This window comes from Spirosoma sp. 209 (assembly GCF_002006735.1).
GTDB lineage: Bacteria > Bacteroidota > Bacteroidia > Cytophagales > Spirosomataceae > Spirosoma > Spirosoma sordidisoli.
In genome coordinates this window covers 519,045-576,715 of the sequence record NZ_MVEC01000002.1, presented here as the reverse complement: position 1 = coordinate 576,715, position 57,671 = coordinate 519,045, and the positions used below count along the sequence as shown (strand labels likewise).

At 58.1% G+C, this 57,671-nt stretch carries 51 protein-coding genes (2 of these 51 cut by a window edge); 29 read left to right on the top strand and 22 right to left on the bottom strand.

Annotation, left to right across the window (positions count from 1 at the left end; all coding sequences use genetic code 11):
* The 3 genes from B1C80_RS05610 to B1C80_RS05600 form a co-directional block, all read right to left on the bottom strand.
* Window positions 1-747, bottom strand: the 5' portion of a protein-coding gene (locus B1C80_RS05610; protein WP_077920060.1) for a transglutaminase family protein. 84 nt of this gene lie to the left of the window's left edge; 747 of the gene's 831 nt are visible here — the first part of the coding sequence; its start codon is at window positions 745-747; the stop codon falls past the left edge of the window.
* An 87-nt stretch (window positions 748-834) separates the two neighbouring features.
* Complete coding sequence (locus tag B1C80_RS05605; protein WP_077920059.1) at window positions 835-1,584, bottom strand: peptidase; 750 nt, start codon at window positions 1,582-1,584, stop codon at window positions 835-837.
* A 97-nt stretch (window positions 1,585-1,681) separates the two neighbouring features.
* A complete protein-coding gene (locus tag B1C80_RS05600; RefSeq protein ID WP_236648630.1) occupies window positions 1,682-4,171 on the bottom strand; it encodes a DUF11 domain-containing protein in 2,490 nt (829 codons plus the stop codon).
* Window positions 4,172-4,542: 371 nt separating this feature from the next.
* Here B1C80_RS05600 and B1C80_RS05595 point away from each other — a divergent pair, with 371 nt between their 5' ends.
* The gene (locus tag B1C80_RS05595; RefSeq protein ID WP_077920058.1) at window positions 4,543-5,037 is read left to right on the top strand and encodes a hypothetical protein; all 495 of its coding nucleotides are present in this window, start codon (window positions 4,543-4,545) and stop codon (window positions 5,035-5,037) included.
* 184 nt (window positions 5,038-5,221) lie between these two features.
* Window positions 5,222-7,546 (top strand): T9SS type A sorting domain-containing protein, encoded by a 2,325-nt coding sequence (locus tag B1C80_RS05590; RefSeq protein WP_077920057.1) that lies wholly within the window; start codon window positions 5,222-5,224, stop codon window positions 7,544-7,546.
* Window positions 7,547-7,668: 122 nt separating this feature from the next.
* Here B1C80_RS05590 and B1C80_RS05585 read toward each other — a convergent pair whose 3' ends face one another.
* From B1C80_RS05585 to B1C80_RS28065, 3 genes are all read right to left on the bottom strand, one after another.
* Window positions 7,669-10,098: a prolyl oligopeptidase family serine peptidase gene (locus B1C80_RS05585; RefSeq protein ID WP_077920056.1), complete on the bottom strand. Its 2,430-nt coding sequence runs from the start codon at window positions 10,096-10,098 to the stop codon at window positions 7,669-7,671.
* Window positions 10,099-10,161: 63 nt separating this feature from the next.
* Complete coding sequence (locus B1C80_RS05580; RefSeq protein ID WP_077920055.1) at window positions 10,162-11,271, bottom strand: sensor histidine kinase; 1,110 nt, start codon at window positions 11,269-11,271, stop codon at window positions 10,162-10,164.
* Between the two features lie 41 nt (window positions 11,272-11,312).
* Window positions 11,313-12,137: a CPBP family intramembrane glutamic endopeptidase gene (locus tag B1C80_RS28065; RefSeq protein WP_139361588.1), complete on the bottom strand. Its 825-nt coding sequence runs from the start codon at window positions 12,135-12,137 to the stop codon at window positions 11,313-11,315.
* Window positions 12,138-12,290: 153 nt separating this feature from the next.
* Here B1C80_RS28065 and B1C80_RS05570 point away from each other — a divergent pair, with 153 nt between their 5' ends.
* The 4 genes from B1C80_RS05570 to B1C80_RS05555 are packed head-to-tail and all read left to right on the top strand — an operon-like array spanning window position 12,291 to window position 14,805.
* The gene (locus B1C80_RS05570; protein WP_077920054.1) at window positions 12,291-12,572 is read left to right on the top strand and encodes a YciI family protein; all 282 of its coding nucleotides are present in this window, start codon (window positions 12,291-12,293) and stop codon (window positions 12,570-12,572) included.
* Between the two features lie 5 nt (window positions 12,573-12,577).
* Window positions 12,578-13,288, top strand: a complete 711-nt coding sequence (locus B1C80_RS05565) for a hypothetical protein (protein WP_077920053.1) — start codon at window positions 12,578-12,580, stop codon at window positions 13,286-13,288.
* A 4-nt stretch (window positions 13,289-13,292) separates the two neighbouring features.
* Window positions 13,293-13,976 (top strand): hexitol phosphatase HxpB, encoded by a 684-nt coding sequence (hxpB, locus tag B1C80_RS05560; protein WP_077920052.1) that lies wholly within the window; start codon window positions 13,293-13,295, stop codon window positions 13,974-13,976.
* Between the two features lie 28 nt (window positions 13,977-14,004).
* Window positions 14,005-14,805: a PhzF family phenazine biosynthesis protein gene (locus B1C80_RS05555; RefSeq protein WP_077920051.1), complete on the top strand. Its 801-nt coding sequence runs from the start codon at window positions 14,005-14,007 to the stop codon at window positions 14,803-14,805.
* A gap of 7 nt (window positions 14,806-14,812) precedes the next feature.
* Here B1C80_RS05555 and B1C80_RS05550 read toward each other — a convergent pair whose 3' ends face one another.
* Genes B1C80_RS05550 through B1C80_RS05540 form a run of 3 tightly spaced genes read right to left on the bottom strand, consistent with a single transcriptional unit; the run spans window position 14,813 to window position 17,255 of the window.
* Entirely contained in the window at window positions 14,813-16,030 is a 1,218-nt protein-coding gene (locus B1C80_RS05550; RefSeq protein WP_077920050.1) for an N-acetylmuramoyl-L-alanine amidase, read from the bottom strand.
* On the bottom strand, window positions 16,017-16,430 hold the full coding sequence (locus B1C80_RS05545; protein ID WP_077920049.1) for a DoxX family protein: 414 nt from the start codon (window positions 16,428-16,430) through the stop codon (window positions 16,017-16,019). The genes B1C80_RS05550 and B1C80_RS05545 overlap by 14 nt, the downstream gene beginning before the upstream one ends.
* Before the next feature lie 12 nt (window positions 16,431-16,442).
* A complete protein-coding gene (locus B1C80_RS05540) occupies window positions 16,443-17,255 on the bottom strand; it encodes a DUF4198 domain-containing protein (protein WP_077920048.1) in 813 nt (270 codons plus the stop codon).
* 66 nt (window positions 17,256-17,321) lie between these two features.
* Here B1C80_RS05540 and B1C80_RS28505 point away from each other — a divergent pair, with 66 nt between their 5' ends.
* The 4 genes from B1C80_RS28505 to mtgA all read left to right on the top strand — a co-directional run bounded on the left by B1C80_RS28505 (window position 17,322) and on the right by mtgA (window position 20,160).
* Window positions 17,322-17,477 (top strand): hypothetical protein, encoded by a 156-nt coding sequence (locus B1C80_RS28505; RefSeq protein ID WP_165358825.1) that lies wholly within the window; start codon window positions 17,322-17,324, stop codon window positions 17,475-17,477.
* Between the two features lie 49 nt (window positions 17,478-17,526).
* Entirely contained in the window at window positions 17,527-17,985 is a 459-nt protein-coding gene (locus tag B1C80_RS05535) for a GNAT family N-acetyltransferase (RefSeq protein WP_077920047.1), read from the top strand.
* Window positions 17,986-18,056: 71 nt separating this feature from the next.
* Window positions 18,057-19,223 (top strand): radical SAM family heme chaperone HemW, encoded by a 1,167-nt coding sequence (gene hemW / locus B1C80_RS05530; RefSeq protein ID WP_077920046.1) that lies wholly within the window; start codon window positions 18,057-18,059, stop codon window positions 19,221-19,223.
* Between the two features lie 106 nt (window positions 19,224-19,329).
* Window positions 19,330-20,160: a monofunctional biosynthetic peptidoglycan transglycosylase gene (gene mtgA, locus B1C80_RS05525; protein WP_201723551.1), complete on the top strand. Its 831-nt coding sequence runs from the start codon at window positions 19,330-19,332 to the stop codon at window positions 20,158-20,160.
* A 53-nt stretch (window positions 20,161-20,213) separates the two neighbouring features.
* Here the strand turns inward: mtgA and B1C80_RS05520 are convergent, their stop codons facing one another.
* Window positions 20,214-20,567 carry a hypothetical protein gene (locus B1C80_RS05520; protein ID WP_077920045.1) on the bottom strand — a complete coding sequence of 118 codons (354 nt, stop codon included), beginning with the start codon at window positions 20,565-20,567 and terminating at the stop codon, window positions 20,214-20,216.
* A gap of 60 nt (window positions 20,568-20,627) precedes the next feature.
* Between B1C80_RS05520 and B1C80_RS05515 the strand changes: the two genes are divergently transcribed.
* Together B1C80_RS05515 and B1C80_RS05510 are read left to right on the top strand one after the other, a co-directional pair.
* The gene (locus B1C80_RS05515) at window positions 20,628-21,089 is read left to right on the top strand and encodes an OsmC family protein (RefSeq protein WP_077920044.1); all 462 of its coding nucleotides are present in this window, start codon (window positions 20,628-20,630) and stop codon (window positions 21,087-21,089) included.
* 126 nt (window positions 21,090-21,215) lie between these two features.
* Window positions 21,216-22,010 (top strand): thymidylate synthase, encoded by a 795-nt coding sequence (locus B1C80_RS05510; RefSeq protein ID WP_077920043.1) that lies wholly within the window; start codon window positions 21,216-21,218, stop codon window positions 22,008-22,010.
* Between the two features lie 581 nt (window positions 22,011-22,591).
* Here the strand turns inward: B1C80_RS05510 and B1C80_RS05505 are convergent.
* Window positions 22,592-22,903: a 2TM domain-containing protein gene (locus B1C80_RS05505; RefSeq protein ID WP_077920042.1), complete on the bottom strand. Its 312-nt coding sequence runs from the start codon at window positions 22,901-22,903 to the stop codon at window positions 22,592-22,594.
* A gap of 137 nt (window positions 22,904-23,040) precedes the next feature.
* Here B1C80_RS05505 and B1C80_RS05500 point away from each other — a divergent pair, with 137 nt between their 5' ends.
* The 6 genes from B1C80_RS05500 to B1C80_RS05475 all read left to right on the top strand — a co-directional run bounded on the left by B1C80_RS05500 (window position 23,041) and on the right by B1C80_RS05475 (window position 31,500).
* Window positions 23,041-24,747 (top strand): helix-hairpin-helix domain-containing protein, encoded by a 1,707-nt coding sequence (locus B1C80_RS05500; protein ID WP_077920041.1) that lies wholly within the window; start codon window positions 23,041-23,043, stop codon window positions 24,745-24,747.
* A 76-nt stretch (window positions 24,748-24,823) separates the two neighbouring features.
* Entirely contained in the window at window positions 24,824-27,220 is a 2,397-nt protein-coding gene (locus B1C80_RS05495) for a TonB-dependent receptor (protein ID WP_077920040.1), read from the top strand.
* Window positions 27,220-28,290: a DUF4249 domain-containing protein gene (locus B1C80_RS05490; RefSeq protein ID WP_077920039.1), complete on the top strand. Its 1,071-nt coding sequence runs from the start codon at window positions 27,220-27,222 to the stop codon at window positions 28,288-28,290. Before B1C80_RS05495 ends, B1C80_RS05490 begins: the two co-directional genes overlap by 1 nt.
* Before the next feature lie 5 nt (window positions 28,291-28,295).
* The gene (locus tag B1C80_RS05485; RefSeq protein WP_077920038.1) at window positions 28,296-29,375 is read left to right on the top strand and encodes a DUF4249 domain-containing protein; all 1,080 of its coding nucleotides are present in this window, start codon (window positions 28,296-28,298) and stop codon (window positions 29,373-29,375) included.
* 7 nt (window positions 29,376-29,382) lie between these two features.
* Window positions 29,383-30,450 carry a DUF4249 domain-containing protein gene (locus B1C80_RS05480; protein ID WP_077920037.1) on the top strand — a complete coding sequence of 356 codons (1,068 nt, stop codon included), beginning with the start codon at window positions 29,383-29,385 and terminating at the stop codon, window positions 30,448-30,450.
* Window positions 30,451-30,501: 51 nt separating this feature from the next.
* The gene (locus B1C80_RS05475; RefSeq protein WP_077920036.1) at window positions 30,502-31,500 is read left to right on the top strand and encodes a glycosyltransferase family 9 protein; all 999 of its coding nucleotides are present in this window, start codon (window positions 30,502-30,504) and stop codon (window positions 31,498-31,500) included.
* Window positions 31,501-31,509: 9 nt separating this feature from the next.
* Here B1C80_RS05475 and B1C80_RS05470 read toward each other — a convergent pair whose 3' ends face one another.
* The 3 genes from B1C80_RS05470 to B1C80_RS05460 form a co-directional block, all read right to left on the bottom strand.
* The gene (locus tag B1C80_RS05470) at window positions 31,510-32,553 is read right to left on the bottom strand and encodes a glycosyltransferase family 9 protein (protein WP_236648628.1); all 1,044 of its coding nucleotides are present in this window, start codon (window positions 32,551-32,553) and stop codon (window positions 31,510-31,512) included.
* 87 nt (window positions 32,554-32,640) lie between these two features.
* Window positions 32,641-33,243: a DUF4254 domain-containing protein gene (locus B1C80_RS05465; RefSeq protein WP_077920034.1), complete on the bottom strand. Its 603-nt coding sequence runs from the start codon at window positions 33,241-33,243 to the stop codon at window positions 32,641-32,643.
* 31 nt (window positions 33,244-33,274) lie between these two features.
* Window positions 33,275-34,504: a molybdopterin molybdotransferase MoeA gene (locus B1C80_RS05460; RefSeq protein WP_077920033.1), complete on the bottom strand. Its 1,230-nt coding sequence runs from the start codon at window positions 34,502-34,504 to the stop codon at window positions 33,275-33,277.
* A gap of 222 nt (window positions 34,505-34,726) precedes the next feature.
* Between B1C80_RS05460 and moaC the strand changes: the two genes are divergently transcribed.
* The 8 genes from moaC to B1C80_RS05420 all read left to right on the top strand — a co-directional run bounded on the left by moaC (window position 34,727) and on the right by B1C80_RS05420 (window position 40,953).
* Window positions 34,727-35,197, top strand: coding sequence for a cyclic pyranopterin monophosphate synthase MoaC (gene moaC / locus B1C80_RS05455; RefSeq protein WP_077920032.1), 471 nt, complete (start codon window positions 34,727-34,729; stop codon window positions 35,195-35,197).
* 10 nt (window positions 35,198-35,207) lie between these two features.
* Window positions 35,208-35,771 (top strand): NTP transferase domain-containing protein, encoded by a 564-nt coding sequence (locus tag B1C80_RS05450; RefSeq protein WP_236648627.1) that lies wholly within the window; start codon window positions 35,208-35,210, stop codon window positions 35,769-35,771.
* A gap of 79 nt (window positions 35,772-35,850) precedes the next feature.
* Entirely contained in the window at window positions 35,851-36,459 is a 609-nt protein-coding gene (locus B1C80_RS05445) for a hypothetical protein (protein ID WP_077920031.1), read from the top strand.
* Window positions 36,460-36,527: 68 nt separating this feature from the next.
* Window positions 36,528-37,016, top strand: a complete 489-nt coding sequence (locus B1C80_RS05440; protein WP_077920030.1) for a nucleoside deaminase — start codon at window positions 36,528-36,530, stop codon at window positions 37,014-37,016.
* 99 nt (window positions 37,017-37,115) lie between these two features.
* Window positions 37,116-38,321: a DegT/DnrJ/EryC1/StrS aminotransferase family protein gene (locus B1C80_RS05435; RefSeq protein WP_236648626.1), complete on the top strand. Its 1,206-nt coding sequence runs from the start codon at window positions 37,116-37,118 to the stop codon at window positions 38,319-38,321.
* 5 nt (window positions 38,322-38,326) lie between these two features.
* Window positions 38,327-39,439 (top strand): iron-containing alcohol dehydrogenase family protein, encoded by a 1,113-nt coding sequence (locus B1C80_RS05430; protein WP_077920028.1) that lies wholly within the window; start codon window positions 38,327-38,329, stop codon window positions 39,437-39,439.
* Window positions 39,440-39,495: 56 nt separating this feature from the next.
* Window positions 39,496-40,257, top strand: coding sequence for a 3-deoxy-manno-octulosonate cytidylyltransferase (gene kdsB / locus B1C80_RS05425; RefSeq protein WP_077920027.1), 762 nt, complete (start codon window positions 39,496-39,498; stop codon window positions 40,255-40,257).
* A gap of 33 nt (window positions 40,258-40,290) precedes the next feature.
* The gene (locus B1C80_RS05420) at window positions 40,291-40,953 is read left to right on the top strand and encodes a thiamine diphosphokinase (protein WP_077920026.1); all 663 of its coding nucleotides are present in this window, start codon (window positions 40,291-40,293) and stop codon (window positions 40,951-40,953) included.
* Between the two features lie 25 nt (window positions 40,954-40,978).
* Here B1C80_RS05420 and B1C80_RS05415 read toward each other — a convergent pair whose 3' ends face one another.
* A complete protein-coding gene (locus B1C80_RS05415; RefSeq protein WP_077920025.1) occupies window positions 40,979-44,989 on the bottom strand; it encodes a C25 family cysteine peptidase in 4,011 nt (1,336 codons plus the stop codon).
* Window positions 44,990-45,171: 182 nt separating this feature from the next.
* Between B1C80_RS05415 and B1C80_RS05410 the strand changes: the two genes are divergently transcribed.
* The 3 genes from B1C80_RS05410 to B1C80_RS05400 all read left to right on the top strand — a co-directional run bounded on the left by B1C80_RS05410 (window position 45,172) and on the right by B1C80_RS05400 (window position 48,942).
* Entirely contained in the window at window positions 45,172-45,582 is a 411-nt protein-coding gene (locus B1C80_RS05410; RefSeq protein ID WP_077920024.1) for a PadR family transcriptional regulator, read from the top strand.
* A 48-nt stretch (window positions 45,583-45,630) separates the two neighbouring features.
* Window positions 45,631-48,153, top strand: coding sequence for a GIN domain-containing protein (locus tag B1C80_RS05405; protein WP_077920023.1), 2,523 nt, complete (start codon window positions 45,631-45,633; stop codon window positions 48,151-48,153).
* Between the two features lie 213 nt (window positions 48,154-48,366).
* A complete protein-coding gene (locus tag B1C80_RS05400; RefSeq protein WP_077920022.1) occupies window positions 48,367-48,942 on the top strand; it encodes a dihydrofolate reductase family protein in 576 nt (191 codons plus the stop codon).
* Window positions 48,943-49,024: 82 nt separating this feature from the next.
* Here B1C80_RS05400 and B1C80_RS05395 read toward each other — a convergent pair whose 3' ends face one another.
* From B1C80_RS05395 to B1C80_RS05365, 7 genes are all read right to left on the bottom strand, one after another.
* Window positions 49,025-50,092 (bottom strand): AI-2E family transporter, encoded by a 1,068-nt coding sequence (locus tag B1C80_RS05395; RefSeq protein WP_077920021.1) that lies wholly within the window; start codon window positions 50,090-50,092, stop codon window positions 49,025-49,027.
* Between the two features lie 108 nt (window positions 50,093-50,200).
* Complete coding sequence (locus tag B1C80_RS05390; RefSeq protein WP_077920020.1) at window positions 50,201-51,574, bottom strand: L-serine ammonia-lyase; 1,374 nt, start codon at window positions 51,572-51,574, stop codon at window positions 50,201-50,203.
* A gap of 27 nt (window positions 51,575-51,601) precedes the next feature.
* Window positions 51,602-52,357, bottom strand: a complete 756-nt coding sequence (locus tag B1C80_RS05385) for an oxygenase MpaB family protein (RefSeq protein WP_077920019.1) — start codon at window positions 52,355-52,357, stop codon at window positions 51,602-51,604.
* Window positions 52,358-52,375: 18 nt separating this feature from the next.
* Window positions 52,376-53,101, bottom strand: coding sequence for an OmpA family protein (locus B1C80_RS05380; RefSeq protein ID WP_077920018.1), 726 nt, complete (start codon window positions 53,099-53,101; stop codon window positions 52,376-52,378).
* Between the two features lie 46 nt (window positions 53,102-53,147).
* A complete protein-coding gene (locus B1C80_RS05375) occupies window positions 53,148-54,806 on the bottom strand; it encodes a hypothetical protein (RefSeq protein ID WP_077920017.1) in 1,659 nt (552 codons plus the stop codon).
* Window positions 54,807-54,850: 44 nt separating this feature from the next.
* Window positions 54,851-57,109, bottom strand: a complete 2,259-nt coding sequence (locus B1C80_RS05370; RefSeq protein ID WP_077920016.1) for a hypothetical protein — start codon at window positions 57,107-57,109, stop codon at window positions 54,851-54,853.
* A protein-coding gene (locus tag B1C80_RS05365; protein ID WP_077920015.1) for a BatA domain-containing protein crosses the window boundary here: on the bottom strand, window positions 57,106-57,671 show its 3' end. Its footprint extends 655 nt past the window's final position; 566 of the gene's 1,221 nt are visible here — the last part of the coding sequence; its start codon lies beyond the right edge, outside the window; the stop codon is at window positions 57,106-57,108. Before B1C80_RS05365 ends, B1C80_RS05370 begins: the two co-directional genes overlap by 4 nt.

The following is a 57,671-nucleotide window of genomic DNA, read 5'->3' as shown; positions in this document are numbered from 1 at the left end:
GGCCGTTGAGGTCAGAAAGACATGCCGGTTTACTACAATAGAGCCTTCGGTTGGGTCGAAGCCGCGCCAGCCCGCGCCGGGCAGATACACCTCGGCCCAGGCGTGAAGCTGGTGTTCCTGCTGGGGATTGCCGAACAGGTAGCCACTCACGAAACGGGAGGCAATACCCAGGCTCCGGCAGGCAGCCATGAACAGGGTCGTATAATCCCGGCAGGAGCCTTTGCGCTGGATGAGCGTCTGTTCGGGTTCAAACGGCGCTCCTTCTTCCCGCACCTCGTAGACAAACTGACGGATGGCCTGGGTCAGCGCCATCAGAAAGGACGTGGTTTGCCAGCCCGCACTGGCTGCCAGCTGCCGCGCCCACGATTCGACCCGTTCGGTTACACCCGTCCGGTCCAGATAGGGCTGGAGCAGGTCCAGCACTTCTCTGGGGTATCGAAACGGCACCCGCTGGGTTTCGAAGGGAAACAGCACAAAATCGAAGGAGTTGAACTCGTCAGATTGCAGTTCGATCTCGGCTGTTACCCGCAGGTGGGAGGTAGGGTGGTTGAAATAGACCAGCTGCTGCACATTGCCTTCTACATCTACATTGCGCACCACGCGCGACGGCAACGGGTCTATGATCAGTTCATACCGCAACAGCCGCTGATAGGGGTACATCCGGGGATAGAGGTACAGCGTTTGCGGTCCCAGCGCTACGGGGGCGTCATAAGTGTACTCGGATTCGTGCCGAACGTGGAGGTGCATGGATGGGAGAAGCTAAGTACAGGAGAGTATCGGGGCGTAGACTGACTAAGATACCGACAGAATCGACACGTATCCAGCCTACCGTATTTATTTCGCCGGCCTGAGGTTGGCAGCCCGCACTTTGTCGAAGATCGGATCCATCCAGTAGGAGGGGAGCTTACGCACCGAATTGTTGAGCAGGGCGCTCCACTGGTGCGAAACCTCGTCCATATCTTCTTTTTCGAGCCGGTACTCGGTCATGTGAAAACTGTCTTTGGGGTAGATGACGACGTCGAGCGGATAATCGACATCATTGGCGCTGACGCGGGTGGCGTCGAAGCCCAGAAACCCGATTTTGAGGGCGTCAGGCAGGCTGGTCTCGTACGACAGGTTCCGGAACAGAAGCGGCTTGCCATACCCGGAGTTGCCAATAATCTTGAACGGAGCCCCCTGGTCGACCTCTACCCAGTTGCCTTCCGGATAAAGCACAAACAGCTTGTGTTCGTCGTCATCTTCGAGCTGCCCCCCCACAATGGCGTTGAGGTTAAAATGAAGTCCGCTGGCCACAATGGAGGCCTTATCTTCCTGCGCTACCCGTTTAACCTGTTCACCAAAGGCATTGACTGCTTTGTAAAGCTTGTTGAACGATCGGTCCTGCTCGGCCAGCACCTCGCGGAAATAAGTAATGGCCTTATCCCGTACGGAGCGCAGGCCGGAAGTCATGATAAACAACGAATGATTCTCAACTTCATGAACCGAAATTTTACGGTTCGACGACACTTCGGTGCCGGAAGTCAGCCGCGTATCAGCGATGGCAACTAACCCTGATGCGACTTTGATTCCTAAACAATACGTCATTCGGGACAGTGGGGAAGCAGATTGTATGACCAACAAATATACAGGTTGCCCCCGTTTTTGTTGGGTATGTCGGCTCTTTTCTTCAAAAATGCATTGGTTAAAGACCCACTCGCAGATCGGCGATGGCCTCGTCATCTTCTCCTTTTCCGGTGCCGTTGTTGGGTGTCGAATCCGGATCGGCCGGAGACGCTGCGTTGATCTGGGCCCTGAGGGTGAACAGGCCTGAGCCCGTGGGCGTGGCCTCAAAAACCAGGCTTTTACTCTGGCCGGGGGCAATCTGGGTAAGCACACCCGAAACAGCTTGGCCGCTGGCTGTCATACCCGACGAGGTGCTGCTGAACTGAAGGCCGGCGGGCAGGTCGCAGCGCACCCCTGCACTACTGGCGGTCAGGCCCCCTGCGTTCCGTACGGTCAGCGTGACCGATACCGGACTGGATGCGGTCAGTACCCGGGTGCTGGTCTGTAGGGTCAGGCTGAGGTCTGCCTTGCTGTTATCCGGCGCGGGCTGACTGGGCTGAACTACGGGCAGCGGAATCTGAGACGGATTGGGGGATATATACAGCGAGGTTGTAGCCGCAGATAAGGTCCGTAAGTCAACCGCCGATTCGTCATCCTGACCGTCGCCCGTTCCGGAGTTGGGCTGGCTATCGGGGTCGGGGTTCAGGCTGGCTGTAAGCTCGGCAGCGTTCTGGTACATACCGGCCGAGTTTAACCGGACAACAAACCGGCGGGTAATGGTAGCCCGGGCCGGTACGGTACTCAGGCTGCCCTGTACTATACCGTTTGTGACAGACAGACCATCGGCCGATGAGACGAAACTGACGTTGGCAGGCAGCCGGTTCTGCATGGTAACCGCCCGCGCATCGCAGTTGCTTTCGTTTCGTACGGTCAGGGTAAAGGTCACCGTATCCCCAACGGCGGGCGTCCGCCGACTGACGTGCAGCGAGAGGCTGAGGTCAGCACCGGCCAGGTTTATGGTTCGGGTAACGGCGTCTGACAAACAGCCGTATACGGCATTTTTGGCTTGCAGCGTGTAGGTGCCGGGCGTGGTTATGACGACCGAGGAGGAGGTGGCGCCGGTGCTCCACTGGTTGAGGGCCGTATAGCTGGACGTTAGGGTCAAACCCGCAATCTGGCAAATATCGGAGGTATTCCCCGCCGAATTGATGGTGGGCCGGGCGGGGCGAACTTCGGCCGGAACCGTAACGGCCGGCGGGAAGACATGCCGGTTCTGGGCGTTACGCAGGCGGGCCGAATAGGTACCGTTGCCGGTTGTCAGACTGCGGGAGGTGCTGCCATTGTTCCAGGTGTAGCTGTAGCCGTCGGGCTGGGTGAGCTGCAGGGTATTGCCGCTGGCACAGGCAACCGTAGCAAGCGGCTGAAGTTGGGCCGGGTAGGGCTGGGCTGCCTGTAAGGTGTCGTTGTTCAGAGCCGCGGCCCACAGTGCGCCCACCTTACGCTGGCCCGCCGGCGAGTAGTGAATGCCATCGGGCCGGTCTTCCAGCGAACTGATTACGTCGAGGTCAGGCCCGAGGTAGGTTTTATACCCCGGCCGGCTGTAGACGGTTCGCTGGGCCAGTCGAACGTTTTCGAACCGGCCGCTGACGAAGGAAGACAGGGCAACGATCCAGGCCAGATTCTGTTTGTCGGGGTACTCCTGGCGCAGTTTGTCGATGGTGCCGTAGTGATGCATGATGATATCGGCCGTTGAGTTACCCCGGTCGTTCTCGCCATGCTGAAGCAGAATGGCCCGGATCCCCGTCGACGGTACGTAGAGATTCATCAGGTTCCGGAGATTGACAAACGGCATCCGGAGCGAGTACTTACAGAAGCCGTGCTCGAACGGAATGTCGTTGGCGGCTTTGTAATTGTGTTCCATATTGGTACCGCCGAAGCCCGCATTGTACAGCAACACCGGCACGTTGATCCGTTGCACGAGCTGATCGCCCATATAGCCCCAGAACCACGACACTTTGGCGAACGGCGACATGCCACTGTAGGTAAGCAGCTTGCTGAAACCCAGTCCCGGCAAGTAGCGGGTATCGGCGGTGTTTTCGTATTCCAGAAATTCGGGGGTACTCTGATCCACGGCTACTACCGTGACCCGGTCGTCAACGGCGCCCTCCATGGTGGGGCAGTAATCGATGCCATTGATGAAACAGCCCGATCCCTGGGCGTTGGAGTGGCCGACAATGGCGAATACTTCGCCTACGCCAAACCGCTGTACATTGTCGGTAGCTACGACCCGACCGTTGCGCAGGCCACGCACTTCAATTGTGTACCAGCCCCCCCGAACGCGCAGGGTTCCGTTGAATTGACCATTGATGGGGTTGGCCTGAAGAACGGCCCAGTCGGTTGAAGTACCCTGTCCCGTCTGGCGGGCAACGACCCGGCTTTCTACCGCATCCAGCGGCTGGGCAAAGCTGCCGGCAATCTGAACCGTTGCCCAGTTGTCGTTATCGCGCTGGATAACCATCCGCTCAACCGGAAACGTAACGTCCAGCTGGGCAAAGGCTTCCGACAGATTCAGGAGGCACATAGCCACCATAACAGCCTGCCGGGCTGCTTTTAGTACAAATACAGTCATGTTGGATAAAGAGTAGTCGTTGCGTTGGTAATCGCCTGGCGAATTTAGTGTACATCGGTCGACTAATTGGTTGGGTTTAGTAATTTTTATTTGAAAAAATAGTAATCAGATAGTTATAAATACACAAAATAGATAACATCTACGGGGGTAGTATATCAATGTCTCGACAGCCCATGTGACTATTCACTGCGATCCGTGCCGGTGGGCGGTGGGCGTTCGGGAGAGTGGTTGCCGCCTGGGTAACCTGGGGGTAACAGGGACGATTTTTCTCGCTGGCAGACAGGGCGTTTTGGATGTATCGATTTGTTTTTGGCAAACCTTTGTGTTACTTTGGTCTTAAAGAAGGTGATGAACCCCTTCAACCATGCGCAATGAACTTTGACGACGAAGACGACGACGATAGCTTTATGGACTGGGACGGCTTCGACGAGGATTATGATCCTGAAGAGGCCCGCGCAGAGATGGAGGCCGAAAACCGCCGGATTAAGAATCTGCCCATTCTGCGCAAAGCCAACGAGCTGATGGAACTAACGCAGGCCATTGTCGAGACGATCAACAAGGAAGATGATGTGCTGATGATGCATGAGCAAATGCTGGCCAATGCCATGATGCTTGCTCCCAAGATTGTAGGCGCAGAAGGAGGAGATCTGTACACACTGCGTATGGAAAATGCCGTCATCATTAAGATGCACGCCCGCGAACTACTGGCGCAAACCTCCTACTGTAAAGCCGAAAAGCTGGCAACACCGGCTTACCTGAACGTACTCCGCGACGAGATCGAACAGTTTCGGCTGCTGTTTGTGGAGTGGGTAAACGGATTTGACAAAGACAATGACGCTCCCGATGACTGGGGCTTATTTTATTGACATACTTGGTTTCAGCATATAAAACCCGGCCCTAAACCGGGTTTTATGCTGTAACGGCAACGGGCTTTCTCCGTGTGGGTAAACTCGCTAAGTTTGTCTCCGAAAAGTAAATAAAGGACTACGGGCAACACCCGGGTTGATTACCTTAACAGCTCGAATTTGAGTTGAGCTTTCCACTCTGCTTATGGGAAATCGTATACAATACGTTATATCTGCACATTTATACCATTTTCAGCTCTCGGGTCTGCTGCTGATCATCGGCCTCCTGCTGACAACGCATTCGGTACGGGCCGGTCTGAACCAGACGCCGGCTGCGCTGACCATCGGAACAAGTTCGGCCTCCGTCTGTGCCGGTACGTCCGTAACCCTGACGGCCAGCGGGTGTCCGGCAAATGGCACCTTACGCTGGTCAACCAGCCAGACAGGAGCGGTGGTGGTGGTAGCCCCTGCCCAGACCACAACGTATAGCGCACTCTGTAGCGTAACGAGCACGTCGGTTGTTACAACGACCGCCGTCAGCAGCACCGCCACCAGTACCACGTCGCTGGTTACCAATACCGTCAGTACATCGGCTTCGGCAACGGTCCGGGTCAGTGCGGCTATCTCGGTTTCGGCCACCGTGACCCCTGTTTCCTGCAACCTGGGCGACAACGGCCGGGTGGTGGTCGTGGCGGGGGGCGGTACGGGAGCGCTCCAGTATCAGTTCAACAACCGGCCGTTCCAGACGGGCGCTACCTTCGACCGGCTCGTGGCCGGTACCTATCCCATCGTTGTCCGCGATGCCGCAGGCTGCACCGTTCAGACCAGTGCGCAGGTCCGACAACCTGACGCGTTGTCGCTGACGATTACCGCCGTGGGGGCGAAGTGTACGGGTGGAGCCGATGGCGGTATTGTGGCGGTGGCATCGGGTGGTAATGGTGGCTACCGCTATTTCCTGGATGGAGTCGGCCCGCGCGAGAGCGGCACCTTTCTGGACCTGAAAGGCGGCACAACCTACACCATTGGCCTGGCCGACCGGAACGATTGTGTACTGTTTCAGTCGGTTACCGTTACCGCTCCGGCAGCTTTTAGTGTTCAGCTGACGGCCCAGCCTACCAAATGTGTCGGCTCCGTTGACGGGAGCATCAGTGTGGTAGCTACGGGGGGTACGGGGGCCTATCAGTATCAGATCGGTACCAATGCGTTTCAGACGGGGTCGCAGTTCACCGGGCTGTCGGCCAATACGTACGATATCACCGTGCGGGACGGCAACGGCTGCGAAACCCGGCGGTCAGTAGCGGTAGGGCAACCGGCTCCGCTTCGGTTGAGTGCCGTTTCCCGACCCGTCAACTGCTTCGGGCCGACCAGTGGTACCATCACCGTCAGCAATACCGGCGGTACCGGAGCCGTAACCTATCGACTGGCCACGAGTCAGGCATCCCAGGCCAGCAGTACGTTCGCCGGGGTGGGCGTTGGTACCTATACCATTATTGGTACGGACGCCAATGGCTGCTCGGAACTGGTCTCGGCCACCGTTACGCAGGCGGCTCCGATCAAAGTACAGGCTACCCCTACACCAGCCAGTTGTTGCGTGTGCCCGACGGGAGCTGTGCAGCTGACCAGCACGGGAGGCAGCGGTACCGTACGGCAGTACCAACTGATCGGGCAACCCTACCAGCCAGGCAGCCTGATTGGGGGATTGCGCCCCAACACCTACCGGCTCCGGGTGGCTGATGAAGTCGGCTGTACCGATTCGGTAGTGGCCGTCATTACCGATGCCAACGCCCTAACGCTGGCTACCGGCACCGTTAAAAATACGCCCTGTGCAGGGGGCAGTGAAGGAGAAGCCACCGTGCAGGTGTCGGGCGGAACCCGGCCGTTTACCTACTACTGGCTAACGGAACGCCGGGATACGCTACGCAACCGCACCGCTACCCAAACGGCGCTGGCCGAAGGGACGTATACCGTGAGTGTACTCGATAGCAACCGCTGCACCACCAGTACCGTATTCGTCACCATCCGGGCTACGAATCCGCTGCCTTTCAAACCGGTTATTCAGCTTTCGGGTGGTACGCTGCTGGTCGATCAGACGGCCGGTATTCAGTGGTACGTTCGGCAGGGGACCAATCCGGCCCGGCCCGTTCCCAACGCGACCCGCCCGATTCTGGTGCCGTTCGAGAGTGGCCAGTATTTTGCGGTCATCACCGTCAACGGCTGCTCGTCGCCCCCTTCAGACGCGATCGATTTTGTGCTGACCGCCACTGCCGAGCCCGTTAGCGACTTCCGGGTGCAGATCAGCCCCAACCCGGTCCGGGATCAGCTGCGGGTTGAGATCGAGCAGATGGGTCGGTCGGCGGTACGTCTGCAACTGGTCGACGTCTCGGGACGGTCGGTCTGGCAGCAGCAGCTATCGGCCTTTACCGGCAAAAAACAGGCCGACTGGTTGCTGTCGGGCATACCGGCGGGCCAGTACGTACTGCAGGCCGACGCCGATAATCGCCGGGCCGTTGTCCGGGTTATTGTAGAATAATGGCAACGGATATTCTTCTGAGCATGAAAAAGGAGCAGACTCGCTGCTCCTTTTTCATGCTCAGAAACCTCGTACTCATACCTGTAAAGCAGGCATACCCTGCCTGCGTCCGACGGATTGGTCTAAAGCCGTTCGTTGAAGAGCTTCAGGATGCGTTTGTATTCATCCATCCAGCTGGTGGGTTCTACGAAGCCGTGATCCTCAACCGGGTACAGAGCCAGCTCCCAGTTTTCCTTTTTCAGTTCGATGAGCCGCTGGGCCAGCCGGATGGCATCCTGAGCGTGCACGTTTACGTCGACAACTCCGTGGCAGATGAGCAGATGCCCGCGCAGCCCTTCGGCAAAATTAATGGGCGACGATTGTCGGTATGCCAGTGAGTCGGCCTGGGGTTCGTTCAGAATATTAGCCGTGTAGGGGTGGTTATAAGCCGCCCAGTCGGTTACCGGACGTAGCGCTGCCCCTGCTTTAAACGTTTCGGGCGCGGTAAACAGGGCCATGAGGGTAATGAATCCGCCGTACGAGCCGCCATAAATACCGATACGATCGGCGTCGACCCCCTGCGTTTTTACCAGCCACTGAGCCGCGTCGACATGATCGGTCAGGTCTTTACCGCCCATATGCCGGTAGATACCCGTACGCCAGTCGCGCCCATAACCCGACGAGGCCCGGTAGTCGATGTCGAGAACGGTGTAGCCCTGATCGGTCAGCAGGTTATGAAACATGTACTCGCGGAAGTACTGGCTCCACCATTTGTGGGCATTTTGCAGGTACCCGGCCCCGTGGACAAACACGACACTTTTGCCATTGGCTTTCTCGGGTTTGTAGAGCCGGGCGTAGATCGACTGCCCATCGCGGGCCGGAATGGTAACCAGACTGGGTTCCCGCCAGGGGTAAGCCCTGAACGCATCGGTCGGCGAATCGGTCAGCCGGATCGGGGTTGGGGTGGCGCTGGTTTTCCTCGACGCCGTCGCCGACTGAAGTTCGGCCGGAGCCGCCACGTATAACTCCCAGGGTTGGGTGCTGCCCGAGTAGCGGATAGCCAGTCGGGTTTCGTCGGGCGACAGCGTCACGTCATTGGCTCCGGTCATGGTGGTTAGCCGGGTACGGGCGCCACCCGTAGCGGGCATCCGGTAAAAGTGCTGCTCGCCGGGATGCACTTCGTTGGTTTGCAGAAAAAAGTGCGTTTTGTCTCTGGATAGAAACGCCTGCTGCACCTCAAATTTGCCCGATGTCAGTTGCTTACGGGCTTGGGTCAGTACGTTTACCGTATAGATGTGCGAATAGCCATCGGCCTCAGACTGGAACCAGATGGTCTGGTTATCGGCCAGGAAGCCGAGATTACCCGTACCGCCGTTTGGGCCGACCCCCGGACCGCCAATCCAGGCATCGTCGTGCTGGCGGTCGAGCAGGGTTAACTGGGGGCTGTCGGCCAGGTCGAGCCGCATGATCCAGCGGTCTTTGTTGTCCTGCGACCGAACGACCACAACGGCCAGTTCCCCATCCTCTGACCAGACGGGGCCGCTGATGACAACGGGCCGGGATTTTCGGCTGGTATCGGCTTTGCTGCCGGCTTTCAGAAAGGCCGGCCGATCGGTAATACCCGGAATCTCCTTTGTCGGTACGCTGCGAACGGTATCTTTCTGAATGTCATAAACGAAAAACTCCTGGGCTGCCAGCGGAGCGCCTACTTTCGGGCGGCCCGGAATGTCTTCGGTATAGCCCGATTCTGTAACGTAATTAGGTACAATGGTCGTTTTGGCGCTGGCCGATCGGGATAGCCGGTAGGTGATAAACCGACCGTCGGGGCTGAGCAGCGGGTTCACGAGCTGCTTATCGTCGAGGTAGATCTCTTTCGGCCGGCGGGGGCGGTCGGCCTTCGTGATGCGGTCGGCAGCGTCTTTCTTCGCTTTTCGTTCGGCAAGTACGGTCGACAGGCGCAGCTGATCGGCCTTCAGGAATTTCTCTTCGTCGGTCAGTTTGGGGTCGCCCTTCTTCGATCCGGTTTTGAAATCGGTTAGCTGGGTGAGGAGACCGGTGGAGAGGTCGAGGCTGAACAGGTTCGGGCTACGGCGAAAAACGATCCGCTGTCCGGCACCCGCCGACCCCGACTGAATCCAGGCCGGGTCGCTTTCGGTCTCGACGGTATTGGTCAGCTGTCGTTGTGCATTGGTCTTTACATCCACCAGAAACAGATCGCCCTGGCGTTCAAAGAGCCGCTGGGTGCGGGCCTGGTTAAAGACGGCGTTGGGCGGAGTGGCCAGGGTTCGTCTTTCGGTCGGGCTGACTTTAAGCGGTTTTGTCGGGGCCAGGGTTTTACCCGCGCTAAAGGTTACCTTGTAAAGCGAGTCGCCCGGTTCGCGGGTCGGGTTCCAGCTGAAGTACAGCGTTTTGGAGTCGTCGGACCAGAAGGGGTTGAAGGGGGAGGTGCCTACCCAGCCCTTGGGGTCCTGCATGATGGTTTCGACGGTGAGGGTAGGTCGTGATGGGGGAGTCGGCTGCGCCGATGCTGCGGCCGTCAACAGCAGAAGCGGCCAGCCAGAGAAGCGGGTCATAGACAGAAGGACGTGGGGAAAACAGGCTTGAAAGCCGGAAATTAGCAAGAAATGCCGAAGGCGTTAGCTGTTTTGGAGCACAATCGTCAGCGCAACGTCAAACACGTCGTTTTCTTCCTGAATCGTAAGGGTATGCCGCTTGGGGTACAGCAGGGCCAGTCGCTGCTGTACATTGTCGATGCCGGTGCCGGTACTGGCGCCGAGCCGGTTGGTTGGGATAATGCTGTTGCGGCATCGGAACGACAGCTGGCCCTGCTCTACAGTGAGTCGGATGTCGACAAAGCAGGGCTGGCTCATGCTGATGCCGTACTTGAAGGCATTTTCGATGAACGATACCAGCAGCAGCGGGGCAATCTCGGCCTGCAGACCGTCCCAGCGCATGATGGACTGAATCCGGATGGTGTCGAGCCGCGGTATGCGCATCTGGTGCAGCTCGATGGTGTCTTCCAGAAACTTGATCTCTTTGCCGATGGGTGTCCGGTCGCGTTTGGACTCTTCGACCATGTGCCGCATCACCCCCGAGAGGTGTTCGATGCCGACCGCCGTTCGGTCCGAGTCGCCGGTGAGGGCGGTGCCGTAGAGATTATTCAGCGTGTTGAACAGAAAATGGGGGTTCACCTGGGCTTTCAGGGCTGCCAGTTCGGCCTGCGTCTTTTGCTGGATCAAGCGCTGCTGATCGCGTTTTTGTTGCCGGTAGGCCCGAACGAACGTGAATACGAGGGCGTATACCCACGAAAAACTAACGCTGCTGACGACCATGGCCTGATCGATATGCCGCTCGAAGATACCGGCGTAAATACCCATCAGAAAGGCAAACCCGATGAAGAGGGCTACCGCAAACCCGAAAAATACGGGGGCGCTCCAACGGCGGTCGCGGTCAAATACCCACCGGTAGAACCAGTAGCAGCCGTGCACACAAACTACGAAGATCAGATTTATCAGCAGCGTGATCTGGAGGTACACAAATGGCTGACTGGCGTACTGATAGATGACGGCTGTACCGGCGGGGGCTTTACCCGCGGGTACAAACCGAATCATCAGGTAGTACTGAACCAGGCTAACGGTTACCCAGATGAGCAGGTGAATCAGGAGTAAACGAACCTCCCGGTTCACGACGAATCGTTTGACAACTGACGGAAGGGGGAGCCTCAGCGATAAGGAAAGGGGCTTCATCGGGTATAAAAACAGAATCGATACTGAATGGAGGAAGGGAATCAGGCCGGTTGCTGAGGGAGTATCCGGTCGAGTGCCCGATAGACCCCGTAGCAACTAACGGCCGCAACGACCAGCAAAGCCACGTACAGACTGTTGTCGCCGATCCACTGTTGTGTGTAATTAACGCTCATATCGGGCGACTCGTCGAAGTACAAACCCAGCGATCCGATACTATTATTGACGAAATGTAAAAAGATACAGGGCCACAACGATCGGGTGCGGTAATACAACCAGCCCAGCGCCAGCCCCAGCAGCGTAGCACCCACTGTCTGTACCGGATTGAGGTGCATCACCCCGAAGATAACGGCCGACCAGACAATGGCTTGGGTGGGCGAATAGCGTTTCAGAAACCCGTCGGTGATAATGCCCCGTAGCAGAATCTCCTCCAGGATGGGCGCGCAGACGACCGCCGAAAAAATGGCGTCTTTGGTAAACGCATCCCGCATAAGCTGCTCGAGCCAGTCGGGCGTGGGCAGTACCGAGGTCAGGGGTTCGATCAGCAGACCCAGCGCCACCGTACCCAGCGCCACGAGCGGAAATACCGCCGGCGCTACCGGAGCAAACGAAAGAGCCGACGACCGGCGCTGCCGGAACGCAAACCAGATGGTCAGGCTAAAGGCCAGTATGTAGGCCAGGGTGTCGCCAACGGCTTTCAGGTCGGGGGCCAGCTGGCTGATGAGTAACGACGGCAGAGCGGCCGGAATGCCGGCCAGCAGCAGCAGACCAATCAGGCCCCAGGCCTGCAGCAGCGACGGATAGGGCGTTGGCGTAGCACTCGGCGGGGCGTTTGTCGGAAAATCGGTTGATCTGAAATTCGTTTCCATGAAAAGGCGATCTATATAGGCGTTTTGGTAAGAATGACGCAAAACTAAAGTACCCGGCCGGGCACGACAAAAATGTGGGACGAACCCGCTGGACTATGGGATGAAAACGGCGAAAGATGGTATCTTGCCACACAACCCGCGAATTTGAAGCTCATGAAATACGTCATCCACGCGTATGATCACCCTGCCAGTCTGGACCGGCGTATGGCTGTTCGGCCCGCCCACCTCGATTATGTTCGTCAACTCAAGGCCAACGGGCAGTTCATTCTGGGCGGGGCACTGCTCGACCCCGATGGGCAAATGATTGGTTCTATGCTTATGCTGGAACTGGAGTCTGACGAGCAGCTCCGGCAGTATCTGCTCACCGATCCCTATATCGTTGAACGCGTCTGGGACCGCATCGATGTAAAACCGTTTCGCCAGGCTGACGTCTAGTGATTATGTTTCGTACTACGCTTTTCCTACTGACAACGGTGGCCTGGCTGGCAGAATCGTGCCGGCAACGGGCCGATACAACAAACACAGAACCAGTTGCGGCTGCCACCGCAACCAGCCGCCAGCCAATCGACGCCAGGGCTTTTCTGATCGTTCCCGGCAAACGGGTCGGTACCATCACGGCTACCTCTACCGAAGCGTCGCTGATGGCCCGCCTAGGCCCGGCTGTTGTGACGCATGATACCATTTACGTGGCCGAGGGCGAGACGACCGTCGGCACCACCCTGTTTCGCGGCACACCCGATCAGGCAGAAATTATCTGGAAAGATACCAGGACATTCAGTAAACCCGACGCTATTCTGTTACGACCGTCGCACCAAAAGAGTGGTCGCTCGGGCAAACCCTCGCGCTGGGCGCTGGAAAATGGACTGAAAATTGGTAGTACCCTGCGCGAAGTCGAGACAATTAACGGTCGGCCCTTCCAGCTCTACGGCTTCGGCTGGGACATGGGTGGCCTGGTTGGGGACTGGCAGGGGGGAGTATTACAACCTAAAGGACAGCTTTCGCTCCTCAGTGTTCGGTTTTCGATCGATTCGGCCCCGGCGAACGACCAGAAGCTGGCCGAACAGGTCATGGGCGACCGGCCCTTTGCAAGCAGCAATCCGGTCATGCAAACGCTTAACCCAACTGTCTCCCAGGTTATGGTGAGACTCTAGTACGTTGATACACGCAGCTATTTTTGATATGGATGGGCTGCTGGTGGACTCAGAACCCCACTGGCGGTCAGTAGAGCAGGAGGTTTTTCGGACCGTAGGGCTGAACCTCACCGACGAAGAGTGCATGCAAACGACAGGCATGCCTATTCCGGCCGTTGTCGACTACTGGTACGGACGCAGCCCCTGGGTCGAAACGCCTGGCCTTAGCCGAGCCGAAATCGGGGCTACCATTACCGAGGGCGCTCACGAACGGATTGGCCAGCTAGCCGAACCGATGCCGGGCGCTCTGGCCATACTCGACTTCTTCGCCGAACGGGGTGTGGCTACGGCTATTGCCTCGGCCTCGCCGATGAGTCTTATCGAAGTAGTCGTTAACCGGATGGGTATTCGCGACAGGCTGGTGCTCTGGCATTCGGCTACGCTGGAAAAACGGAACAAGCCTGCGCCCGATGTGTATCTGGGGGCGGCCCGTAAACTGGGTATCGATCCGGCCCGGTGTCTGGCGTTCGAAGACTCGGGTACGGGGCTGGCCTCGGCCCATGCGGCCGGTATGCGAACGGTAGCGGTACCGGCCGAATTTGAAATCCGCGACCCGAAGTTTGCCCTGGCCGATCTGATACTACCATCGCTTACCCAGTTTACCCCGCAGCTGTTCGAACAGTTGCAGTCTATAAAGCACTATTCCTGAATAGAACCATAGAACCCGGTCACCCCTTATGAAAATTTATCAGCTTGACGCTTTCTCCGACCAGCTGTTTGCTGGCAATCCGGCCGCTGTGGTGGCGCTTCCAGCCTGGCTCCCTGACGACCAGATGCAGCGAATTGCGGCTGAAAACAACCTGGCCGAAACGGCCTTTTACGTACAAACCGATCAGGACGCTACCTTCCATATCCGGTGGTTTACGCCAACGGTAGAGGTCGACCTGTGTGGTCATGCGACCCTGGCAACCGGGCACGTTGTCTTTTATCTGGAAGAGAAACCGGATACCGACCAGATTTTCTTTGAGTCGCGCAGCGGCCTGCTCAAGGTATGCCGCGGTGATGATGGCTGGCTCACGCTCGACTTTCCGGCCGATATTGTTCACAAAGCGAATGTGCAGCCGCCCGCGCTGGTAGCCAGCCTGGGCGAAAAACCCCGGGCGGTGTACAGAGGGAAAACGGACTACCTGCTGATTTACGAAAGTCAGGAACAGATTGAAGCGCTGACCCCCGATTTCCGGGAGATGGCCACCGTACCGGCCCGGGGCGTGATCGTAACGGCGCCGGGCGATGCCGATAGTGGCGTCGATTTCGTGTCCCGCTTCTTCGGCCCTCAGTCCGGCATCGATGAAGACCCCGTAACGGGTTCGGCCCATACTACCCTGACACCCTACTGGGCCGAACAGCTGGGAAAAAACGAACTAACGGCCCGCCAACTTTCGCAGCGGGGCGGTTACCTGCGCTGCAAACTCAACGGCGAACGGGTCGATATTGCCGGGCAGGTGCAACTCTATCTGGTGGGCGACATCCTGATTTAACGATATACTAGCGTACGCTGTCGGCCAGAAACTGTCGGATGCCTCGTCGGATGGCTTTGGCCATACGATGGCGAAACCGCCTGTCGGTAATCAGGGCTTCGTCGGCGGGGTTGCTCAGGAACGGTCCCTCAACCAGCACGTTGGGGTAATCGGTTGGGGCATTGAAGAAAAAATTGAAGTGCCCAATGTTCCCAAACTCGTTGGGGTGGCCGTCGTTCGTTCTGATTTGCAGCAGCTCGTGCAAAATGTGCTGGCTCAACGGCCGGAAACCCGGGTGTTTGTAGTACGTGCTGACTCCGCGCACGCCTGCATTACCGGCCGAGTTGAAATGAATGCTGACGAGCAAATTGGGTTGCGCCCGGCGCATGGCCAGAATCCGGGCGGTGGGGCCCAGCAGGGTATCGGTAGCGCGGGTCATGAGTACCCGGCTACCGGCCCGTTCGAGGAGCCGTTGCAGCCGCAGGGCTACATCGAGCGTCATCTCTTTCTCCAGTTTTCCGGTCTGCTGGCCGCGCGCACCCGTGTTGGAGCCGCCATGCCCTGCGTCTACGGCGATTACCAGGTCCCGTAAGCGGGCTCGGCCGGGCGGTCGACGCACGCGGATCAGCAGCGTGTTGCGTTGATAATAGATCGCGTAACCCCAGGGCTGCCGGTGCTTCAGATCAATATAAATCCGGACGGATTCGTCGGCGAGCTGCTCAAACCAGACCCGCTTCACTTCGGTAGCCGAAGACAGCTGGGTAATCCAGTTCGTATTGGCAGTAGCCCCGAAAACATCGACAATAAGCCGGCCGGGGTCGTTGTGCACCTGACTCCGGTAGGGCAGTCGGGTGGGCAACCGAACCGCTACGTAGTCGAAGGGCCGGGTCGAGTCGCCCGACACGGTCCAGTTGTTGATGAAACTCGCCGAACCGGGTTGACTGGCCGTCAGTGTGTCGGCAATGATCTGATCTGTTGGCACGAAGGCCGATAGGGTAGGAGAAAGCCGCACCCGCCATAATCTGGATACTGTATCGAGCCCGGTTAGCCGGAGTACGACCCCGGAGTCGAGGGTTTCCATGCGGGCTCCGCCGAGTCGGTCGGTACCCTGGCCGTAATAGAGTGGGGTCAGAGCGGTGCGTGTATAGCCCGTCAGCAGGGTGTCGCGCAGGACTGGAGTCTGAGCTACCAGTCCCGTATGGGTCAGGACGAAAACGCTAAGGGATAGCCAGTTAAATACCTTCATCAATGGATGGTTTGCCGGGGCCGTTGAGTAGTAAGAATACGCTGACGGCCCAGATAGTAAGGGCCGGCAGGGTGTTTTTAAACGTATCGCCGATGGCTAGGTGGGCAACCAGCAGGGCCAGCGAAAAGTTGATGATCAGGAACAGGGCAGCCCAGCGGGTTTTCCAGCCCAGCACCAGCAGGATACAGCCAATAAATTCGGTGTAGGCCGACAGCGCGGCACTCACCATCGGCAGCGGAAATCCCAGGCTGGTAAGCCAGTCGGCATAACCCGGTAAGCCCTCTGCCGGGTTGAGCGCCGTATGACCCGCAGCGTCGTAAAGCTGGTAGGCAACCACCAGCCGAATCAGGAATGGTGCATAAGCCCGGTAGCGGTCCAGGCTGTTCAGCAGGGTGTTCATACAAATTTGGGGTTATCGACAGCCAAACGTCAGGCTGCCCCAGTAACTATGCCAATCGGCCCGACCATACCGGGCCTGGGCTGTATCGCTGGCCGGAACCATATGTACGACACTGATCATATTCTGACCCGATCGGAGCCGGAACCGAACGCGTCCCTGCTGATCGGATCGTTGCCGTTCTTCAGAAAGTCGGTTGGCTGCGTTGCGGTTCCAGTATCGGACCAGCGCATTGGCAACGGGTTTCTGCCCAAACAAAACCTGGAATTCGCCCTGCTGCCCGGCCCGCTGGTCGTAGGGGTTTCGGCTGGCCCGTATGTCGAGCGGTAAGTTGGTATTGGTCGCAAAAGTCCGATCTGTTTTCTGGCCTACCTGCACGAGGGTTTTCACGCAGCGCTGGTACAATTCCCGACTGGGCTTACGGCTGTCGCCCCGTTGTTGCCGGGCCGCGATAACTCCGTCAAGCCCATCTTCTTTCAGATACAGCAGAAAGCTATCGGCCTTCATCGTCAGAAACTTGGGCGTGTTGCTGAAACTGAACAGGTGAGTACCGGGTGAAGTAAGCACCACGGATACATCACTGTAGGTATCACCGGATAGGGTTGGGCTGAGGTCGGTAATACGGTTAGCTGTGTAGTGCCTGTACTGAATAATTCGGTTTTTCTTACCCTCCGAAGGTTCGCCCAGAAACCCTTCGCCAACCAGAATCTTCAGGCTAATCCGGTTGCCAGCCTGGGCAAAATACTGACTAGGTTGCAACCAGAACTCGTGAGCCAGTACTATACCGGCTCCCAGGCACATGCCCAAAGTGACCCAGAATTTTTTCATAAATCTTATTTGTATTAAATCTAAATAGATATACCTTTGCAGTGTACCAGCAGCCAGTAAACAGTCATGACTGACGATTCTTTCTCTTCTGTAACAACCCTTCCTGCCTCTGATGCGAAGCCGCTTCTGTCGTTCAACGCTTTCGTTGGGCAGGAGTGCGTGCTGAAGAAATGCTGCAAGAAGTACAAAAAGGGCAAACGCTGCAAGAAATGCCCCGACTGATCGGCCGGAAGTTGCCGAACGTTTGACGTCTGTACACCATCTTTGCCAGATGAATATTCAGTACGAACGGGTGGCTGGCTTGCCTGCCGAACCCCTGGCTGCGTCTTTTCTTCTCCTCCTCAGTTCCGTTTTTTCTCGTCCCGAGGCCGACCTGCTGGCCGAGTTACACTATCAGCACGCCCGAACGCCACTACTGGCCGAGCTGGCTATCGATCCGCTTCACGAACAGGTGGTTGGCTGTAAGCTGGGGTATGAACGCAAACCCGGTCATTTCTACAGCTGGCTGGGCTGCGTCGATCCGACCCGTCGGGGGCAGGGTATTGCGTCAGAGCTGATGCGTCGTCAGCACGACTGGTGTCGTGACCAGGGCTATCATACCATCCGTACCCAAACCTACAACCAGTGGCGCGAGATGCTGATTCTCAATCTGCGTTTCGGCTTTGCCATTACCGGGACCCTGCAGGGCCCGCATGGGCTAACTATTGTGCTGGAAAAATCGCTGCGCTGACCGGTTGCGGGCCGGTTAGATAGGGCTGAGGCAACGGAACCTGCGGTTCTGGTTTGGTGTCATATACCTACATGCATCTGTACGTTCACATACCCTTCTGCAAGCAGGCCTGCCATTACTGCGACTTTCACTTTAGTACAAGCCTGGGGCATAAATCGGCGCTGGTCGATGCGTTATGCGCCGAGCTGACCATGCAGGCCGACTATCTGCCCGACAAAACGCTGGAGACAATCTACCTGGGCGGGGGAACGCCTTCCCTGCTGACCGAGGCCGAGCTGGATCAGCTTTTCAATACCATTTACCGACAGTTTACCCTGGTAGCCGGTGCCAGCGGTACGTTGCCCGAAATAACCCTCGAAGCCAATCCGGATGATTTGAGTCCTGACAAGCTTCACATCCTGAACCGCTACGTGAACCGGCTCAGCATCGGAATCCAGACCTTCGACGAGCCGACCCTCCGGTGGATGAATCGCGCCCATACGGCCGTCGAAGCGCGCGCCTGCGTCAGCCAGGCGCGCGACGCCGGGTTTGAGAACCTGAGCGTAGACCTGATCTACGGCATTCCTGATCGGGCCACGTCAGGCCGGACCGCGTCGGCATGGCAAACGGATGTGGAGACCATGCTGGCCTTGCCCGTTACCCACCTGTCGGCCTATGCCCTGACCATCGAGCCGGATACCGCGTTTGGCCGGTGGACAAAAACCGGGAAACTGCCCCCCGCCGATGAGGGCCTCGCAGCTACACAATTTGAAGAGCTGACCCAGGCCCTGACCGGTGCCGGATACCGCCATTATGAAATCTCCAACTTTGCCCGGCCAAACGACAGGGGGCAGATCCAGTATGCCCGGCATAATACGGCCTACTGGCAGCGCCGGCCCTACCTCGGCATTGGTCCCAGTGCCCATTCATACAATGGTTTCTCGCGCCAATACAACATAGCCAACAATGGGCGTTATATCGCTGCGATCAGCGCCGGTACGTTGCCCGCCACCGTGGAGGAGCTGTCGGTAGCCGATCAGGTGAACGAGTACCTCCTGACGGGATTGCGTACCCAATGGGGCTGTTCGGTTGCTGAGCTGAGCCAACTGCTGGGCGCCGACTTTACGCAGGTGCAGGCCCGCGAACTGAACCGCCTGTATGCGTCGGGCTGGTTGACGAACGAGAGCGGGCAGTTGCTTCTGACCCAGGCCGGTAAGCTCTTTGCCGACCGGGTAGCCGCCACGCTGTTTGTGGAGTAACGCTCTGGTTGGGTGTTGCCCCAGAATAGAAATTGTTTATCCTGTCGATTCGGTGTTCGGATTTCCGGTATCAATACTGCTATTTTCGCGCAACAGACCCGCTTCTATGAATCCGCAACGTCGTGCCAACACCTTTCGCGATATGCCGCAGCAACCCCGCCCCAAAGCGACTCATGCGTCAACGAGCCGCCTGCAGAAGACGGGTCGCTGGCAGCAGGCGCGTGGGTTCATCCGGCAGCGACCCCTGCTGGAACGGGCCTACTGGTTCTGCATCAAGGCGTTTCTGTGGCTCTTCTTCGGGTCGATCGGCTACGTGATCGTGCTTAAGTACGTGCCGGTCTGGGTAACGCCCCTGGTTGTGTCGCGCTGGTTCGATACGGTCGGTACCGACGAGCCGGGGCGGGTCTACAAGAAATGGCGACCCTACGACGAGATCAGCAAAGAAGCCGCCCTGGCCGTGGTCTCGTCCGAAGATCAGGCCTTCCCAACGCACTGGGGGTTCGATTTTGACGAAATCCAGGATGCGATCAAGGAGAACCAGCATCGGAAACGGCCGCGTGGTGCCAGCACCATTTCGCAGCAGGTCGCCAAGAACGTGTTTCTCTGGAACGGGCGGAGCTACATCCGTAAAGGCCTGGAAGTATACTTCACGGTACTGATCGAGCTGATCTGGGGCAAGAAACGGATTCTGGAAGTGTATCTGAACGTGGCCGAAACGGGGCCGATGACGTTTGGGGTAGAAGCCGCCAGCCAGCGGTTCTACGGCCATCCAGCCGCCACACTCAGCCGCAACGAAGCGGCCCGTATTGCCGCTGTTCTGCCCAATCCCCGCCAGTTGTCGATCCAGAAGCCGTCGAATTACGTACAGCGACGAACCCGCCAGATTGCCCGGCAGATGCGTTACCTCGGTGGGCAGAAATACATCCGGAACTTATAGAGTGGTGAGAAAGGAGCGGCCTGGCCCGGCAGCTCGCTGCAGCAGAGCGTCTGCTAGAACAAACCCCGGCCCAGCAGGTGCTCGATCGAGACCGGCTCGTGGTGCAGGATAAAGAAATAAATCAGGCCTGCCAGTACCACATAGCTGATAGCCAGCCACTTTCTTTTCTGGGCAAATTCGGCCGGATGGTGGTAGTAATCGTAGATCATGGACGCCGACAGGCCCATGACCATCAAAAAGAACGCGAACACCCCAAAATCTGTTCGGTACATACTCACTGACTGCATGAAACGGGCACCTGACAGGATGTACAACAGCCAGCAGCCAAAACCGGCCCGGTAGAGGTATACGCTCAGCCGCCGGTCGTTTTTCAGGTTAAAGAGGTCGTCAGTGAATTTTTCGGACATGACTCCGTTTGTTTAAGTCTGTGAAAGTACAAACGATACCCTATAAACGCAAGAAATACAATGCTTGATTCACAACCGGTTGCCACTGTTCCTGAATTTAATACGATGCAGGTAGAACTCGTTCGGGTCGACGATGCCTTTCATTTTGAGGCCGTTGGTACGTCGGGTGTTGTGCAGCATATTGACGCAGCGACCGACATTGGCGGACATAATGCCGGGGCCCGTCCCATGGAGATGCTGCTGATGGGACTGGCTGGCTGTTCGGCCATCGATGTCATCCTGATTCTGCAGAAACAGAAGCAGGTTATCGACGGATTCCGGCTGTCGGTCGACGGGCTTCGTCAGAAGGGAGCTACGCCCGCCCCCTTCCAGAAAATTCACCTGACCTATACGTTAAAGGGTGCTCTCGATTCCGATCGCGTGAAGCGGGCTATCGACCTGTCGATGGATAAATACTGTTCCGCCACGGCCCAGTTTCGGCCTACCGCGGCCATTACCTATTCGTTCGAGATTGAGTCCTAGGTTCTTACCGGCGCGCATCCGGTTCGGACGCGGACACCGGCCGGAGCGCGCGGCATGAAAAAAGCGATTTGCCTGTTGACTTCCGGCCGGTAACTACCGACTTTTGGGTTCATTTCGACATCGCCCATGCGCCAGTATCACGATCTGCTTCGACATATTCTTGCCACCGGAACCCGTAAAACAGACCGTACCGGCACTGGTACCATCAGCGTTTTCGGCTACCAGATGCGCTTCAACCTGCAGGAGGGCTTTCCGCTGGTGACCACCAAGAAAGTACATACGAAGTCGATCATCCACGAATTGCTGTGGTTCATCAAAGGCGATACCAACATCAAATACCTGAAAGACAACGGCGTTAGTATCTGGGACGAATGGGCCGACGAACAGGGCGACCTGGGCCCCGTTTACGGAAAACAGTGGCGTAGCTGGAGCGCGCCCGACGGCCGCGTGATCGACCAGCTCAGCGAGGTGCTGCGGCAGCTGAAAAACTCGCCCGACTCGCGCCGGATCATTGTCTCTGCCTGGAATCCGGCCGATATTCCGAACATGGCTCTGCAGCCCTGCCACGCCCTGTTTCAGTTTTATGTGGCCGATAACAAGCTGTCCTGCCAGCTCTACCAGCGCAGTGCCGACGTCTTTCTGGGTGTGCCCTTCAATATTGCCTCCTATGCGTTGCTGACCATGATGGTAGCTCAGGAGTGTGGACTGGAAGCCCATGAATTTATCTGGACGGGGGGCGACACGCACCTGTATCTGAATCACCTCGAGCAGGTAGAGACCCAGCTAGCGCGCGAGCCGCGTCCGCTGCCGGTCATGCGGCTGAACCCCGACGTACGGTCGGTATTTGACTTCACCTTTGCCGATTTTACGCTCGAGAACTACGACCCCTGGCCGGCTATCAAAGCGCCGGTAGCGGTATAGCAGCACCGCCCCGATCAGAAAAACGGCGTTGGCCGATCCCATCGTAATGTACCAGAACCAGCTGGGCGGAAAAAACCGGTAGCTGCTCTCAACCAGGAAAGCAGCATACAGGCTCGTTACGGATGCGCCCATGCCGCCATAATGCCAGCCTAGCCAGGACGGCATACCGGATCGGATTGCGAGCGGGACCAGCCCGATCAACAGGGTAATCAGACTACCGACGGCACCCCAGTGGATGACTCCGAACCGGCCGAACAGAAAATAAATCTGGAACGCGGTCAGCAGGAGCACGGCCATACTCACTACGTAAACCCGGCCCAGCCGCCGGTGCTGGCGGGTACCTTTCGGCAGAAAAAGAACCCCCGTTCCTGTCGCCATCGCCACGAGCGCAGCTGTCAGATGCAGCACGCTCGTTGGCGAGTGGAGTATCGTTTGCATACGTGGCGTAGAGCCGGGCGTTTCGCTCCCTCGTTCGCCTGTCCTCATCCCGGCTCATAAACATGTACTCGCGGGGCGGCAAAGTGTTTGGTTAACTTAGTGTCTATCCCGTTTTCGACTGGAATTAGCCCAGACGGCTGCGGTCAGCGCGACTGATTGCGGAGCTTCTCGTACTCCCGTTCAACCATGCCCCGCTCGTCGGGCCGGGCATAGACGCTGAAGTAGTGAGAAGCGAGCCCAATGCCCCAGCCGATCATGGCAAACAGCGGCCAGGGCAGTCCATACCCCCGAAAGACCGGCTGACTGAAGGAGCCCATGTGAGTAATCAGATAGATTAGCCAGAGACCGGCATTGACGATCAGGTAAGAGCGCAGGTGCATGATGAAGCCAACGCGTTTTTTGGCTTGCTTCCATAAAAGATCGTCGCGCTGGGGAGAAACGGATTGGGTGGTCATGACAAGGATTGGTTTTCAGGGTTGCTGAGGCTGGCTTCTGCTGGCCTTCTGATGATGTAAAGATGGGCGACGCCATGGGCCCACACCCGTGAAATCCGACCAATTGCCTATTTTGCAGCATAAATGCGGCTTATACAATGACCAATTCCGAAATCGTTGACCTGCTCGAACTAACGGGCCGGCTGATGGAACTCCACGAACAGGACGCCTTCCGGACGCGAGCGTTTAGCTCGGCGGCTTTCAACCTCGACAAATCAACCGCCGATCTGGCCAACCTGCCCGTCGACGAACTTATTAAACTGCCCGGTGTCGGAAAATCGGTAGCGTATAAAATCCGCGAGATTGCTGATACCGGCCGCCTGACCGAACTCGACGAACTGCTGGCTCAAACGCCTGCCGGGGTGCTGGATATGTTCCGCATCAAAGGACTGGGGGTGAAAAAAATAGGTACGCTCTGGCGTGAACTGGGCATCGTGAGCCTGGGCGAACTTCAGCAGGCCTGTGAAGAAGGGCGCGTGGCTACCATCAAAGGCTTTGGTAAGGCTACTCAGGACAAGATTCTGGCTGCGCTGGAGTTCCTGCAGGAGCAGAAAGGCAAAGTACGGATGGACAAGGCGGCCCAGATGGCCGGTCTCCTGCTCGATGAACTGACCCCGCATTTTGACCGGGTCGAGGTGAGCGGGCAGGTTCGGCGGAAAGCCCAGGAAGTCGATACGGTACAGCTGCTGATCCAGACCAGCGACCCGATTTCTGCTATGCTGACTCTGAACGGGGTACCTAACCTGCTGCCGAACGAGGTCGAGTCGTCGCCCTTTGCCTGGCGGGGCCAGCTCGATGGGTTCGACGTACGCGTTGAATTGCTCCTGGTAGCACCCGATCAGATAGACCGGCAGCTGTTTATCCTGTCAGCGGCCGAGCCGCACCTCCAGCAGGTGGGCAGCGGGGGAGCTTCGCTGCTTCAGGTGGCCTATACCAGCCCCGATACTTCGGAAGTGGCTATCTACGAACGGGCCGGCCTGCCGTATATCGTGCCCGAAATGCGCGAAGATGAGTTCGCCTTCCGCTGGGCTACCCGACACCGTGCCGACGAACTCGTGACCTGGGATGATCTGCGGGGGACACTGCATAACCACAGCACCTGGTCAGACGGCAAGCAGTCGGTGGCCGAGATGGCGGCCTACTGCCGCGAGCTGGGTCTGACGTATTTCGGCATTGCCGACCATTCCGTAACGGCCAGCTACGCCAACGGACTCGATGCCGAACGCGTTCGGGCGCAGCAGGCGGAAATCGACGCGCTCAATGCCGGCTTCGGCACCGGGTTTCGCATTTTTAAAGGAATCGAGTCCGACATCCTGGGCGACGGATCGCTGGATTATGACGACGAAACCCTGGCCAGTTTCGACTATGTAGTAGCAAGCGTTCACCAGACGCTGACCATGTCCATCGAAAAAGCCACTACGCGGCTGCTGCGCGCCATCGAAAATCCCTACACTACCATTCTGGGCCACCCGACCGGCCGACTGCTCCTGGCGCGGGAGGGGTATCCCATCGATCATCGCGCCATTATCGATGCCTGCGCGGCCCATCAGGTTGTGATCGAAATCAACGCCAGCCCGTATCGGCTCGACATTGACTGGCGCTGGATCGACTATGCCATGGAGCAGGGCGTTATGCTGAGTATAAATCCGGATGCGCATACGCTGAGCGGTTTGCTCGATATGCATTATGGCGTTGCCGTCGGGCGGAAAGGCGGTTTAACCAGGCAAATGACCTTCAATGCGTTGTCATTGGACGATATGCAGACTTATTTGCAGAATCGAAAGTTGGGAATAGGGAAGAAATAGGTAAGTTTAGCTTTACTATTCATGCTAAACGGTCAGCCGTCCGCTTTGGGCGGCTACCTGTTTCCTCTATTCCTCTATGCGCCTTCTTTACGTTCTGTCGGTTCTTGCCTGTTTGTTGACCGAAGCCGTTGCCCAGCAAAAAAACGCCATCGCCTATTCAGCCACCGGCTACGTTCGCGACGCCAAAACAGGCAAGCCAATTCAGGGTGTCAATATCGTTGTCATCAATGTATCCAAAGGCTACGTAACGGCCAAAGACGGCTTTTACGTGGTAACGATGCCCGCCGGCAACTACGTACTCAAGTTTACCCACGTAGGGTACCGGCCGCGCTACGATACAATCTCGCTCCAGAAACTGCTTTTCCGCGAGGTCTTCATGGAAGACGATGCCAAAGATCTGGAGGAGGTGGTAGTCACGAGCGAAACCCCCGACCGCAACGTCAGGAAGGTGGAGATCGGCGTATCGCAGCTGAGTATCCGCAGCATCCGTCGAATTCCGCCCCTGATGGGTGAAGTCGATGTGGTGCGGAGCCTGCTGCTGCTGCCGGGCGTTACCACCGTGGGCGAGGGGGCTCCCGGCTTCAACGTACGGGGTGGCAGCGCCGATCAGAACCTGGTGCTGTTCGATGATGCCCCGGTGTTCAACTCCAGCCACCTGATGGGCTTTTTCTCGGTGTTCAACCCGGATGTGGTGCGGGATGTAACGCTGAACCGGGGGGGCGTTGCGGCTGGCTACGGCGGCCGGGCGTCGTCGGTCCTGGACGTGAAGATCAAGGAGCCCGACGCCGAAAAATGGAGCCTGAACGGTGGGATAGGGCTGATTTCGAACCGGCTCGGCGTTGAGGGGCCCATCATCAAAAAAAAGCTGTCGTTTCTGGCTGCCGCCCGGGCGTCGTTCAACGATTTTCTGTTCAAGCTGGCGCCGGCCAACCTGCGCGGCACCAAAGCCAACTTTTACGACCTCACCACCAAAATCAAATTCCAGCCATCCGAGCAGCATACCATCACCCTGACCGGCTACGTGAGCACCGACGTGTTCAAGCTGGCGTCGGATTCGCTCTCGGGACAGGAAATCAATGCATCCTCGACCCAGTTCGATTACCAGACCACCAACGGGGTGCTACGCTGGAATTACTTTATCGGCCGTCAGCTGAACCTGGCTACCTCGGTTATTCTGAGCCGCTACCGGGCCAACCTCTCTTCGCCCGACTCGGCCAACGCGTTCGATCTGCGGTCGGGCATCTGGCACCGGCAAATCAAAACCGACCTGACCTATACGCCCGGCGACAATCACCAGTGGCAGGCAGGACTGAGCGCTATCGATTATCTGGTGCAGCCCAACACCCGAACCCCCGGCCCTTTTTCCAACGTGCTGCCGGTTGATCTGGCCCGCGAACAGGCCTATGAGCTGGCCGCTTATGTACAGGACGAGTGGAAAGTAAACACGGCGGTGTCGGTACTGGTGGGTCTGCGCTATTCAGCCCTGCTGAACCGCGGCCCGGCAACGGTGCGTACGTACCTGGAAAACGGCCCGCGCGAAGATGAAACGGTATCGTCGACCCAGACCTACGAGGCTGGCACGGTTTACCACCGGTCTGGGGGGCTGGAGCCGCGGTTGTCATTACGCTGGTCGGTGGGAGAAGGCCGATCCATCAAGGCGGGCTACAGCCGGCTTCGGCAGTACATCCAGCAGGTGACCAATACGACAGCCGCCCTGCCCACCTCGCGCTGGCACCTGAGCGACGTCTATACCAAGCCTCAGATTGCGGATCAGTGGTCGCTGGGGTATTTCCGAAATACGGCCGACAACGCCATCGAAGCGTCGGGGGAGATATATTACAAGCGCATCGCCAACGCCATCGACTACCGCGACGGGGCCGAGCTGCAACTGGCCGAAGCCGTTGAAACCCAGATTGTACAGGGGCGGGGTGAAGCCTACGGGTTCGAAGCCCTGCTGCGGAAGAATAAAGGCCGGTGGACGGGCTTTACGGCCTATACCTTCGCCCGTACGTTCCTGACCATGGACAGCCCGTTTCCCGTTGAACGGGTCAATAGTGGCCGGGCTTATCCGGCCAACTACGACAAGCCACACACGCTGAACGCCCTGGCCACGTACCGCCCCACGGCCTGGTTCAGCCTGTCGCTGAACTTTACCTACAGCACCGGACGGCCGATCACCCAGCCCTATGCTCGCGCCCGGATCAATGGGGTGTATGTGCCGATTTATGTCGACCGCAATCAGCAGCGCATTCCCGATTATCACCGGCTCGACTTCTCGATGACGTTCGAGCAGAATCCGCTCAAGAAAAAGCGGAATCAGAGCAGCTGGGTCTTTTCAATCTACAATGTGTACGCCCGTAAAAACGCGTATTCGATCTTTTACCGGCTCAATCCCCGCTCGTTCTCCGACGCCTACAAGCTATCCATTTTCGCTACGGCTTTCCCGTCGCTGACCTATAACTTCAGGTTCTGATGAAAGCACCTATCCGCTTATGGGTTGTGGCGTGGGCAGTACTGGCGCTGGTATTCTCCTGCATCAGGGAGTACCAGCCAGCCTCGGTAAGTACCAGCCCGAAACTGATCGTTGAAGGACAAGTCACCGACCAGCCCGGGCCATACACCGTTCGCCTGACCCGCACCGCCGACTACAGCATCCGCAGTATCAACTTGCTCGAAGAGGGCGCTACCGTTATCCTGGCCGATGATGCCGGCAACCGCGAAACGCTGCTCGAACAGGCTCCGGGTGGTACCTACCGAACCCGACCCGGCGGGTTACAGGGCGTGGCCGGCCGGCGGTATACGCTGACCATCACCACCCGGGCCGGGAAACGATACCAGTCCAGTGCCGAACTGCTGACAGCGGCTCCCCCCATAACCCGGGCGTATGCCGAATACCGGGCCGAGCCACTGGCGCTGACCCGCAGCGAGGTGAGTGGGTGGGATGTTTACATCGATACCAAAGACCCCGAAACGCCCGGTAACTTTTATCGCTACGAGTGGACCAACTACCAGGATACCGCATCCTGCGCCACGATTATCGACGACGTCCGGACGGGCGCTTACCATGACCTGCGCTGCTGTACGCCCTGCTGGGAGATTAACCGGTGTTACAACTGCCTCAACGTCAACTCAGATGTCAATATCAACGGCAAGACCCTGAGTCGACAGTTTATCATGCGGGTGCCCTACACGTCTCGGAAAACCTATTACCTCGAGATTGAGCAGCAGGCCATCAGCAAAGGCGCCTACGACTTCTGGAAACGTGTGCGGCAACTGACCCAAAACGTAGGTGGCCTCTTCGACGCGGCACCGGCGGTATCGGATGGGAATCTGCGCTGCATCAGCGACCCGGCCGAACCGGTTTTCGGCTACTTCAGCGCGACGGGGGTGACGGTGGTGCCGCTCCTGGTTAATCGACGGAATGCGCCGGGGCCGCCCGATGTGTCGCGCCCGGCTATTTTCCGCGTGCCGCCCGACCCCTGTGCCGTCTGCGAGAATACGATCTATCGAACCCCAAACAGGCCCCGCTGGTGGGTTGACTGAACCCAATGAGAACACGATTCACCCGACCAAAACGGAGCGGTCAGCTGGTCATTATCTGGCTGTTTCTGCTGGCTGGCTGCGTAACCGAATACCAACCCGAAACGCTCTCGCTGCCCCCTGGCCTCGTCGTAGAAGGACAGGTTACCGACCAGCCTGGGCCGTATACCGTTCGCCTGACCCGCACCGGTGACTACAGCAACCAGGGGTTCAACTTGCTCGAACAGGGTGCCACGCTGACTATCGAAGACAATGCGGGCAACCGGGAAACCCTGACCGAAGTGGCAGGCGGCACCTACCAGACCAAAGCAAATGGCCTGCGTGGCCTGGCCGGTCGACGTTATAAGCTGACCATTCTTACCAAAGCCGGCAAGCGCTATGAGTCCGACGCGGAGCTGCTCACGTCCGCTCCGCCCATACTAAAAGCCTACGCCGAATACCGGAACGAAGCCATTGCCGGAACGGCCAACCGCCGGCAGGGGTGGGATGTCTATATCGATACCCAGGACCCCGAAACCTCCGGTAACTTCTACCGCTGGGACTGGGTCCATTACGAGCCTGTCAGTGCCTGCGCGCGGGTGGTTGAAAACCCCAGAACCAACGCTTACCATGATTTGTACTGCTGTACGTTCTGCTGGGATATTGAACGCTGCTACAACTGTCTGAACGTGAACTCCGATGCGAGTATTAACGGGAAGGTGCTGAGCCGGCAGTTGATCACCCGGGTGCCGTTTACATCGACTCAGCCCTACTACCTCGAAATTGAGCAGCAGGCCATCAGTCAGGGGGCCTATACCTTCTGGAAGAGTGTTCGGGGCTTGGTGAATAATACGGGCGGCCTGTTCGACCCGGCTCCGGCCCTGGTACAGGGCAACATCCGAAACACCGCCGACGCGGCCGAACCCGTGTTTGGCTATTTTGGCGCTACCGGCATTTCGGTGGTGCCGCTCCGGGTCAACCGCTCCGACGTGCAGGGGGCTCCGCCAGCTCAGCCACAGCTTCTATTCCGTAGTCCGCCCGATCCCTGTTTTCCCTGTGAGAACAGCCCTTACCGAACTTCCGTTACCCCCCGCTGGTGGGTTTTCTAGGTCTGATATGAATCAACTAATCGCGTTTGTGCGCCAAGTATGGCTGGCCTGCCTGTCAGGTGTGTTGCTGGCTGGCTGCGTAACTGAATACCAGCCTGACAGCATCAGCCTGCCCCCTGCGCTCATTGTAGAAGGGCAGATCACCGACCAGCCCGGCCCCTATACCGTTCGGTTGAGTCGCACCGCCGATTACAGCATCCGAAGTGTAAACCTGCTCGAAGAAAAAGCCACGGTTACCCTGGCCGATAACGCCGGCAATCGGGAAACCCTTACCGAAACGTCGGCCGGCGTTTACCAGACCCGGGCAAACGGGGTGAGAGGGGTGGCTGGTCGACAGTATAAGCTGACCATTCAGACCCGGGCTGGTTTGCAGTTTGAGTCGCAGCCGGAACTGCTGACGGCCGCGCCACCCATCCTGAACGTGTATACCGAATACCGGAACGAAGCCATTGCCGGAACCACCAACCGCCGGCAGGGGTGGGATGTCTACATCGATACCAAAGACCCTGCCACACCCGGTAATTTCTACCGCTGGGAGTGGACCCACTACGAGCCGATCAGTGTTTGCCAGCGCACCGTCCGAACCGACGGGTCGTATACAGGACTAGGCTGCTGCAGCCAGTGCTGGGATATAGAGCGATGTTATAACTGCGTCAATACCAGCTCGGATGCGAACATCAACGGACAGGCTATCAGCAAACAGCTGATCATGCGGGCGCCCTACACCTCGTCGGCGCCTTATTATCTGGAGGTGCAGCAGCAGGCCATCAGCCAGGGGGCCTATGCGTTCTGGAAGAGCGTCCGGCAGCTGGTAGGCAATACGGGCGGTCTGTTCGATCCGGCACCGGCGCTGGTGCAGGGTAACATCCGCTGCGTCAGTGACCCATCTGTCCTGGCGTTCGGGTATTTTGGCGCAACGGGTGTATCCGAGCGGGGGTTCTACGTGGACCGGAGTGCCGGCCAGGGTACGCCCGACCTGGCTCCTCCCGTATTCGTGCCGCCCTTATCGCCCTGTGTTGTCTGCGAAAACAGCATCTACCGAACACCCAACAAACCGCGCTGGTGGGTCTATTGAACGGTTTGGACTGGCATAATAAATGCGATAGTTTTGTGGAAATGTATCAGCATGGCTTCCCCGGTAAAAATTCTGGTTCTGCAGTTCGCATCCATTGGCGATATGGTACTGGCTTCGCCGGTTGTGCGTTGTCTGAAACAGCAGATTCACCATGCCGAAATACATATCTGCACCAAACGGGCTTACCTGCCCATCGTTGAGCACAATCCATACATCGATAAGCGGCACTACGCTGGCGAGAGCCCAACCGAGCTGATTCAGCAACTTCGGGCCGAGCGGTTCGATCTGGTGGTCGACCTTCAGAACAATGTGCTGACGGCTTTCCTCAAAGCCGCGCTCATGACTCGCTCTTACAGCGTCAGGACGTTTCGGCTGAGGCAGTGGCTGTACCAGCGCTGGAAGGTCAACGTCATCCCGCCCCAGCACGTGGTAGACCGGTATTTTGAGGCACTGGCTCCGTTGGGTATTGAGGACGACGAAATGGGCCTCGACTACTTTATCCCGTATAAAGATCAGGTCGAGCCCGACTGGTTACCGGCTTCCCACCAGCATAACTACGTCGCCTACGCCATTGGCGGGCGGCATCAGACGGCGCGTATGCCCGTTGCCAAAATGGTGGAGCTTTGCCGAAAGATAAACTTCCCCATCGTGCTGCTGGGCGACAAAGCCGACCGCGTGTTTGGTGACGAAGTGGCGCGGGCGCTGGGAAATCAGCTGATTTACAATGCTTGTGGGCAATTCAATCTGAACCAATCGGCTTCCATTATTCAGGGCGCGCGGGTTGTTTTTAGCCACGACACGGGCCTGATGCAGATTGCGGCTGCGTTTGCCAAACGGGTCTACTCGATCTGGGGGAGTACCATGCCCGGTTTTGGGCGGTTTCCTTACCGTACGCCCTATGTCCGGCTCGAGAAGCTGGGCCTTAGCTGCCGTCCCTGTACGGTAGGCACCAACGGCACCTGCCCGCTCAAACACTTCCGGTGCATGAACGATATCTCGTTCGACTTTGTGGTGAAAGAACTGCAGAAGAAGAAAAAAAACTTCGAATAGCCCGGCCGGTTAGTGGGGCCGGCTGAGCAGCCCGAGTACCCGCTCCGCTACGGCACTGGCAGGAATATCGTTCAGGCAGGCCAGATCACCCCGCCAGCAGGGTTTGTTGCCGAAGACCGAACAGGGACGGCAGCTAAGCTGATCGGTAGAAACCTCAAGTACAGCTTCCGGCCCCTGACCCCAGGGGCCAAAACCGGCGTCGGTATGGGTAGCCCCCCAGATCGACAGCACCGGCACCCCACTTAATGCGGCCAGGTGCATATTTCCCGAGTCCATGCAGACCATACCGTTCAGCTGCTGAATCAGCGCCAGTTCGGCCGCCATCGATAGCTGGCCCGCCACCCGTATAGTTTGCGGAAAACGCCGTTGCAGGGCGTCCAGCTGCGCGATCTCGGCAGGCCCACCGCCGAATAGAAAGATCTGGATCGGACGGGTGGTGAGTAGTTTGTCCAGCAGCGGATCGAACCGATCAAAGGGCCACATCTTCTGCGGGTGCTGGGCAAAAGGAGCAATACCCAGCCAGGGGGCTTCAGGGATCAGCGTCTGCTTAGCCAGAAACGCTGTCAACTCCGACTCGGCCGGTGCGAATGACCCAAACCGAAACCGGGCATCCGGCCTGACGGTCAGGCCCGCGGTTTGGAACGTGTGTGCGTACCGCGCTACCGAATGGGGCAGCGCGCGCCGGATTTTGTTGTGCTTACGGGTCAGCGCTTTCTTGTCGGCGCGGCCTTTGTCAAGCGTTACGGCGGATACCCCCGTCAGGCGAAACAGGCTTTTGAGCACCATCGAACGCAGGTTCTGATGCAGATCAACGACCAGGTCGACCGGCTGTCGCTGCCGGAGTTCGGTAAACAGCCGCAGCAGGCCGGCAAAGCCCTGATAGGCACCGTCAAAGTCAACACCTACTACCTCCAGGTTGGGGAACTGCTGAAAAAATACGGCAAACCTGGGCCGGGTAACCAGCGTCAGCCGGGCGTCGGGATACTGCCGGGTAAACGCCTGCACGACCGGAGCCAGTAAGGCCACGTCGCCCATTGCCGAAAAACGAAGCAAAAGCAGGTGTTGTCTCAAGCGTAATGGAGTTCAACCGCGCAGGCGGCTCGGTTAGGAGTGGGGTGAAACCAGCAACAGACCAGCCGCTCAGGCTTGGCCGTACAGGACCGGGTTGAGCGTTGGGTCATTGTACATTTTCATCTGCCGGTACACTTTTATGAAGCGGTTACCGGCCTGAATATCGTCCAGCAGTTCGTCGAAACAGCGGGCCAGGTCGGCTTCCTGTTCGATCAGCACCGCCAGCTTGGCCAGGGCTTTCTGCTGGTGCTCGGCCGATACGTCGGGACGTTCGGTCTGCTCGCGGAAGTGATACAGTTTAAGCTGAAGGATCGACATCCGGTCGAGCAGCCAGGCGGGCGTTTCGGAGTTCATACGCGCCGTTGGCTGGGGGGTAATGGCCCGAAACTGCTCGTATAGATACGAGTCGATGAGTTCGACAGTATCAGTCCGGTCCTGATTCGACTGGTCGATCCGGCGCTTGATGGCAACCAACTCATCGGGGCTGATGGCTGGGCTGCGGATGATATCTTCCAGATGCCACTGTACAGTGTCTATCCAGTTTTTCCGATAAAGCAGTCCGGTCAGTTCGCTGGCCGGATACGGGTTTAGCAGGGGCGCGTCAACATGGTCGGTCTGGTGATAATCGCGGATACTCTGCCGGAAAATATCGTTGGCAATGGTGGCGTTCATAGGCGTAATTCAACCACAAAGATACAGGTTTCTACAGCGTTGACCATATCCGAAAGGCTTCGCCTGCGCTGAACTCGCTCTGGCCGGCCGGAAGTTCCATAAAGGCGTGGGCCTCCATCAGATTGGCAAAGTCTGCTGAGCCGGAGCCGGGGAGAGGGTGAGCCAGCAGTCGACCGTCGGGTTCGCTCGCCAGCCGTACGGGCAGGAAATACGTAATGGCCGGCGCGAATGTAAACGGTCGGGCGAGCTGCGCGTAGCGGGCTGGCTCGGGCGGTAAGCCGAGCGATGTACGCAGGTAGGGGAGCACGTAGCGGTAAGCACAGAGAATGGTTGATACGGGGTTGCCGGGCAGGGCGAAAACGGTGCGGGCCAGACCCGGCTGACCGGCGTTCATCGTGCCGAACCAGAGCGGCTTACCCGGGCGTTGCTCGATCTTGTGAAACTGTTTCTGTACGCCCAGCCGGGTCAGTACGGCAGGCACGAAGTCCGCTTTCCCGGCCGAAACGCCCCCGCTCAGGATCAGCACCTCGTTCTGATCCAGGAGCCGGGCCAGCTGATCCTGCAACACCTGCTCATCATCGATGATGTGATGCAGGGTGGCCGTAATCCCAAAAGAGGCCAGCGCAGCCCGGAGCATATACGTGTTCGACCGGCGAATCTGGTAAGGCAGTGGCGCATCGGCAACGTCGACCAGTTCGTCGCCGGTCGAGACCAGCGCTATGCGGGGCAGGGCCGTCACTTGTAAGGTAGCTGCTCCTACCGAGGCTGCTACGGCCAGTTCGGTCGGGCCGAGCCTGGTGCCGGCCGGAAGCAGCTCGTCGTTGGCACGCCGGTCGGTAGCCCGGGCGTGCACGTGCTGCCCCCGTTGCACATCGTCGATGGTAATGGTGGCCAGGCCATCGGCCAGGCTGAGGTCTTCGTACCGAATGACGGTATCGGTTCCGATGGGGAGCATGGCGCCGGTCATCGCTTCCAGGCACAAACCCGTTTCTGCCGACTGAGCCGAGGGATCCAGCGTAAGCGGGGGCTGTCCGGCGCGCTGCTGACCGGCTATCCGGAAGGTTCGCTGCCCGGACTGATAATCGGCAAACCGGATCGCAATGCCGTCCATAGCCACCCGGTCGAAAGGTGGGAAATCACGATCGGCCCGGATCGCTTCGCGCAGTACGCGCCCCCCCGCTTCGGTCAGCGAAACGGTTTCAGCGGCCAGTGGTAAAGGATATTGTTGGGTAAGCGCAAACGCGTCGTTGACAGAAAGCATACGTTTTTTGAATGATAAATGATGGACGAGAAATGATGAATGAGGGGGGATAGTAGAAACGGAACTGTGGGGAACAATGTATACCGAAAAGTGTAGAGTGAAAAATGAAGATTGGAAAATGAGCAAAAGCTTTTTACATTCATCATTCATCATTCATCATTCATCATTCATCATTCATCATTCATCATTCATCATTCATCATTCATCATTCATCATTCATCAATGTCTCTTTCGCATATTAACGCTGACGGTAATCCGGCGATGGTCGATGTGGGGGCCAAGGCCGTAACGCGCCGGACGGCCCGTGCCCGCAGCGTGGTCGAGCTGGGCGATGCCATCATGCAACACCTGGTTGGCTCCGACATACAGACCAAAAAAGGACCGGTTTTTCAGACGGCCATTATTGCCGGAACGATGGCCGCCAAACGGACCGACGAGCTGATTCCGCTCTGCCATTCGCTGGGGCTCGACAGTTGCCAGCTTACCATCACGACCGAGGGGTCAGCGGCCATTGTCGAGTGTCTGGTGTCGACCGAAGGAAAGACCGGGGTCGAGATGGAAGCGCTGGTTGGAGCGTCGGTGGCTGCGCTGACGATCTACGACATGTGCAAGGCGATGTCGCACGATATTACCATCCGCGAAACCCGTTTAGTCGAGAAAACCGGTGGCAAGCGCGACTTTAAACGGGACTAACCCGACGGGATTGAACGGGCTGATCCTGACTGGGGGACAAAGCCGTCGTATGGGGCAGGATAAGTCCCAGCTTGTTTACCACCAGAAGCCACAACGCGAACACCTGGCCGATCTGCTTCGTCCCTACTGTCAGGCCGTATTCTGGTCGGTCAACCCCGACCAGGCGGCTGCGCTTACCGATGATGGACAGCCGTTCATCGTCGATGCCTTGGCTATCCGCAGTCCGCTCAACGGGATCCTGTCGGCGTTTCGGCACGATCCATTGGCGGCCTGGCTGGTGGTGGCCTGCGACATGCCCCTGCTGACGAGTCGCTCGGTTGAGGCCCTGCTGACCAACCGCGACCCGACCCGGCTGGCCACGGTTTTTTACGACTCAACGGGGCAGGAACCCGAGCCGCTGCTGGGTATATACGAGCCGGCCTTTGCTGCGGTGGCCGATCGGGCCGTAGCCGAGGGACAGCTGTCGCCCCGGCAGATTCTCCAGTCGCAGCCCGTTCAGCTGCTGACTGTTCCCGATGTTCGGGAGCTGACCAACGTAAACGACCTGGTAGCCCGCCACGCGCTGATTCGCTAAACCATCCGGTCTATGAAGCGGTTTATTGAGTTCCGTTTGGCGCCCTTCCACTGGCGTAAACCGAACGGTATACACCACTATGCACACACTTCATCGGGTACTTCTTACCGTTGGGTCGGTCCTGCTGGGCAACTCCGTGTCGGCCCAGCGCGCCGAAGCCCCAACTGACCTGCGCCAGTTCAGCGAACAGCGCCTGCGCCATCAGAAAACGCTTGGCCTGGCGCTGGGGAGTTATGCCCTGGCCAACATTGCCGCAGGCAGTATTGCGGCCGGACAAACCTCGGGGCAAACCAGATATTTTCACCAGATGAATGTGTACTGGAATCTATTTAACCTGGGTATTGCGGGCGCGGGCTTGCTGGGGGGGCGTAAACGCAGCGCCGGGGGCGAAACGCTGGCCGATGCGGTGCGGCAGCACGAAAACCTGAAACAGCTGCTGCTGGTCAACGCGGGGCTGGATGTGGCCTATGTGGTGGGCGGGGCTTACCTGCGTCAGCGGGGCGATATAAAGCCGGACAAAGCCGACCAGCTACGGGGATATGGCTCATCGGTCATGGTGCAGGGGGGCTTCCTGCTGGCTTTTGATCTGGTCAATTATTTTATCGCCAAAAATCGGGGCGACCGACAGGAACGGCTCCTGCTATCGGCCGGGCCATCGGGCGTCGGTGTGATCGTACCTATCCGATAAAGTTAGTCCGAACCGATTGTTGTCCGGCGCCGGTCAATTACCGGAGGCCGGGCGTTTACTGCTAGTTTATGACGACAAGAACCGTAAAAACCGACGAGGATTTTCTGCGCGAAGCCATCCAGATGGCCCGCGAAGGAATGAAAACCGGGCAGGGTGGCCCCTTTGGCTGCGTCATTGTCCGCAACGGCGAAATTGTTGGCCGGGGCTGTAACCGGGTTACCTCAACCAACGACCCGACCGCCCATGCCGAAGTCGAAGCCATCCGGGATGCCTGCCGGAATCTGGGCTCGTTTCAGCTCAGCGACTGTACGTTATACACCTCCTGCGAGCCCTGTCCGATGTGTCTGGGGGCCATTTACTGGGCCAGACCCAGCCGGATCGTATACGGCGCTTTTCACTCCGACGCGGCCGGTGCCGGTTTCGATGATCAGTTCATCTATGAGGAGATCGACAAGCCCCGCGAGCAACGCTCAATTCCGATGCAGCAGTGTCTGCGGCAGGAGGCCGATGCCGTTTTTCGGGAGTGGATCGGGTGGGAGGGGCGTATACGTTACTAGCGAAAAGGACGTACCGGTAACGGTTGAAAAAACGTACTTTTGCTGAAAATTAACCGGCTCCGGCCCCTGGCCCCAAGCCGATAACGTATTGTCTGTCTCATGCCTGGAATGGAATTCTTCGGCGCCCTGGAGCGCACCGAAATCAACGACGTCCTCGAAACGGGTATCCTGTTTCGTTACAATCACGAAGCCCAGCGAAACAACATCTACAAGGCCCGCGAGTTTGAAGCCGAAGTGGCCAAACTGGTGGGGGCCAACTACGCCCATGCCGTATCGAGCGGATCGACAGCCGCGCTCTGTGCCATGGTAGCGGCCGGAATCGGGGCTGGCGACGAGGTGATTGTGCCCCCGTTTACGTACATCGCTACCATAGAGGCCGTGCTGATGGTGGGCGCTCTGCCCGTTTTCGCCGATATCGATGATACGCTTTGCCTGAGTGCCGATAGTATCCGCCGGGCCATTACGCCCCGTACCAAAGGCGTTTGCCTGGTGCATATGTGCGGGCAAATGGCCGATATGGATGCCATCATGGCGGTTATCAACGAACATAAGCTGGTGCTGGTCGAAGATGCCGGTCAGGCCATGGGAGCCAGCTACAAAGGGGTGTCGACGGGCCTCTGGGGCAAAACCGGCGCCTATTCATTCGACTTCTTCAAGATTGCCACGGCAGGTGAGGGGGGCGTGATGGTAACCAACGACGAGCAGGCCTATAAACATGCCGATTCGTTCTCGGACCATGGCCACGATCATATCGGTACCAACCGGGGTATGGAACAGCACCCGATTCTGGGCTTCAACTACCGGATTAGCGAGCTACATGCCGCCGTTGGACTAGTGCAGACGCGTCGGGTGCCGGACATCATCCAGAAGAACAATGCCCACAAGAAGCAGCTGATGGCCACGCTGGGCGCGATTCCGGGGGTGTCGTTTGCGCGCATTCCCGATCCCGATGGCGACTCGGCTACCTTCCTCAATCTGCTGCTGCCCGATACCGAATCGGCCGGGCGGGTACTGGCAGAACTGAACGCAGCCGGGGTCGGTGGATTCAACTACTGGTTCACCAACATGTACCATTTCATCAACCAGTGGGACCATATCAAACAGATGCGGACGGCGTCGGCGCTGCCTATCGAAAAGTTTGGCGCTCCCCAGGATTATAACAGCCTCGATTTGCCCGGCGCTCAGTCGGTAATCGGACGGCTTATTTCGTTTGGTATCCGGGCGAGCTGGACAACCGACGAGGTAGCCGCCCTGGCCGAAAACGTGGGTACAGCCATCCGTAAAGCCATCCTTATCGAAGCCTAAGCCACATGACCACCACCGTACCAACCGCCACCCGACCCACGCACAAGAATTTCAAAGGCATCGAAAAAACCGTGTTCGGACGGGGTAGCTTCGATCAGCTCGATGAGATTCTGGCTCCCCACCGGGCCGAGAATGAAGGCTATTTCGTTTTTCTGGTCGATAATTACTTTAAAGGTAAATCTCTCGAGAATCGGGTGCCGGCACATGACGAGGATTTGACCTACTACATCAGTGTAGAAGAACACGAGCCCACCACCCAGCAGATCGACGAACTCCGCGACGAAATTCTGGCCACACGCGGCCTGCCGTCCGGGGTTGTCGGGATTGGGGGCGGCAGCATCATGGATATTGCCAAGGCGCTGTCGCTGATGATCACCAACGAAGGGTCTTCAACGCTGTATCAGGGACTTAACCTCATCAAAAAACCAGGTGTCTATCATGTGGGGGTGCCTACGATTTCGGGTACCGGCGCCGAGGTGTCCATGACCGCCGTACTGACCGGGCCGGTTAAGAAGCTGGGCCTTAAGTGCGAATGGACCGTTTTCAACCAGATTATTCTCGATCCGGACTTGATTGCCAGCGTACCCCGCAACTGGTGGTTCTATACCGGTATGGATACCTATATCCACTGCATCGAGTCGGAAAATGGTCGTATGAACAACGCTTACTCCCACGCCTTTGCCGAGCAGTCGCTTAAGCTTTGCCGGGAGGTATTTCTGGGTAATCAGTCCGGACAGACGCCCGAAAACGACGAGAAGCTGATGGTCGCTTCGCTTATGGGCGGGCTTAGCCTGACCTATTCAGAAGTGGGGGTGTGCCACGCGCTCAGTTACGGCCTGTCCAAAATTCTGGGTACCCGTCACTGTTACGCCAACTGTCTGATCATGAATCATCTGGCCGACTATTACCCCGAAGGCGTAGCGGAGTTCAGGCAGATGGTGGCTTACCACCAGATCGATTTGCCGCAGGGGCTATCGGCCGAGTGGAGCGACGAGACGCTGACCCGGATGGCTGAGGTGTCATATAACCTGCCGCATATGTGGCTGCACGCCATCGGCCCCCACTGGCAGGACGTAATAACCATTGATTTGCTGAAGGACCTGTTCCGGCGGCTGTAGCTGGTTTTGCCGGAGCGGGCATATCCCGCTTCGGCAAAACCAATTTCTTTGTTTCTATGATAATTGGCATTATTCCGGCCCGGTACGGCTCAACGCGTTTTCCGGGCAAACCGCTGGCCGATATTGGCGGCAAACCAATGATTGTTCGTGTGCTCGAGCAGGCCTGGCAGGCCCAGTTGCTGGACCGGGTTGTCGTCGCTACCGACGATGAACGCATTGCCGAAGTCGTTCGGCAGGCAGGTGGCGAGGTGGCGATGACCCACTCCGACCACGTAAACGGTACCCAGCGTTGCCAGGAAGCCTATGCGCAACTGGCCGGGACGGGCAGCCTGTCAGCTCCCGGGCCTCATTACGTCGTTAATATACAGGGCGATGAGCCGTTTATTAACCCCGCTCAGATCGATGAGCTGGCGGCTGTCCTCGACGGATCGGTAGAGCTGGCCACCCAGATGTCGCCCGTCGAGTCGGCGGAGATACTGCACAGTACGGGCGAGGTTAAAATTGTCCTGAACGCGAAACAGGAAGCGCTCTATTTCAGTCGTCAGCCGATTCCGTTCTTCCGTGATCTTGATCCGGCGCGCTGGCACGAGCACCACCCGTACCAGCGGCATGTGGGCCTGTATGGCTACCGGGCCGATATACTCGAAAAAATTGCCGCTCTGCCCATCATGCCCCTTCAGCAGGCTGAATCGCTGGAGCAGCTGGCCTGGCTGGAAGCGGGGTACTGTATCAAACTGGTAACAACCGTACACCAGAGCCAGGCCGTAGATGACCCCTCCGACATCGACCGGGCTTTGCAGAGTAGCCGGCAGGGCTAAAATCGTCGTCGTTCTCACGCTGTTTATTTTCGTATGTCGTCTCATCATATCGTTCGTGACAAGCAGGAGCCGGCTTTGCTGATCGCCAACGGCGAAGCCTGCCAGCCCGAACTGCTTGGCCAGCTGCTCGAGTGGAGTCCAACGGTGGTAGTGCTCGACAGTGCTATCTGGCGGGTGCTCGATCTGGGTATTAAAGTAGACGTGCTGCTGGGCGACTTCGACCGGGATCTCGACCTGGCAACCATCCGGGCGCAGCAGTACCCGCTCGACGTGGTTCACACGCCTGATCAGGATAAAACCGATCTGGAAAAAGGAATAGAGTACCTGATCGGCCGGGGTTATCCGGCTGTCAATATCATCTGGGCAACGGGTCGGCGGGCCGACCATAGTCTGACCAACATGACCAATATTGTCCGGTACAAAGACCAGATCCGGATTGTCATGCTCGACGACCACTCCCGCATTTTTCCGCTGGTGGGTCGATTCGAGAAATGGTACGAAGCGGGCACGCCACTCTCCTTGGTTCCGGTCGGGACGGTAACCGGCATTACTACCGAAGGACTGAAATACAACGTACAGAACGATACCATGACCCTCGGCTATCGGACGGGAAGCAGCAACGAAGCAGCCGCCGACGGCTTCGTTCGTGTCGAAGCCCGGACCGGCGATCTGCTGCTCATGGAGTGCTGGGACTAACCGCTGACGGGGCGCTGGAGCCGGGCTAGGGCACCCGTACCAGTCGGCCGTGGGGGAGTGGGGGTGCGGGCACTACCCAGCCATCGTTGATCATCAATCGGTACAGATACACACCCGCCGGCACGTCCTCGCCGGTGTCGGCGCGCCCGTCCCATACCCATTCATTCAGCCCAACCCGGACCGGGCGGCCGGTCGTACTACTGCGCAGATGCCGGACCGGTCGACCCATAAGATCCGTAATGACAAGCTGAACCTCGTTTGGGGCGCCTTCGCCTGTGAGCGAAAACGAGAAAACAAGCTGATCGCGGAACGGATTGGGGTAAGCGGTAAAATCGGTAAGCGCCGGGGTTCGTACCACCCGAAACCGCGTTCGATAGGGTACAGCCGCGTTCCGGACAGCATCCTGCGCCGTAGCGATCAGGCCATAGTCGCCTTCAGCCAGAGACGCCAACTGGTACCGCACCCGGAATACGTTATCGGCACCGGCTGGCTGAATCCGGGCGTTTGTCCAGCCAAGCCGTTCCCAGCTTAACTGCCCGGGGCGTTGCAGCAAGAGCGCCATGCCCGTCGTGTCGCACCGGCGTAGCGACCGGTTATCATCAGCCACCAGGATGTCCAGTACGGGATTGGCCGACACGACGGCACCCTCATTGATCCGGGTCCCGTCGAACGCCACTTCCAGCAGCGGAGCCAGTTGATCGGCCTGAACCGGCAGGGGCAGATCAAGCGTATTGTTCAGCAGCGAATACTCGGCTTGCAGGCTGGGGTTGACCGTCATCATGAGCCGGTTCAGACCGGGTATCGACACGGTCGGTACGCGCACCGTAAACCGGGTCGTATCGCCGGGAGCGGGGGCTTTAATCCGGAACCGACTGAGTTGGGGCTGGGGGAGATGGGCCCCGTAAAGAACCTGCTGCACGACCAGAGAGTCCTGGAAAGGATGCGGACTGAGGTTGGCGAAGGACACCGGAATCGCTACACTGTCACCCTGGCGCAGGTCATTCGTCGCTATGGCTGTCGATAGCCAGACCTGTCCTTCAGGCAGGCCTTTGTCGGCCGCGGCCGGATGGTAGGTAAACTGTGCCGACTGCCAGGAAGCCTCCGCCGGCAGGACGGGCCGTACGCGCCAGAAATAGCGGGTCGGTGCCGGGCCGGTGAGCGTAGCCGGTACCGACAGGCCGTTCTTGGCCGAGAGCTGCCAGGATAGCCGACCGGGACTGGTAAACCGGGCACTCGTGTCGAGTTCAACCGTATACAACTGCTGAGGCTGACCAAATGGCTGGGCAATGAGCCGAATTTGCCGCTCGGCCACAACCGCCGACATCGGCGGGTAGATAAGCCGGGGTAGCTGGCCGGGTACGGGTAGCTCGGCCTGTAGCTGATTGTTGGTCCGATTCACTTCCGGAATCGCATCAGCGCGGTCGGCCGGGTTCACCGACAGGTCGAATCGGTTGGCGCCTTCGGTAGTACGCTCATTCGGAATGGTCAGGCTTATGGTGTCGCGGTAGGCAACGGTGCCTGGCCAGCTCAGGTTGTACACGCCCGATTCGCGGCCCTGGATAAACCGGCGTATCCGTATCGGCAACCGGCCGGCCTGATAGCGACCAGTGTTCTGGATGACTACCCGAATCGTGACCGAATCGCTGGCGCTGGTCAAAGCCGCGCCGTTCGGTCCTTCAACCCGTAGTCCACCTGGCACGAACCCATAGTCGGGGGTGGGAAACGGGAATGGGCGGATAGCAGGGTCGCCCTGTAAAACCATTTGCTGGGCATTGGCCAGGGCCAGACCGGTCGGGGTTTGGGTCAGAATGCGCCGGATGGTTTCCTGCTGAAGCTGCCCGATGGACCGGTCGAGCCAGGTGCTGTCGGTCAGCAGGCCGTAAAACACGGTGCTGTACTGATCGAGGGTGTTCACGTAACCGAGGTGACTTTGGGCAATGGCCGCGATGGCTCCCCGTTCGGGCGTCAGTATCCAGTCGGTGGTGAGGGTGGGGCGTCCGAAGAAGAAATTGCCGATAGCGCAGCCATTGATCAGCAGAACCGGGTAGCGGCCGCGGTTCCGGTAACCCAGCGCATCATCTGAGCAGAAACCAATATTCAAATCGGTCACCGACAGGCCCGCGTGACCGAAAAACGTAATCAGACCAAGGCCTTCGTTCACCTGCGGGGCGATATTGAGGTCTTCGGTGGGGGCCGTGGTTTGTTTGTTTAGGGTTGCTACCCGAGCGCCCAGCGCGGCTCTCGTGGCCTGGCGCCCGTAGGCATCGACCAGCGACCTGAATAACCTGGATTCGTCGGGTGAAGTGCCTCCGCTGAGGTGGAGCAGCTGTTTGCGCCAGGGCGTGTCGGACGGGAGCTGTTCGTATTCGATTACCTTGTTCAGGTAAGCCAGTACATCGTCCGGGGTGGCGGCATTGATACGGCCTGTTGGCAGGCGGGGGACGTCGCGGAGGGCACCGTCCAGACCCGCCGTCAGCGCTGCGTCCGAGCTGGGGAACCCCATCGTCATGACCAGGTCCAGCCCGGCCTGGTCGGGGTTGTGCCGCACCCCCGCTGCACTGCGGCTCCGGCCCAGCAGCAACAGAAATTCGGGCAGTGCCGCGCCGGATGCCCGACTCTGCCGCAGGAGCTGATCAACAAAACGCCGGATGGCCAGGGGGTGCCGTTCGCCGTAGCTGTACTGATCGATCAGCTGCGCCATGGTCACGGTCAGCGTATCGAACCCGCCCCCCTCGACCGACGCCCGGTAAGCGGCATAGGCCCGTACGGCGTTGGCACTACGGACCGTTGGCCGCATCAGATTTTCGTGGGTGACGATCAGATAGGTAGGCCGCCGATTGCGCCAGTCGACGAACGTGACGGGCCGAATGGCCGGGATCGGGTCGACCTGGCTACTGCAAAGAATGATCCGCTCCTGATCGGAGCCGGGTACGATGAGCCGGGCCGTGGTGCCGGACTGCCGGTGCTGGATCAGCGTAGGCACGTTGGGGTCTGTGATGTCGAAAAAGCGGGCCGTGGCCGGAACGTCCAGGACAACGAGCCGCGACCGACCGGCCGAATGGGGCGGCAGCCTGAACAAACAACGCGGCTGGTTATTGGCCGTGAGCCGCTGCGGATAGCGAAGCCGCAGGTACGACAGGGAGTAGCGGTTTCCATCGGCGGCTGCGGTCGATACCAGCAACTGATTGTCGGAACCGACGTCCTGCCAGCCGAGGGTGTCGCGGAGGTGGGCGTTGCCGTAGAGAGAAAAAGTGGCCGACCCGAACAGCCGCTGGGTGCCAGCCGCTGGCCCCACCCGCCCCTCCACCCGGTGGGCTGTGTAGTCGCGGCCGGTCAGCAGGATGTCGATCTGGGGGGGCGGGCCCGATCGATAGGCGTTGGGCAGTACCAGACTGGTAACGTAAGGGAGGGTCTGCAGAATGACGCCCGTATGCCCTTCGCCCGGCTCGTAGTGACTGTATTCTATCTTAGGGGGAATCCCGGCCGCATAACCCGGGTAGGTATCGGTAAACAGGCGTAACTCCTCCGCCCAGTGGTACTCGACCGGGTTCAGGTCTGAAGCCACCGTGTCGGTAGCGGTAACCATCCGCCGACCCGCGGGGCCGCCCGGTCGCCAGGTCAGAAAATAAGCGGTCGTGTCGCTAAACAGGCTGTAGTAAGCATGGGGCTGCGCCGGTCCGGGCTGGTCAGCGTCGCTCCGGTAAAGCGCCGAATCGGCCAGACCATCGTTGCCGCGCCCATAAAACTCGATGTAGTCGTCCGGATCGAAGCGGCCATCGGTTTCGTCTACTACCCGGATGGCCTGCTCTTTTCCCCGATGAAACAACTGTATGGTCTTTGGATCGATGGCCTGTACAACAACCCCCCGTTTTTGCAGGTCCAGGCTCGTGATGCGGTACAGACCCGATTGAACTATGGGAATTTTGTAGTAAGATTGACTGTAGGTAATCCACTCATTACCAGCTGGTGAGGGCTGAGCTGAGATAGCTGAGCCAACGAGCCAGCAGAGCATCGTAAGGGCATATAGTCGAAGCATAGTGGTGGGTAATGAATCGAAATATACATACCATTTTAACTTGTGTACAAAAGGCGTCTGCCGTTCAGCCCGTTCTAGCACCATTAATCATGGAAAAGAAAGATATTTAATAAAGTACCTTGTATCGCATAGTACCTTATGCTACCTTTGATGCATCAAGTTTAACGCAATCCCGTACACCGATGAATATAGAAAATGCTCAGGTGCAGATGCGCAAGGGAATATTGGAGTTCTGCATTCTGCACATCATATCGCGGGGCGAGGTATATGCCTCCGATATGCTCGACGAGCTAACCTCCGCCCGAATCATGGTGGTGGAAGGTACGCTCTACCCGCTGCTGACCCGTCTGAAAAATGCCGGCCTGCTCGACTATAAATGGGTAGAATCGACCTCCGGACCGCCCCGTAAGTATTATATCCTGACCGACCTGGGCCGTAACTCGCTCGATGCGCTGAACGACACCTGGCAGGAGTTATCCGAGTCGGTACATTCTATCGTGAGCAAGACCGACCAGCACCGCAAGCCCGCTAATGGAAACACCCCCGTTGCGGCATCCGTCGATCCCGTCAATCCTTCCTCTGCAACCAACTAACCCGACCTAAACCAGTAAAAGGACCGGACTGAAGTCCGGGTTACGACCATGAAAAAGACAATCAGCATCAACATCAGTGGTGTCATCTTCCACATCGAAGAGGATGGCTATGATAAACTGAGAAATTACCTGACGTCGGTTCAGCAGTATTTCTCAACCTACGAAGACAGCCAGGAGATTGTGACTGACATAGAGAACCGAATTGCCGAAAAACTGCTGGCCAAGCTGAAAGCAACCGGTAATCAGGTGGTTTCGCTCGATGACGTCAACGAACTGGTGGCGGCCATGGGTACGGTTTCTGACTTCGAAGCGGTAGAAGAAGAAGAGGTACTGGTTACCAACGGCGGGCGCAATTCGGCGTTCAGCAGTGGTACCAAAGCGCCCGGAGCCGCGGCCACGATGGCTGGGGGAAGCTCATCGTCTGCCTACGGCGGCTCATCGGGCGAGGCTTATGGTGAACCCCGCCGACTGGTGCGCGACCTGCGCCGGAAAACCCTGGGCGGGGTAGCCGCCGGTCTGGCCCATTACTTCAACATCGACGTAGTCTGGATACGGCTCATCTTTCTAACCCTGTTTCTGGCGCTGCCGCCGGTTGGCGATGGGGCCGGAGCCAGCGTATCGGGCTTCGCTCTGTTCATCTACATTGCCATGTGGATTGCACTGCCGGGCGTGATGACCATTGAAGAAGACAAGACGGTGAAGAAGTTTTACCGGAACCCCGAAGATAAAGTACTGGGCGGGGTAGCGTCGGGTATCGCAGCTTACTTCGGCATCGACACGGGGGTCGTACGGCTGCTGTTCGTGCTGGGTATCGTATTCTTCGGGGTAGGCTTTCTGCTGTACGTCGTTCTGTGGATGGTAGCGCCAACGGCCAAAACGCTGACCGAGAAGATGGAAATGCAGGGGCAGCCCATTACACTCTCGAACATCGAGTCGAGCATCAAGCAGAACCTGAATATCAACGAGTCGCCGAATAACGAAAGCACCCTGACCCGTATTCTGCTGTTCCCTTTCCGGGCCATCGCCACGATCATTGGGGGCCTTGGCAGTGCACTCGGTCCCTTGCTGAACGGCGTCGTGGCGGTAATCCGGGTCTTCGCCGGGATTATCTGTCTGGTGGTAGCGTTCGCGCTGATGATTGCCTGTCTGGCCGTAACGGGAGCCGCCTTCGGTATTGAGTCGGGCGCGGAGTTCGGTGATATTCCGATCGGATTTGTGCGGGGCGACATTACCATGCCCATGATTGTAGCGGCCTTCGCCGTTGGTATGATTCAGGCCTTCGCCGTGGCAGTACTCGGTATCATGCTCATCACTACGCGGCCGATTATCAGCAGCCGTACCGCGCTGACGCTGGGCGGGGTTTATCTGGTGAGCCTGGTCATTCTGCTGGGTACCGTTAGTCCGCTGATCAACAGTTTCCAGCGGAGTGGTACCGTCGAAGAAACCAGGACGCTGACCGTAGCGGCTGCCATCCCGACCTTCGACCTGACCGAAATGGATGAGGACAACTGGCGTCCCTCTATCGAGCTGAAAGGCTACGAAGGCACCGCGATCAGCCTCGTACAGCGTTTTCGGGCACAGGGCAGCAGCCGCGCCAATGCGCAGGAAAATGCCCGCCAGATCGACTACCGCTATACGGTGCGCGATTCAGTCATTGCGTTTGAAAATGCCATCACCCTGAAACCCAAATCACGCTTCCGGGCCCAGGATCTGGATATGGAAGTGATGCTGCCTTATGAGAAACCGTTCCGTATGTCCAAAGACTTTGCCCTGTTTATCCGGAATGAATTTGGGGGGAAAGAACTTGACCGGATGGAAGCCAGCGTCTGGAAGTTTACCAAGAACGACGGACTGGTTTGTCTCAACTTCCCCCGCGAAAAAGACCGCAGCTACGACGGTAACGATGAGGACAACGACGTAACCGACCTGACCGACGACGTACAGAATGCCGTAGCCAACGAGCTGGGCGACGATTTCGACGACATCGGTAGCAACACCCGCCAGTTCAACGTGAGCAATTTCTCGAAAGTAGACGTGGGCGGGGCTTTCGTGGTGCGGTTCCGCAAAGGCGATACGTATAAAGTAGTGGCCGACGGCCGCGAAGAGGATCTCGAAGATGTCAGCGTGAAGGTCAGTGGCAATACCCTCGACGTGTCGGTCGATCGGCGGGGTATCTTCGACTGGAACAACCGGAAGCGCATAGGGCTGACAATTACCGTGCCCTCGATTGACGAGCTGAAACTATCGGGCGCATCGAAGGCGAACCTGACCGGCTTCGGCGCCTACAATAAGCTGAACATTGGTATGAGCGGAGCCTGCCGTACGGTTTTTGACGGAGATGTCACTAACCTGACCATCGATCTGTCGGGGGCATCGAACATTGTGCTACGGGGCCGGGCCACCCAGGTAGAAGCTGATCTGAGCGGAGCCAGTAAAATCGAAGCCACCAGCATGCAGATCGACAAGGCTACTATCGATGCCAGCGGAGCCAGCCATGCAACCCTGGGTCAGGTCGGTTCGCTGGACTCCGAAACGTCGGGAGCCAGTAAGGTGACCAGATACAACGACTAGTTCATTCAACTGTAAAAAAGCCGCGGCTCCGATCTATGGTCGGGGCCGCGACTTTTTTAGGGATCGTATGATCAGCCGAATTGGTAAACCGTGGCCGGTCCATAAGGGCCCGGGCCGGTACGCTGGTAATGTCGCAAAAACACCGCTCCAAAGGCGCATACACAACCCGTCCGTAGTGGCTGTCGACACTATTTTTGTAGAAAAAACAGCGACATGAGAAAACTAAAGCTTCAGGTTCAAATGACCGTCGACGGCTACATAGGCGGTCCTAACGGCGAAATGGACTGGATGACTTTCGACTGGGACGATGCCCTGAAGGAGTATGTAAAAGAACTGACTGACCCCGTAGACTGTATTGTGCTGGGCCGAAAACTGGCCGAAGGGTTCATCCCATACTGGGCCTCTGTGGCGGCTAATCCTGACAATCCGGATTATGAAGCCGGGCAGAAATTTACCCACACCAGCAAGGTCGTTTTCTCTAGAACCCTCAGCCAGTCGATCTGGGAGAATACAGCGGTAGCCACTGGTTCGCTTGTCGACGAGATCGGGCGCCTGAAAGCACAGGCCGGTCAGGATATCATTGTATACGGAGGAGCCAGCTTCGTTTCGTCACTGATCCGGGAGGGATTGATCGATGAGCTGCACTTGCTGATCAACCCGGCGGCCATTGGACGCGGACTCCCCATCTTTGGCGAGGCCGATGGAAAACGGAATCTACAACTGGTAAAAACCGTTCCGTTCGATTGCGGCATCGTGCTCATGCAGTACGTACCCGAGCGCACTCAATAACAAAAACCGCTCCCTTTCTGTGGTCATCAACAGATGCCATAGAAAGGGAGCGGTTTTAGGAATAACGTACTAACGACTAGCCTTATACGCGTCGTTCGACAACCTTCTCCACCTTGGCTTCGTCTTCGGCCACTTCTTCGCGCTGATCACGGTTCTGGCGTTCAAATACCTGCATCAGTACGATGAAGTACGAGAGCAGGAGGGGACCAATGACCAGACCAAGGATCCCGAAAATAGGAACGCCCAATACGATACCAGCCAGAGTGACAAGCGGGTGAATGTCGCCCATTTGTTTGGCCAGTGCGATCCGGAGCAGGTTGTCGATGTTGATGATGACCACGATGCCCACCACCAGAATGCCAACACCCTGACCCGTATTACCCTGCGAGAGCTGGATAAGGCCGGCCGGTCCCCAGACCAGGGGTGTGCCCAGCACCGGAATGAAGGCCATAAAAAAGGCTACGGTTCCCCAGAAGGGTGCGTCGGGTACGCCAAAGATCCAGAGCGTCAGTCCGGTCAGTACCCCCTGCACCAAACTAACCAGTGCCTGTCCCAATACGTTGGCATTCACGTTGTTCTTGAGCGATTCGCCCAGTTCGCGCTGGGTGTCGCGCTTGAAAGGCAGGTACTTCTGCAGGCCTGACTGGAAGGCTTCCTGCTGTACGAACATGAAGTAGAACGTGAAGAACATCAGGCCGATGATGACGATAAAATCAAGCGCCCCGCCCGCCAGCGATGGGAGCAGCCGACTAACATAACCCGCGCCCTGCTGAACGATCTGCCGGATGTTCTGCGGACTCGTAATGCGGAATCCGGTCAGTTCTTCGCCTTTGTGGATCAGGTTCAGGATGTCGTCGGCGTTCTGACTGTAGTACTGAATCCGGCCGACCAGCATCAGGCTCAAGGTCAGAAACGGCATGATGATGACCACAAATGAAAACAGGATCAGCATGGCCGTAACGAGCTGCCGGTTCCATTTTCGTTTGTGGACCAGCGCCGTAAACCAGGGTCGAAAAACTACGTATAGGATGCCGGCGCCCAGAAAGGCCGATGCGTAGCCACGCAGCCCGGCAATGATGAAGCCCGCAATAATGATCAGACTCGTAATGAGCAGGATCCGCTGTTGTTTGGGAGTGTAAATTGTTGCCATTCGTTGGGCGGGTAGTAACCCGCTTTCATTGAGTATTTACCACGAATTGTGATTCGCAATACATAAACAGCTGAACAGCCCTGTATTGTTTGAATCATCATGGGTTGATCAGCATTCCGTAGCACTCAGCGCCAGCCCAGCTTCGGAGGTTTCCTTGTACTTCGTCGACATATCGCGGCCCGTCGCTTTCATCACCTTGATCACGGCGTCGAGCGAAATCTTCTGCGACGAAGGGGCTCCCGAGGTGGCCAGCAGGTACGCATTGTAGGCTTTTACGGCCCCCATGGCGTTCCGTTCGATACACGGGATCTGAACATAGCCGCCAATGGGGTCGCAGGTCATGCCGAGGTGGTGTTCAATGGCAATTTCGGCGGCTGCTTCAATAGCGCTGATGCTGCCGCTGGGCTGGGCGCATCGGGTCAGGAAGGCCGCCCCCATTGCCGAAGCCGTGCCGATCTCGCCCATACAGCCCATCTCGGCACCGGAAATGCTGGCATTATGTTTCACCAGAAAACCAACGGCCGCAGCCGCCAGCATACCGGCCCGGAGGGTAGCCCGGTCGTAATGAAAATGGTGTTTGGCCAGAAAGGTCAGGCCCGGAATAACGCCCGACGCCCCCGAGGTAGGGGCGGTGACGACAATGCCGCCGGCTGCGTTTTCTTCAGAAGCGGCCAGGCAGTACGCGTTCAGAAAAATCAAAAAACTGTCTGAAGCATTGGCCATCGTTTTGGCCTGCTGGTATAACACCGGTGCTTTTCGGCTTAGCCGGATCGATCCGGGCAGTACGCCTTTGTGACGGAGCCCCCGCCGAACGGCTTTGTGCATGAATTCCAGCAACTGGTCGAGCCGCTGGTTCACCTCGGTCCGGCTCCGGCTGGTCAAGGCCATTTCGTTAGCCAGCAGGAGCGCATCGAGCGATAGGGAATGCTGGGTGAGCTGCTGCTTCAGCTCGGTCATGGTACTGTACGGATAGGGGACTGAAACCGTCGATGGGCTGATTTCCGGTTCACCCTTGCGGCTGATGAAGCCGCCCCCCACCGAATAATATTCTTCCTCGGCCAGCGTCTCGCTGCCAGCCGTCAGTCGGAGCACCATCGTATTGGCAAAGGGAGAGTCGTACCGCTTTCGCTCAAAATGAATATGCTGCGGCCCCACCAGAATCAGCTGGTCGCCAACGGGTACCGGATACAGCGTAGTCGGGTCTTTCAGTAAAGCCAGGAGCGCGTCAGGATCGGTGGTTTCCGGTTGCCAGCCGAGCAGGCCAGCCACGACGGCCCGGTCGGTACCATGACCTTTACCGGTGGCACTGAGCGATCCGTAGAGGTGAACATGAATAGCATCGGGCACTGGCCGACCGGCTAGTGCGCTGATCCGCTGCCGAAAATCGAAGGCCGCTTTCATCGGCCCAATGGTATGCGAACTGGATGGTCCCGGACCGACCTTGAACAGATCGAACACCGAGGTAGTAATCGGATTAGTCATGTTGATGGGTGTTGGCAAAATGACCGCTTATCGGTCTAAACCTCGAATCTGGCCAAGATACTCGGTTGGCAGCAAAATTCGTTGTACGGCCGATCGCAACCCTAGTGTATTGAGGACTTTATACAGGCCGATGGAATGAATCAGGGCAGGCTTTTTGGGAAGACCAAGCGGCTGCCGCACCTGTTCGGGCACCAGCATGCCCTGTACCTGTCGCAGCAGATCGTAACGCCAGTTTCCCAGCTGCTCGCGGTAGCGCTGAAACAGCCGGTCGGTATAGTCGCTGCGGGTCAGGTCGCGGTTGAGGTGAACGAGACGATCGATTTTCCAGTCGCCATACGAAGCGGGTAAGTCCGGAACGTTCATGCCCGCGCCCACTGCCCGGAAGGTCGAGTAGAGTTCATCCCGTTCGGCATCGGTCAGCGGACGGTGCAGCGTCTGGTAGGCCCGCTCCGAATAATCGATCAGCATATACAGTACGTTGCGGTAGGCCCATTCGGGAATTTCATAGCCGCGTTTCTTCTCCACGCCCCCATGAATCGCGCCCATGCGGGCAATGGCCTGCCGGGCCTGTGCCTCGGGCGCAAACACGATTTCCTGCGCGTAGCGAACGGTCGAGAACAACCGGGCAATCGGGTCGGCTGGGAGTTTGCCGGTAAAGAACAGCCAGTCTACGGCCCGGTTCAGAGCAAACTCAGCGGCCGAGCCGGCAAAGACCAGCAGAATTACATCGGCATCGCCCCAGATCTGCCGGACAATGGAGCCGGGTTGAACAAAGTATTTCATCAGACGTCATCAGTGCGCTTATAACGCTAAGACAACGAATTCGACCCGTCGGTTCTTTCGTTTATTTTCTTCCGAGTCGTTGGGGGCTGCCGGGCGGGCATCGCCGTAGCCATTGATCCGAAGTCTGTCTTCGGCAATACCACTGCGAATGAGATAGCTGCGGATAACTTTCACCCGGTTTTCCGACAGGGCCTGGTTGAGTCGGCGGTCGCCAACGTTGTCGGTATGGCCCACAATTTCGATAACCAGTTTTGGCGTAGTGACCAGGGTTTTAACCAATTTATCGAGCTGCGGATACGACTCAGGGCGCAGGATATAACTACCCTGGTCAAAGTAAATATTGTCGAGCCGGAACGCCTGGTTCACGCGCAGGTTGCTGAAAACGCTGTCAGGTCTGGTATATTTCTCCAGCAGGATGGTATACGCATAATCCGGGCAGGTATCGCAGGTGACCACCATCACCTCTTCGGCCTCCAGGTAACCCGGCGATTTGGCAATTACCGTCAGCGTGTCCGTACGGGTCAGGATAAACATGAACCCGCTGGGGGGCTTCGATGTGCCCTCCCATTTCTTTTTGGCCCGCCGGGCCTCAATCCTGAACTGGGTGGGCAGTTCGGCGGAGGTCTTGTCATCAACGGCCCTGATGACAAACTCCGTCCGTTGGGTCTTTACGAGGGCCGGAGCCTGGCCTGCCGCCAGCCCGGCATACAGCCAGCCGATAACAACTAAAAATAGGAAGCGCATGACGTATGGGTAGCAATCAACGCTAACGCCCGCAAATAAAGTGCCGTTATTGCTTCGGCTCGACCCATAAAATGCCCAGTACCAGAATAAAAGCCGCCAGCCATACCCAACTCGGAATGGTTTCGCTGGTGGTCGGGGAATTTGCACCCGCACCCGCCGACGAATCTGCATGAGCCAGCATGAGCTGACGAACCCGCGCCCGGCTGCCGACCGGATCGCCGGGAACCGGCTCGCGCACAAATAGGGCCAGTGAGTCGGAAACGGGCTGCCAGCCCGCCACGGTGGGCCTGTAGTCGCCCTGTACCGAGCGGTTGTTGAGCGGAGCCGTCGCGAGCCGGACCGTATCGGGACCTGCCAGCAGGGCGCTGAGCAGTCGGCTCGTATTGTTGAGCTGAACCGGTTCGGCAATACCCCGAATCAGGGGCGCATCGGCCTGGAGCTGGGTTTCGTTGGTGGGGTAGGTCAGCGCCAGAATTGCCGTCCAGATGCGGGTGTAGGTCAGGCTGTCGCCACTGAGAGCCAGGGGAAATGTGTCGCTGAGCAGGCTTGCCGCCACGCGGGCGGGCGGACTCTGAGCCGATGCGCCCCGGGCTGTGATGCGTTGTGCCGCCACGGGATACACCGCTGCCGATGATTGATTCACGGCCTCGGCAAAGCGGTAGGGCAGGGCGGTCAGTCCATCGCTTACCGGTACGGTTGGCTCCGTCGCGATCCGGTGAACCTGCCAGCGGCTGCCCAGCGCCTGATTGATGGTTCGGCAATCGGCTTCGGGGTTAGTCAGGTTAATGAACAGCACCGCCCGCCCGTCGGCTGCGGCTTTTCGAACCGCTGCGCTACCTGCGTTAGACGGGTCGGTAACGATCAGGTCGGCTGGAGCCGTTGATGAGGTGGCGTTGATCCGTACGTCGCTGCTGATGTTTTTGGAAAGGGTAGCGGTTAGCTGCACCGAGTGGCCGTGCCGTCCCAGCCAGTCGGCCAGGGTCTTGCTCTCGAAATCGGGACTGTCCTGCAAAAACTGCACCCGCATCGGCCTAAGCGGGCGGCTGAAAAAATGAATACTGTCGATGGAATTTCCCTTCAGCACCAGTTCGACCCGCGACCGACCGCGGGCGAAGGCTGGAAACCGGAGCGAAAAAGGAGTTTCGCCTGCCGGGAGCATCAGGCTGTCCAGCGTTTGATTCCCGTACCGGACCGTCAGCCTCTGTTTGCCCGATGAGTTGATCCGCCCTGTAATGCGCTGCAGTTCGCCCTGACCAACAACGGCTTTCCAGTGGAGGTCCCGCGCCTGATCAGGGGCGTTGTAGGGCACCCATCGCAGGGCCGCCTGGCTCAGGCTGGTCAGCGTTTCGGTCGGAAAAGCCTGGCCTACCAGCGTCACCGAGTCGTAGCGGGGTTTGAAGCGGGCGCTCGTAAAGCTGGCTTTCAGGTGCAGGCTATCCCTGACGTGTTGGGCAAAGGCGCCGGGGACGTCGTCACCAACCAGCAAAGCGTGGGAAGTCGGTTGGGCAGACGGCCAGGTCGGTTGCAGCACGAACGCCACGGCCAGCAGCCAGAGCAGCCCATTCAGCCCCGCCCGGAGCCACTTACGGCCCGGAGGCAGCGATTTATTACGGAAAAGCAGCCCCATCTGCACCACCAGCATGACAAGCAGAGCCAGCAGCGTAGCGATGACAAATGGATTGGTTACGGGAAGGGTTGTATGCATCGAAAATAGCCAGGTTGTATGACCAGTTAATTCGGTGGGCTGGTTTACAGATGCCGCCAGAACGCCCGTTCCAGGGCCGGACTGCTTCTATAGGCCGCTTCGGTCTGTTTAGTCGGATTGCTTAGCGCGTACAGTCTGGTTTTCAGGCTCGTTTTCTCCGCGGCTGATAAGGGCTTTCCGTTGGTTAACTTCTGCAGACTGGCCAGCACCGACCAGTTGGTCAGACCGCTGTTGAGGGTTCGGTCTGCGAGCGCATTACCGAGCTGCTGAACCGTGAACCGTTGTTGGGCGGTTAGCTGCGGCTGGTCCAGATACCCCAGTACGTCGGCGACCATCGGTGCTATCTGTACCTGGCTGATGGTGCGGCTCTGCCGGTTGGTGGGGTCAACGTTCGTTAGCTCGCCCGTCAGGCGGGTTTCCTTTTCCTTGATGGGGGGCGGGTCGAACCCGGTTTTTTTGACGTATGAGCGGGCTTTCTGCTGCGAGAGCTTCAGAAACTCCAGTGCCTTGCGCTCAAAGGGCAACGCTTTCTCGGGTTCATACAGGCGCAGGTGCAGTTCCGACTGCCACATGTTCTCCAGCGCCATCTTCAGCAGCGACCGGGTCGATTGTTCATGAAAGGTGTTGGTCTCGGCATCGTCGTGCGAGTGGATGTACTGCTCCATCAGGGCCGCTACCGGGTCTTTATCGGTAACGGCCGGTCCGCCCCCGTGGTTATGCCCGTCATGGTCATGCCCTTCATGTCCGCCCGATGGTGGCCCGCCATGCTCACCTTCGCCCTCATCGTGCTTGTGCATGTACTGCTGAATAGCGGCAAACCCGGCTACCGGATCCCCATCGCGGTCGGTCGGCAGCGCATCGCCCCCGCCAATCGATTTCTCGAACTCTTCGCCCAGAAACTGGCCGTACCGCAGCCGGAGGGCTTTCTGGTCGAAACCAATTTCGTTCGAACTGCTCTTAAAGACGTGCGTCGGGTTAGCGGGGTCAGGCATCCGTTTGCGCGTGGCGATGAGCTTCTCCGTATCAATGATGATCTGCCGCTGGCTCCTGAAATACTCGGGCATGATATTAACGGCCATGGTGGCCAGCTCGCTTTCTTCCAGCTTCGTGGTGTCTTTGTAGACTACAAAGTAGGTATCTGACTTGGTAAAGTTCGGCTCTGGCTGGCGGTTGTCGAAGGCGGCCCAGTAGTAATACAGCTCATCGCCGGGGGCAAACTGCAGGGCGTTCAGATTCAGGGTTTTGGTGAGTTTCGCTTCGCGGAAATTCCTGGGCTCCAGCGGCATTCGCATCTCCCGGAACTTGACGTTCTCGCCCGATCCCCGCGCCACCGTCGCTACGATAAAGGCCTGCGATACGCTGAAGTCGTCAGAGATCGTGGCGGTAACGGTCAGCGTTTTAGGGTCTTTGAGGAGATGGAACGTGTACAGTTCTTTCGACCCGGGCTCAATTTTCGGGGCCAGGTCGGGCTGGGCTTCGAGCCGGAAAAAGTCGGACTGGTACACCAGCGAATCGGTTGTTTTGCCCCGATGGCTGGTTCGCCAGTAGGCTTTAAGGGCGTAAAGTCCCGAATTAACCAGCCGATCCTGGTGCACGAAACCAGTGGCCGACGCCTGAAACGGAATCTCCTGCCCCCGGCTGTTTACCAGCCGAACCGATACGTGTTCTGAGGTGCTGAACTGAACCCGCCAGGTCAGTTCGGAGCCGACAATAGCCGACGCGTTGAGATTGGCCGACCGCCGAAGGGGCAGACGGGTGTAGGCCGGAGGCTGCACCTGAAGCTCGGCCGATCGGAAGACGGGCGGCTCGGGTGAGCGATCGGCGGGTTGTTGCCGGGCCAGGGTAAATCCTTTCGGCCCCGGTCCCGGCGATCCCTGCTGCCGCAGCAGCGGATAGCCCGCGTATACGGCCAGCGCAGCCAGCAGAACGCCGGCATACAAGCCACTATTTCTAAGGATTACGCCCGGTACCTGAACATCCCGAACGCGTTCGGCCAGGCGTTCGAGCTGAAGCTGTTCGGCCAGGTTGAGCTGGGATTTTTCCAGCAGGGGCAGGCTGTATTCAACGTCGCCAACGGTCTGGTGAATCAGCTGGACGGCCTGGGGTTTTTTATCCTGATACAAGCGGGTGAGCCAGGCACCCAGCCCCAGCCCCACCAAACCAGCCAGAAAAGACCAGAGCGAGGGGCCTGTCAGGGTCGCTACCAGCAGCCAGGCGGCTACGCCCAGCAACAGACTTCTGAGCAGCGCATTGGCGTAGAGCCGGTACGTAACCGACGATAAAGCGCGTTGGAGTTCGTTCATGCGTTTTTGGTCAGCGCGATCCAGCGTTCGAGTATCAATAAAACGATCAGGAGCAGGGTCAGCGCGTGTTGCAGACCAGCCTGTTGTACGGGGTCGGGTTTGGCCGTGGGGACGAAGAGCGCCCGTAATGCCGACTGGCTGAGCGGAGCCCGGTTGTCGAGCAGGCCGAGATGCCGGACCAACTTGTCGCCCAACCATTCGGGTAGCTGGCCGCTGGCTACTAGCTCCGAGGCTGGGGGTGTCAGACTCTCGTTAGTGAATACCACATTGTCGGCGGGGACCGTCTGGGCTACTCCCGACACGACATACAGCGTTTGCGGGTTCGGCCGGAGAGGAGATCGGTTGGTCAGCACCCAGTCATAAACCGTTCCTGGTGCGGCTTTTTCATCGATCGTGAAGCCGAGTGAGTATACATCCGTCAGCGCCTGCAACGCAGCCCGAACCGTTTGCCGCTGTGGCTTGTCGGGGTAGTAGAGCAGCACCCGCAGCGGGCCGGAGTGAGCCGGTGCCGACTGAAGAGAAAGTGACGGGTCGGGCGCGGCTGTCGTGGTCAGTACGCCCG

Bases quoted from the DNA above. Each gene is read 5' to 3' on its own strand.
- mtgA (WP_201723551.1), top strand. From the start codon at position 19,330: ATGAATCCGCAACGTCGTGCCAACACCTTTCGCGATATGCCGCAGCAA.
- B1C80_RS05370 (WP_077920016.1), bottom strand. From the start codon at position 57,109: ATGAACGAACTCCAACGCGCTTTATCGTCGGTTACGTACCGGCTCTAC.
- B1C80_RS05505 (WP_077920042.1), bottom strand. From the start codon at position 22,903: ATGACCACCCAATCCGTTTCTCCCCAGCGCGACGATCTTTTATGGAAG.
- moaC (WP_077920032.1), top strand. From the start codon at position 34,727: ATGTCTCTTTCGCATATTAACGCTGACGGTAATCCGGCGATGGTCGAT.
- B1C80_RS05565 (WP_077920053.1), top strand. From the start codon at position 12,578: ATGTTTCGTACTACGCTTTTCCTACTGACAACGGTGGCCTGGCTGGCA.
- B1C80_RS05550 (WP_077920050.1), bottom strand. From the start codon at position 16,030: ATGAAGGTATTTAACTGGCTATCCCTTAGCGTTTTCGTCCTGACCCAT.
- B1C80_RS05435 (WP_236648626.1), top strand. From the start codon at position 37,116: ATGCCTGGAATGGAATTCTTCGGCGCCCTGGAGCGCACCGAAATCAAC.
- B1C80_RS05535 (WP_077920047.1), top strand. From the start codon at position 17,527: ATGAATATTCAGTACGAACGGGTGGCTGGCTTGCCTGCCGAACCCCTG.
- B1C80_RS05605 (WP_077920059.1), bottom strand. From the start codon at position 1,584: ATGACGTATTGTTTAGGAATCAAAGTCGCATCAGGGTTAGTTGCCATC.
- B1C80_RS05420 (WP_077920026.1), top strand. From the start codon at position 40,291: ATGTCGTCTCATCATATCGTTCGTGACAAGCAGGAGCCGGCTTTGCTG.
- B1C80_RS05585 (WP_077920056.1), bottom strand. From the start codon at position 10,098: ATGACCCGCTTCTCTGGCTGGCCGCTTCTGCTGTTGACGGCCGCAGCA.
- B1C80_RS05485 (WP_077920038.1), top strand. From the start codon at position 28,296: ATGAGAACACGATTCACCCGACCAAAACGGAGCGGTCAGCTGGTCATT.
- B1C80_RS05595 (WP_077920058.1), top strand. From the start codon at position 4,543: ATGAACTTTGACGACGAAGACGACGACGATAGCTTTATGGACTGGGAC.
- B1C80_RS05545 (WP_077920049.1), bottom strand. From the start codon at position 16,430: ATGAACACCCTGCTGAACAGCCTGGACCGCTACCGGGCTTATGCACCA.
- B1C80_RS05500 (WP_077920041.1), top strand. From the start codon at position 23,041: ATGACCAATTCCGAAATCGTTGACCTGCTCGAACTAACGGGCCGGCTG.
- B1C80_RS28505 (WP_165358825.1), top strand. From the start codon at position 17,322: ATGACTGACGATTCTTTCTCTTCTGTAACAACCCTTCCTGCCTCTGAT.
- B1C80_RS05385 (WP_077920019.1), bottom strand. From the start codon at position 52,357: ATGAAATACTTTGTTCAACCCGGCTCCATTGTCCGGCAGATCTGGGGC.
- B1C80_RS05480 (WP_077920037.1), top strand. From the start codon at position 29,383: ATGAATCAACTAATCGCGTTTGTGCGCCAAGTATGGCTGGCCTGCCTG.
- B1C80_RS05375 (WP_077920017.1), bottom strand. From the start codon at position 54,806: ATGCATACAACCCTTCCCGTAACCAATCCATTTGTCATCGCTACGCTG.
- B1C80_RS05580 (WP_077920055.1), bottom strand. From the start codon at position 11,271: ATGAAGCCCCTTTCCTTATCGCTGAGGCTCCCCCTTCCGTCAGTTGTC.
- B1C80_RS05390 (WP_077920020.1), bottom strand. From the start codon at position 51,574: ATGACTAATCCGATTACTACCTCGGTGTTCGATCTGTTCAAGGTCGGT.
- B1C80_RS05515 (WP_077920044.1), top strand. From the start codon at position 20,628: ATGCTTGATTCACAACCGGTTGCCACTGTTCCTGAATTTAATACGATG.
- B1C80_RS05405 (WP_077920023.1), top strand. From the start codon at position 45,631: ATGAAAAAGACAATCAGCATCAACATCAGTGGTGTCATCTTCCACATC.
- B1C80_RS05400 (WP_077920022.1), top strand. From the start codon at position 48,367: ATGAGAAAACTAAAGCTTCAGGTTCAAATGACCGTCGACGGCTACATA.
- B1C80_RS05460 (WP_077920033.1), bottom strand. From the start codon at position 34,504: ATGCTTTCTGTCAACGACGCGTTTGCGCTTACCCAACAATATCCTTTA.
- B1C80_RS05465 (WP_077920034.1), bottom strand. From the start codon at position 33,243: ATGAACGCCACCATTGCCAACGATATTTTCCGGCAGAGTATCCGCGAT.
- kdsB (WP_077920027.1), top strand. From the start codon at position 39,496: ATGATAATTGGCATTATTCCGGCCCGGTACGGCTCAACGCGTTTTCCG.
- B1C80_RS05555 (WP_077920051.1), top strand. From the start codon at position 14,005: ATGAAAATTTATCAGCTTGACGCTTTCTCCGACCAGCTGTTTGCTGGC.
- B1C80_RS05590 (WP_077920057.1), top strand. From the start codon at position 5,222: ATGGGAAATCGTATACAATACGTTATATCTGCACATTTATACCATTTT.
- B1C80_RS28065 (WP_139361588.1), bottom strand. From the start codon at position 12,137: ATGGAAACGAATTTCAGATCAACCGATTTTCCGACAAACGCCCCGCCG.
- B1C80_RS05600 (WP_236648630.1), bottom strand. From the start codon at position 4,171: ATGACTGTATTTGTACTAAAAGCAGCCCGGCAGGCTGTTATGGTGGCT.
- B1C80_RS05380 (WP_077920018.1), bottom strand. From the start codon at position 53,101: ATGCGCTTCCTATTTTTAGTTGTTATCGGCTGGCTGTATGCCGGGCTG.
- B1C80_RS05440 (WP_077920030.1), top strand. From the start codon at position 36,528: ATGACGACAAGAACCGTAAAAACCGACGAGGATTTTCTGCGCGAAGCC.
- B1C80_RS05570 (WP_077920054.1), top strand. From the start codon at position 12,291: ATGAAATACGTCATCCACGCGTATGATCACCCTGCCAGTCTGGACCGG.
- B1C80_RS05540 (WP_077920048.1), bottom strand. From the start codon at position 17,255: ATGAAAAAATTCTGGGTCACTTTGGGCATGTGCCTGGGAGCCGGTATA.
- B1C80_RS05445 (WP_077920031.1), top strand. From the start codon at position 35,851: ATGCACACACTTCATCGGGTACTTCTTACCGTTGGGTCGGTCCTGCTG.
- hemW (WP_077920046.1), top strand. From the start codon at position 18,057: ATGCATCTGTACGTTCACATACCCTTCTGCAAGCAGGCCTGCCATTAC.
- B1C80_RS05475 (WP_077920036.1), top strand. From the start codon at position 30,502: ATGGCTTCCCCGGTAAAAATTCTGGTTCTGCAGTTCGCATCCATTGGC.
- B1C80_RS05430 (WP_077920028.1), top strand. From the start codon at position 38,327: ATGACCACCACCGTACCAACCGCCACCCGACCCACGCACAAGAATTTC.
- B1C80_RS05510 (WP_077920043.1), top strand. From the start codon at position 21,216: ATGCGCCAGTATCACGATCTGCTTCGACATATTCTTGCCACCGGAACC.
- B1C80_RS05495 (WP_077920040.1), top strand. From the start codon at position 24,824: ATGCGCCTTCTTTACGTTCTGTCGGTTCTTGCCTGTTTGTTGACCGAA.
- B1C80_RS05520 (WP_077920045.1), bottom strand. From the start codon at position 20,567: ATGTCCGAAAAATTCACTGACGACCTCTTTAACCTGAAAAACGACCGG.
- B1C80_RS05395 (WP_077920021.1), bottom strand. From the start codon at position 50,092: ATGGCAACAATTTACACTCCCAAACAACAGCGGATCCTGCTCATTACG.
- B1C80_RS05490 (WP_077920039.1), top strand. From the start codon at position 27,220: ATGAAAGCACCTATCCGCTTATGGGTTGTGGCGTGGGCAGTACTGGCG.
- B1C80_RS05415 (WP_077920025.1), bottom strand. From the start codon at position 44,989: ATGCTTCGACTATATGCCCTTACGATGCTCTGCTGGCTCGTTGGCTCA.
- B1C80_RS05410 (WP_077920024.1), top strand. From the start codon at position 45,172: ATGAATATAGAAAATGCTCAGGTGCAGATGCGCAAGGGAATATTGGAG.